The following is a 57671-nucleotide window of genomic DNA, read 5'->3' as shown; positions in this document are numbered from 1 at the left end:
GCTAAACCGGAAACAGTTAAGCGCGACTGGTTCGTCGTCGACGCTGCTGGTCAGACCCTGGGTCGTCTGGCGACCGAGATCGCGAGCCGTCTGCGTGGCAAGCACAAACCGGAATACACTCCGCACGTCGATACTGGCGATTACATCGTCGTTATCAACGCTGAGCAAATCCGCGTTACCGGTGCTAAAGCCACCGACAAGATCTACTACTCACACTCCGGTTTTCCGGGCGGGATCAAGTCGATCAACTTTGAAAAGCTGATTGCCAAAGCTCCTGAGCGCGTGATCGAGACCGCGGTTAAAGGCATGCTGCCTAAAAACCCGCTGGGTCGCGACATGTATCGTAAGCTGAAAGTCTATGCGGGCACTGCACACCCTCATACTGCTCAGCAGCCCCAAGAACTGAAGTTTTAACGGAATAGTTCATTATGTCGGCGACTCAAAATTACGGCACTGGCCGTCGCAAGACCGCAACCGCTCGCGTTTTCCTGCGTCCTGGTACCGGTAACATCTCCATCAACAACCGTACCCTCGATGGGTTCTTCGGTCGCGAAACTGCCCGTATGGTAGTTCGTCAGCCGTTGGAACTGACCGAGATGACCGAGAAGTTCGACATCTACGTCACTGTTATCGGTGGCGGTGTAAGTGGTCAAGCTGGCGCAATCCGCCACGGTATCACTCGCGCTCTGATGCAGTACGACGAAACCCTGCGCGGCGCTCTGCGCAAAGCAGGCTTCGTGACTCGCGATGCTCGTGAAGTTGAACGTAAGAAAGTTGGCCTGCGTAAAGCGCGTAAGCGTCCGCAGTACTCGAAGCGTTAATTCGCTGCTTCGTTCAAAAGCGCCCAGTTTCCTTTCGGAGCTGGGCGTTTTTTATGGGCGTTCATTTTAGGTGTGACAACTTGCCACATCAGCGGGCGCCGCGTGTTATAAGGCTTCAAGCCGTTTCAGGATGGTAATTACCTTGTCAACTAAGGGGCTTTTCATTACCATTCGGCAAAATTTTTACACAGTTCAGATTTTTACTTAGTAGATGCCTGGTTTAACAGGTCACAGAGCTGATGGGAGAGGAACGGAATGAGCAATGACGGCGTGAATGCAGGCCGGCGTCGCTTCCTTGTAGCAGCCACGTCCGTCGTGGGTGCTGCAGGAGCGGTGGGGGCTGCGGTCCCGTTCGTGGGGTCATGGTTTCCCAGTGCCAAGGCGAAAGCCGCAGGTGCACCGGTAAAGGTGAATGTCAGCAAGATCGAAGCCGGTCAGCAGATGATTGCTGAGTGGCGAGGTCAGCCGGTGTTCATCGTTCGTCGTACCGAAGAAATATTGGGAAATCTGAAGAAGATCGAAGGGCAACTTTCCGATCCGAACTCCAAGAACTCAATACAACCGACCTACGTCGACCCGGAGACACGTTCGATCAAGCCAGAGATTCTTCTGTTGGTCGGAATTTGTACCCACTTAGGCTGTTCTCCGACGTTTCGTCCTGAAGTCGCACCCGTTGATCTGGGTAAAGACTGGGTGGGCGGATACTTCTGTCCATGCCACGGCTCTCACTACGATCTGGCCGGACGCGTCTACAAATCGCAACCAGCCCCTTTGAATTTGCCAGTGCCGCCGCATTCCTATGAGTCGGACAATGTTATTGTCATTGGCGTCGATCCGGAGAAAGCGTGATGAGCAAGTTCATGGACTGGGTTGATGCGCGCTTTCCCGCCACAAAAATGTGGGAAGACCATCTCAGCAAATATTACGCACCAAAAAACTTTAACTTCTTCTACTTCTTCGGCTCGCTGGCTTTGCTGGTGCTGGTCAATCAGATCGTTACAGGTGTCTGGCTGACCATGAGTTACACGCCGTCGGCTGAAGAGGCGTTTGCTTCCGTCGAATACATCATGCGTGACGTGGAATATGGCTCGATCCTGCGCCTCCTCCACTCCACCGGGGCCTCTGCCTTCTTTATCGTGGTTTATCTGCATATGTTCCGTGGCTTGCTCTACGGTTCCTACCAGAAGCCGCGCGAGTTGGTTTGGGTCTTCGGGATGCTGATCTACCTGGCGCTGATGGCTGAAGCCTTCATGGGTTATCTGCTGCCTTGGGGCCAGATGTCCTACTGGGGCGCCCAGGTGATCATCTCGCTGTTCGGTGCGATTCCGGTGATTGGCGGCGACCTGACGCAGTGGATTCGTGGTGACTACCTGATTTCCGGGATTACCCTGAACCGCTTCTTCGCCCTTCATGTGGTCGCTTTGCCGATCGTCATTCTGGGTCTGGTGGTGTTGCACGTTCTGGCGCTGCATGAAGTCGGTTCGAACAACCCTGATGGCGTCGACATCAAGAAACACAAAGACGAAAACGGTATACCGCTGGACGGCATTGCCTTCCACCCGTACTACACCGTGAAAGATATCGTCGGCGTGGTGGTGTTCCTGTTCATCTTCTGCTCGATCGTGTTCTTCTTCCCGGAAATGGGTGGTTACTTCCTCGAGAAGCCTAACTTCGAAGTGGCGAACGCCTTCAAGACCCCATTGCACATTGCTCCTGTTTGGTACTTCACGCCGTTCTACGCGATCCTGCGTGCGATTCCGGACAAACTCATGGGCGTTATCGCCATGGGTGCTGCGATTGCCGTACTGTTCGTGTTGCCATGGCTCGACCGTAGTCCGGTCAAGTCCATGCGCTACAAAGGCTGGCTGAGCAAGGGCTGGTTGGTAGTGTTCTGCATAGCCTTCGTGATTCTGGGTGTGTTGGGTGTTCTGCCACCAACCCCTGAGCGCACGATCCTGTCGCAGGTCTGTACATTCTTGTACTTCGCCTACTTCATTCTGATGCCGTTCTATACCCGGCTCGAGAAGACCAAACCGGTTCCAGAAAGGGTGACTGGCTGATGAAAAAGCTATTTGCTGTATTGATGTTTGCGCTTCTGCCTACCCTGTCCTTTGCAAACGCAGAGGGCCCTGAGTTGGAGAAGGTCGATATCGACGTGTCTGACAAGGCCGCGATGCAGGATGGGGCGCGTACCTTCGCCAACTACTGCATGGGTTGTCACAGTGCCAAGTTTCAGCGCTATGAACGCGTTGCGGACGATTTGGGCATCCCTCACGATCTAATGCAGGAAAAACTGATATTCACCGGCGCCAAAATTGGCGACCACATGAGTATCGGCATGCAGCCTTCTGATGCGAAAGCCTGGTTCGGCGCGGCACCGCCCGATCTGACCCTGGCGGCTCGTGTGCGTGGTACTGACTGGCTCTACAGCTACCTGCGCTCGTTCTACGAAGATCCGACACGTCCTTGGGGCGTGAACAACGTGATTTTCCCGAACGTCGGCATGCCAAACGTTCTGGCAGGCCTGCAAGGTCGTCAGGTGATTGGTTGCAAGCAAGTGCAAGTGGTTGAGGACGGCAAGAAGCAATATGATCCATTGACCGGTACTCCGCTGACTCATGAAGCGTGCGATCAACTGACCGTGTTGCCGAAAACCGGTGCGCTGACCGAAGAGCAGTTCGATGAGAAGGTCAAGAATATCGTGACCTTCCTGGCCTACTCGGCGAACCCGGTGAAGCTGGAGCATCAGCGCATCGGTACGTATGTATTGCTCTACCTGGCGTTCTTCTTCGTATTCGCTTACCTGCTGAAGCGCGAATACTGGAAAGATGTCCATTGATCAAGTTGTAATCCCTGCTGTTAACGATGCGCGCCCTAGGGCGTCTCTTTAAAGATAACGAGCGTGGGGCAGGTAGGGCGAGGGCGGTCGGGTTGGGTCATTCATGTTCGATGGATGAGCCGCCGGGCTGCTTTCAACGGCCACCTGTTTCTGCGCAGTCGATATCGGAGGCGCCCTTTGGGCGCGCTCGTTTTTCTGCTTCTGAAAACTTTAACAAGCGAGGAGGACCGCCATGGGCGTGACCAATCGGTTGGCCTGTTACTCCGACCCCGCCGACCACTATTCCCACCGCGTGCGCATTGTGCTCGCAGAGAAAGGTGTCAGCGCTGAGATCATTGATGTAGTGGCGGGTCGTCATCCGCCGAAGCTGATCGAGGTGAACCCGTACGGCAGCGTGCCAACACTGGTCGATCGTGACCTGGCGCTGTACGAGTCGACAGTGATAATGGAATATCTGGATGAGCGTTACCCGCATCCACCTCTGCTGCCGGTCTATCCGGTCGCGCGTGCCAATAGCCGTCTGCTGATTCATCGTATTCAGCGTGATTGGTGTGGTCTGGTGGATTTGATTCTGGATTCGCGCAGCAAAGAGCCCGCGCGTGTTCAGGCGCGTAAAGAGCTGCGTGAAAGCCTTACTGGCGTTTCTCCGCTGTTCGCGGATAAACCTTTTTTCCTCAGTGAAGATCAAAGTCTGGTCGACTGTTGTCTATTGCCCATACTCTGGCGTCTCCCGATCCTGGGTATAGAATTGCCGCGGCCAGCCAAGCCGCTGCTTGATTACATGGAGCGCCAATTTGCGCGTGAAGCTTTCCAGACAAGTCTGTCCGGTGCTGAACGCGATATGCGCTAAGGCTTAAGGAGCCGTTAATGAACTCCAGTCGCCCTTATTTGATTCGCGCTTTGTATGAGTGGATCGTCGATAACGATAGCACCCCGCATATGCTGGTCAATGCGGAGTACCCGTCGGTGCAGGTCCCTCAGGGCTTCGCCAATGACGGCCAGATTGTTTTGAATGTATCGCCCAGTGCCGTGCGTCATCTGCACATGGATAACGATGCCGTCAGCTTTGAAGGCCGCTTCGGTGGCGTGCCGCACACGTTGTACGTCCCTGTAGCTGCGATTCTGGGCATTTATGCCCGGGAGAATGGCCAGGGTATGGTTTTTGATCTGGAGCCTCCGCTGGAGGATGACGACGTGATCGAGCCGGATGATGACAGTCCGCCACCAGGTAGCGAACCACCGCGACCTACCGGCAGGCCCAGTCTGAAAGTGGTCAAGTGATCTGAAGCAAACGAGTCAAAAAAAAGGCGATCCCCAGGGATCGCCTTTTTTGATTCGCGGTTTTGCTGTTAAGGCAAAACGGGTGTGTTGCCGTTAATCAATATACTCAAACAGTTTGACGATTTTTTGTACGCCGGACACGTTCTGCACCAGGTTGGTTGCGCGGGTGGCTTCCTGTTGAGTCACCAGACCCAGCAGGTAGACGATGCCATTTTCGGTCACGACTTTGATGCGCGAGCCCGGAATGGTGTTGTCAGTCAGCATCTGTGTCTTGATCTTGGTAGTCAGCCAGGCATCGTTGTTGCGAGCGAGGATCGAGGAGGGCGGCATGACTTGAAGTTCGTTATTGACCTTCTTGACGCGCTGTACAGAGCTTGCGGCTTGCTCTGCAAGGGCTTTCAGATCGGCACGTGGTGTCTGGCCAGCGAGCAATACGATGCCGTTAAAGCTGGTGACGATGATGTGTGAGCCTTCATCGAGATCGGGGTTGGCCTTGGCAACGTTGACCGCGACCTTGGTTTCGATCAGGGAGTCATCAATCTTGCTGCCGAAAGTCCGGGTGCCGCGATCATCCTCTATGGGTTTGTCGCGGGTTGCGGTCAGGACCGAGCTGCATCCGCTGATGCTGAGGCACAGTGTCAAAGCCAGTAGGCTAAGGCGATTAGGGGTCATTCTTCACTCCCGAACAGTTGGCTGTCGATCAAATCGCATAGGCAATGGATCGTCAGCAGGTGGACTTCTTGAATCCGTGCGGTGACTTTGGCCGGGACACGTATCTCCACGTCCTCTGGCAGCAGCAACGAGGCCATGTCGCCACCGTCGCGACCCGTCAATGCTACGACAATCATTTCGCGATCATGTGCGGCCTGGATGGCTTGAATAATGTTCGCCGAGTTGCCGCTGGTGGAAATCGCCAGCAGGACATCGCCCGGTTGACCCAGTGCACGGATCTGTTTGGAGAAAATTTCGTTATAGCTGTAGTCGTTGGCGATGGACGTGATCGTCGAGCTGTCGGTGGTCAGCGCAATCGCGGGCAGGCTTGGGCGTTCACGCTCGAAGCGATTGAGCAGCTCCGAGGAGAAGTGCTGTGCGTCGCCGGCCGAGCCACCATTGCCACAGGAAAGCATTTTGCCCTCGTTGAGCAGGGCATTCACCATGACCTGGCTGGCTTGCTCAATGTAGGGGGCAAGAACTTCCATCGCCTGCTGCTTGGTGTCGATGCTGGCCTGGAAAAGCTGGCGAACTCGGGATTGCATGTCCATCGGGTGACCTTAAGTAGGGCGGCTGCTCCAGGCACAAGAAAGTGCAGCCTGCAAAGCAAAGAGCGAAATCGGTGTGTGGACTTTCTATACATCAGGGCTTTAAAGCGCGCCGTCCAGGGTTGGCCAGTCGGGCGCTATGAATCAGCTATCAAATGCGTTCTTCACCCAGTCCAGCGGAGGCGCGCTGCCGGGGTCGCCATTAATGGCCACCACATCGAAACGGCATGGGGAATCTGCCCAGCGCGACTCTTTCTGGAGAAAAAACTGTGCGGCAAGTATGAGCTTTGCACGCTTGCGGGTATCCACGCTTTCCAGCGCTCCGCCCCAGCCTGCGTGACGTCGATAGCGAACCTCGACGAATACTACTGTATCGCCGTCGAGCATGACCAGATCGAGCTCGCCTCGTTTGCATAACCAGTTCTGCGTGATCAGGCGCAGGCCCTGTTGTTGCAAATGTTTCAGGGCGTAGGCTTCAGCCTCGCGCCCTGCTTGTTGCTGAGGGGTGCTCGGCATTAACGCGGAGTGTCCGGCAGATGCTGAACCTTGCCGCCGACAAACTGGGCCCATGGCAGTTGACGCTCGACACGTTGACCCGAACCCATGCTCAGGCTGCCGGTCAGGCCGTCGATGCGGCTGTCTGGCAGGGTTTTGAGCTGTGCCAGGCGCGGTGCCAGACGATAAGCGTCGATCCCCATGGCGTACAGGCGGCCAAGGCTGCCTGCCGCTTGTGGCCATTGCACGGTCACTTGCTGGCGCAGTGGGTCGTTGGCGTTGAGCAGCCACGGCGTTTCACAGAAGCGAATGCCTTCCAGATCCAGATACTGTGCTTGGTCGCCGCTGTTGGTGAACAGGTGTGAAGTTGCGTATACCGGAACATCGCCTGCGTACTGGAATACCAACGTTGGCTTGATCTGCTGCGCTTGCTGGGGTGTTGCCGCAAGGAAGATGAAATCAATGTCCTGGCGACGTGTCGGTTGTGCCGCTACTTGCGTGCCGACGGTGCTTTGCAGGCTCTTGGCGCGGGCTTCGCTGTTCCGGAGCTGGAACATATCAGCGATTTGCTGGGCCAGGGCGACAGGCTGGTCGACGTGTTCAGCAACGATAAACGTGCCGCCGGCCGCTTGCCAGCTTTGGCGGAAGGCATCCAGGACGCGATCGCCCCATTCGCCTTTAGGGACCATGGCTGCGGCGCTGCGCTTGCCGTCGGCCCAGGCGCGACGTGCGACTTCGCGGGCTTCGTCTTCAGCGGCAAGGCCGAACTGGAACAGTTGTGGAGGTCCATCCCGGCCTGCGTCGCTGTAGTTCAGCGCCAGTGTGGTGATAGGCAATTGCGGGCGGCTGTTCAGTTGTTTGACTAGCGGCTTTTCCAGCGGACCGATGACCAGCTGCACACCCGATGCTTTGGCTTGGCGGTAGAAGTCATCGAGAGAGGTCAGGTGCGAACTGTCAAACACTTCAATGGCTGGCGGCTTTTGGCCCGCCTGCTGCGCCTGGTAGTGGGCAGCCATAAAGCCTTCGCGCAATGCACGGGCAACAGATGCGAGCGGGCCATCTTGCGGCAGCAGCAGGGCGATTTTGGTCAGCGGTTCACTGGTCAGCGCTTTGAGCTGGGCCAGTGGGGCCGGCAGTTGCAGGGCCGCTGGGTGCTGTGGGTTTTGCGCTTTCCAGGTATCGATGGCCGCCTGTTGTTGCTCCAGGGTGCCACCGCCTTTGACTGCGCGGGCCAGGCTCAGCCATCCACTCAGGTCATTGTTGCTGGTGCTTTGCAGTTGCTCGGTGGGCAAGGCAGCAACCAGTGTCCAGATCGCTTCATGGTTAGCGCTGGCTTCAGGGCCCTTGAGCAATGGCGCGATAAATACCCGCTCGCTGGCGGCAGGCATTATCTGCCCGTCGGCTTCCAGTGCGCGTGCCTGAACCAGTCCTGTACGGATCTGCTGCTCGACTGGCAGTTCGCCCAGTCGTTGCAAACTTGGGTGGCTCAGGGCTGTCAACGCGGCCTTGGGCTGGTTTCGGCCCAGCGCTAGTTCAGCCGATAGTGTGCTGGCATACACTTGTTGCGCGGGCTTGAGCTGATCAAGAGGCACCTGCTCGAGAATGCGCGCGGCACGCCCCGGGTCACGTTGTCGATTGGCCTGATCGGCTGCACTGAGTCTCAGTAGTGCAGCTTTATCGGGCGACTTGGCGGCAGCGGCTTGTTCGAGCAATTGCTCGATGCTGGCGTCAGGAGTGCGTGGAAGCTCGCCAAGACTTGACGAGGGCGAGCTGGCGCAAGCTGCCAACAGGGCAGCAAGAAAGAGGGCAGAGAACAGCCGCAGGCAAGCGATCATGTAAGTGTTCCTGATACTCGAGCAAATTAGCGGGGAATTGTACCCAAGCACTGGCCGGGGCGCGATGTTAGTGGCGTTAAAGCGGTCATATTGGTCGTTGGGCCGGGAAATAAGGATGAATTCAGCCTTTTTTCATGCTGTTCATCCTCTATTGCAGCGAAAGCAAACGCTTTTTTCATTCTTTTTTAAGTGCTGACCTTGACCGGCTACCCATTGGTTCATGCCGTAATCTGTACAATGCGTTTTTTTGTTAACTCAAGAGGTGTGCGCTTTGACTGCTCCAGGTGCTTTGAATTCCGCTGCTGGCTCGCTTTATGTCGTGGCCACGCCTATCGGTAACCTGGATGACATGAGCGTGCGCGCATTAAAAGTGTTGCGCGAGGTTGCGCTAATTGCCGCTGAAGATACTCGCCACTCGTTACGGTTGATGCAGCATTTCGGTATTTCCACGCCCTTGGCTGCCTGTCACGAGCACAACGAGCGTGAGGAGGGGAGTCGATTCATTACACGGCTGCTCGCGGGCGATGACATCGCACTGATCTCCGATGCAGGGACGCCGCTTATCTCTGATCCGGGTTATCACCTGGTCCGACAGGCGCGTGCCGCCGGCATCGCGGTGGTCCCGGTGCCGGGTGCCTGTGCGCTGATCGCCGCCTTGTCAGCGGCTGGCTTGCCCTCGGACCGGTTTATTTTCGAAGGTTTCTTGCCCGCTAAGGCGGTAGGGCGACGGGCGCGACTTGAGTTGTTGAAAGAAGAGCCGCGCACGTTGATCTTTTATGAAGCGCCACACCGCATCCTCGAGTGCCTGCAAGACCTGGAATTGGTGTTCGGCCCTGAGCGTCCAGCATTGTTGGCGCGCGAGCTGACTAAAACCTTCGAAACCCTCAAAGGTCTGCCCTTGGCAGAGCTTCGTGCGTTCGTCGAAGGTGACAGTAATCAGCAGCGCGGCGAATGCGTGGTGCTGGTCGCGGGCTGGACGTTGCCTGAAGACGAGGATGTCATCGGCACCGAAGCTCGGCGTATTCTGGATTTACTGCTGGAAGAAATGCCTCTCAAGCGCGCGGCGGCATTGGCGGCGGAGATCACGGGTGTGCGCAAGAATTTGCTTTATCAGGTAGCGCTGGAGAAACAGAAAGATGGATAAAAGATCCTTCTCGGCCTAACAGTCAAAACGCGCGGGGCTTATTAAAGCTTGTTCTTGAGCGTCCGTGCCGCTAACCTTGGCGGCGGAGAGTCGATTGGACAGTCGCTGCCTTCTATTGTTCCGCAATAGGGGGGGGAGGAAAGTCCGGGCTCCATAGGGCAGAGTGCCAGGTAACGCCTGGGAGGCGCGAGCCTACGGAAAGTGCCACAGAAAATAACCGCCTAAGCACTTCGGTGCCGGTAAGGGTGAAAAGGTGCGGTAAGAGCGCACCGCACGTCTGGCAACAGTTCGTGGCAAGGTAAACCCCACTCGGAGCAAGACCAAATAGGGTTCCAAGGCGTGGCCCGCGCTGGAACCGGGTAGGTTGCTAAAGGCGTCCAGTGATGGCCGTCGTAGAGGAATGACTGTCCTCGACAGAACCCGGCTTACAGATCGACTCTCCACCTTTTCCCTCTCTCTGCTTTTTCGTAGCAGAAGCGCTTTTGTAATATCAAAAAAATCTTACTCTTGATAAATCACTTTAACTTCGAGCTGCAGTGCTCTGAGTCAATTCAGGTTTATTCGTCAAAACAATTGAGAAATTGTTCCTTCACCTGTTTTTACCCTCCTAAATCTCCGATCTGTAAGGGTTTTCCTTAGGACCGCGCCTTGACGGTGTGGTGGGCGCATTCCTATAGTGTGCACAAGTGGCGAAAAGTGGCATGAAGTGGGTTTTTTCGGCGTAAAAAGTTAATATTTGGAGATCGCGGCTGTGTTTCGTGGTGCTAATGCAATCAATCTCGATGCAAAGGGCCGTCTCGCTATGCCGAGCCGGTACCGCGACGAGCTGGATTCGCGTAGTGCCGGGCAGTTGATCGTGACAATTGATGCTGCCAGTCCCTGCTTATGTTTGTACCCATTATCCGAATGGGAATTGATTGAAGCCAAATTGCGTGATTTGCCCACATTTCGTGAAGAGAACCGTCGCTTGCAACGATTATTGATCGGGAATGCGGTTGATTTGGAGCTCGATGGTAGCGGCCGTTTTCTGGTCCCGCCGCGCCTTCGCGATTATGCCAAGTTAGATAAGCGCGTGATGTTAGTTGGCCAGCTTAATAAGTTTCAACTGTGGGACGAGGACGCCTGGAACGCTCTTGCTGAAGCGGATCTGGCGGCCATTCAACAACCGGGCGCTATGCCTGATGAACTGCGTGATTTGATCCTGTGACTATGAATAGCGGCTTTACCCACATCACCGTACTGCTTGACGAAGCCGTAGAGGCTCTCGCGGTGCGTGCCGATGGCTGCTACCTGGATGGCACGTTTGGGCGTGGCGGACACAGCCGTTTGATATTGCAGCACCTGGGGCCGGGCGGTCGTTTGCTGGGATTCGATAAAGACCCCCAAGCAATTGCCACCGGGCAAGCGCTGGCGGCCGAAGACGGCCGCTTTGTCATTGTGCAGCGCAGCTTTGCCGAGCTGGGTTCTGAACTCGAAAGTCGCGGTCTGGCAGGCAAGGTCAGCGGTATATTGCTCGACCTTGGCGTGTCCTCCCCACAACTGGACGACCCAGAACGCGGTTTCAGCTTCATGAACGACGGTCCGTTGGACATGCGTATGGACCCAACGCGTGGCATCAGCGCCGCCGACTTTATCGCCACTGCATCAGCAGAAGAAATCGCTCGCGTGTTCAAGGAATACGGCGAAGAGCGCTTCGCCAAGCGCATGGCAAATGCCGTGGTTCAGCGTCGTGAGACTCAGCGTTTCGAACGCACGGGTGATCTCGCGGAAGTGCTCAAGGTTGCCAACCCCGCGTGGGAAAAAGGCAAGAATCCAGCGACCCGTGCGTTCCAGGGCTTGCGTATCCACGTCAATAACGAGCTGGGCGATCTTGAAACCGGGCTTGAAGCTGCACTTGAAGCGCTGGAAATCGGTGGCCGGCTGGTTGTTATAAGCTTCCACTCGCTGGAAGATCGCATCGTCAAACTGTTCATGCGCAAGCTCGCCAAAGGCGAAGCCGACAAAATGCCCCGCGACCTGCCAATTCGGTTTCAGGCGTTTGATCCAAAAATCAAAATTCTGGGCAAGGCGCAGTTTGCCTCCGAGACTGAAACCAAAGCCAATCCACGTTCGCGTAGCGCTGTCATGCGTGTGGCGGAGAAGCTCCGGTGAGCCGCCTTTTCCTCAAGCCTCTACCTGGCGGTAGTTTCATTATGTTGCTGCTGTTCCTTGCCGTGTTGGTTTCGGCGATCGGTGTGGCTTACAGCGCCCACTGGAACCGGCAGTTACTTAACTCCCTGTACTCCGAGTTGAGCGTGCGTGACAAGGCGCAGGCAGAGTGGGGTCGGCTGATTCTTGAACAAAGCACCTGGACCGCCCACAGCCGGATTGAAACGCTGGCCAGCGAACAACTCAAAATGCGTATTCCCAGCGCTGCTGAAGTGCGGATGGTGGCGCCATGATGAAGCTCGAGGGCGCCCTCTATCCCTGGCGCTTTCGCGTGGTGGTGGGGCTGCTGGGCATTATGGTGGGCGCGATCTGCTGGCGCATCATCGATCTGCAGGTGATAGACCATGACTTCTTGAAAGGTCAGGGCGATGCTCGCAGCGTACGACACATCCCTATCCCGGCTCACCGTGGCTTGATCACCGACCGTAACGGCGAGCCATTGGCGGTCAGTACTCCTGTGACGACGCTGTGGGCCAACCCGAAAGAAATGCAGCAGGCTAAAGAGAAATGGCCTGCGCTTGCCGCCGCTCTGGGGCAGGACGCAAAACTGCTCGGCGACCGTCTGGATGCTCAGGCCGGTAAAGAATTCATCTACCTGGTTCGCGGCCTGACGCCGGAACAAGGTCAAGTCGTGCTCGACCTGAAAGTCCCTGGTGTCTATGGCATCGAAGAGTTCCGGCGTTTCTATCCGGCGGGCGATGTCACTGCACACATGGTGGGCTTCACCGACCTGGACGACCATGGTCGTGAAGGGGTCGAACTGGCGTATGACGACTGGCTTGCCGGTGTACCGGGTAAGCGACAGGTCATCAAGGACCGGCGCGGACGACTTATCAAGGATGTTCAGGTTACAAAAAACGCCAAGGCCGGGAAGACCTTGGCTTTGTCTATTGATCTGCGCCTGCAATACCTGGCCACCCGCGAGTTGCGCAACGCCATTCAGGAAAACGACGCCAAGGCTGGCAGCCTGGTGATCATGGACGTGAAGACTGGCGAAGTGCTGGCCATGGTCAACTCACCGACCTACAACCCCAACAACCGTCGCACCATGGTGCCGGCGGCGATGCGTAACCGCGCCATCATCGACGTGTTCGAGCCGGGCTCGACCATGAAGCCGATCTCCATGACCGCCGCTCTGGACAGTGGTCGCTGGAAACCTACCGACAAAGTCGAGGTTTACCCTGGCACGCTGCAGATCGGCAAATACACCATTCGTGACGTTACCAAGACCGAGGGCCCGATCCTCGATTTGACCGGGATCCTGATCAACTCCAGTAACGTCGGTATGAGTAAGGTGGCCTTCGACGTCGGCGGCGAAGCGATTTTCCGTGCGATGCAGCGAGTCGGGCTGGGCCAATACACTGGCTTGGGTTTCCCTGGCGAGCGCGTTGGCAATTTGCCTAACTACCGTGAGTGGCGCAAAGCAGAAACCGCAACCTTGTCCTATGGCTACGGTCTGTCGGTCACCGCGTTGCAGTTGGTGCACGCCTACTCCGCGCTGGCCAACAATGGCCGTATCGTGCCGCTGACCATCCTGAAAACCGACACGCCACCGGAGGCTACTCAAGCGATTCCGGAGGCTACCGCAAAAACAGTACAAGGCATGTTGCAGCAAGTGATCGAAGACCCGCGCGGTGTGTTCCGCGCTCGTGTGCCGTCCTACCATGTGGCCGGCAAAAGCGGTACCGCACGTAAAACAGCGGTGGGCACCAAGGGTTACGCCGAAAACTCCTATCGCTCTTTGTTTGCGGGCTTTGGTCCGATGAGCAACCCGCGGTACGCGGTAGTCGTGGTCATCGACGAACCCGGCAAAGCGGGCTACTACGGTGGACTGGTGTCGGCTCCAGTATTTAGCAAGGTCATGTCCGGCACGCTGCGACTGATGAACGTTACGCCGGATAATCTGGCACCAATTCCCACGCAGGAACAAGTCAATGCTGCGCCTGTTGTTAAAGGAGGGCGTGGTTAATGCCTGTTAGCCTGAACAAGATCTTTGCCCATGCCGACCGCGATCTGTTGATCCGCGAGTTGACCCTCGACAGCCGTAATGTACGTGCCGGCGATCTCTTTCTGGCGGTGCCGGGCGGCAAGCTCGATGGTCGTGCGCATATCGCCGATGCACTCAAACGGGGCGCTGCCGCAGTTGCTTATGAAGTTGAAGGCGCAAGCGTTTTACCCATCACTGATGTGCCGTTGATTCCGGTCAAGGGCTTGGCTGCACAACTGTCCGACATCGCCGGGCGCTTTTATGGTGACCCGAGCCGCAGTTTGAATCTGGTGGGCGTCACCGGCACTAACGGCAAAACCAGTGTCACCCAGTTGGTCGCGCAAGCGCTGGATCAGCTTGGGCAGCACTGTGGGATTGTTGGCACCCTGGGCACCGGATTTTATGGTGCGCTGCAAAGCGGCCGCCATACCACGCCTGATCCAATAGCCGTGCAAGCGACGCTGGCCGATTTGAAGAAAGCGGGCGCTCGTGCGGTGGCGATGGAAGTGTCTTCCCATGGACTGGATCAAGGGCGTGCGACTGCGTTGGCGTTCGACGTTGCAGTGCTGACCAACCTGTCCCGTGACCACCTGGACTACCACGGCACGATGGAAGCCTACGCAACCGCCAAGGCGAAATTGTTTGCCTGGCCCAATCTGCATTGTCGAGTGATCAATCTGGATGACGATTTCGGTCGGCAACTGGTCAAAGAACGACAAGAGTCGCGCCTGATCAGCTACAGCCTTGACGATCCCCGTGCAGACCTTTACTGCCGTGATGCACACTTCGATGACGATGGCGTGCGCGCTATCCTGGTCACCGCGCAAGGCGAGCACAACCTGCAAAGCAGCCTGCTGGGGCGTTTCAACCTGAGCAACGTGCTGGCGGCGGTCGGCGCGTTGATGGGCCTGGACTACGCGCTAGATGAAATTTTAAGCGTGCTGCCGAAACTGGAAGGCCCGATCGGTCGCATGCAGCGCTTGGGCGGCGGCACCCAGCCGTTGGTCGTGGTTGATTACGCACACACACCCGACGCACTGGAAAAAGTCCTCGAAGCACTGCGCCCGCACGCCAAGGGCCGGCTGATGTGCCTGTTCGGTTGTGGCGGGGATCGAGATCGCGGCAAGCGTCCGTTGATGGCTGAAGTGGTTGAGCGGCTGGCGGATTTGGTTGTGGTCACCGATGACAATCCACGGACAGAGGTGCCTGCGCAGATTTTCGATGACATCCGCCAAGGGTTTGTTGCCGTCGATAAAGTCAGCTTCGTTGCCGGTCGCGGCCAGGCGATTGCCCAATTGATTGCCAGCGCCAGCGCGGCGGACGTGATCGTGTTGGCAGGCAAAGGTCATGAGGACTACCAGGAAATCGAGGGGCAGCGTCATGCGTTCTCCGATCTGGAAGAAGCCAGCAAAGCCTTGACTGCATGGGAGGTGGCACATGCTTAAGCCACTGACGTTCAGTCAACTGATCGCGCCACTCGCTGCCCGTCAGGTCAATGCGGATTGCAGCTTTACCGGTGTCAGCATCGACAGCCGCGCCATTGTTCCGGGCCAGTTGTTTATAGCGCTGACCGGTCCACGTTTCGACGGCCATGATTATCTCGATGACGTCGCGGGCAAAGGCGCGGTCGGTGCGTTGGTCGAGCGTGAGGTCGCAGGTTCCGTTCTGCCGCAACTGGTGGTCGAAGATACCCGTCAGGCGCTGGCGCAGCTCGGTGCACTGAATCGCAATGCGTTCGACAAGCCGCTTGCCGCGATCACCGGTTCCAGCGGTAAGACCACGGTCAAGGAACTTCTTGCGAGCATTTTGCGCACGCGCGGGCCGGTACTGGCCACTCGCGGTAATTTGAACAACGACCTGGGGGTCCCACTGACCCTGCTTGAGCTGGCGGCTGAACACACGGCCGCCGTGATCGAGCTGGGCGCCTCGCGTGTTGGCGAAATTGCCTACACCGTCAGCCTGGCCAAACCCCATGTCGCACTGATCACCAATGCCGGAACCGCCCATGTGGGTGAGTTCGGCGGCCCGGAAAAAATTGTCCAGGCCAAGGGTGAAATTATCGATGGCCTCGATCCAGCCGGTATCGCGGTACTCAATCGTGATGACAAGGCCTTCGCCATCTGGCACGCACGGGCGGATGGACGCCAGGTCGTGAGCTTTGCCTTGAGCGACGACGTTGCTGATTTCTACTCGCGTGATCTGACCCGCGATGCTCGCGGGTGCCCGAGTTTCACATTGCACGGTCCGTCCGGCGCGGCGACTGTCCAGCTCAACCTGCTGGGCACGCACAACGTCACCAATGCACTGGCTGCGGCGGCGGCGGCGCATGCGTTGGGTGTTTCGCTGGAAGGTATCGTTGCAGGATTGAATGCGGTACAGCCGGTCAACGGTCGTGCGGTCGCGCAACTGACCCCTAATGGTATCCGCGTAATCGACGACACATACAACGCTAACCCCACCTCAATGTGCGCTGCCGTTGATATACTCGCCGGCTTTTCCGGGCGCACCGTCCTGGTGCTCGGGGATATTGGCGAGTTGGGCGAGTGGGCGGAAGAAGGCCATCGCCAGGTCGGCGCATACGCTGCGGGCAAGGTGTCGGCGTTATACGCGGTAGGGCCTCTTATGACTCATGCCGTGAGCGCTTTTGGCCAGCACGCTCGCCACTTCGCTAACCAGGCTGACCTGATCGCGGCGCTGGGCGCCGAGCAGGACACTAATACCACTATTTTGATCAAGGGTTCGCGCAGCGCTGCGATGGAAAACGTCGTGGCGGCTTTGTGTGGTTCTAGCCGGGAGAAACACTAATGCTGCTGCTGCTGGCGGAATATCTGCAACAGTTCTACAAAGGCTTCGCGGTCTTTCAATACCTGACCCTGCGCGGGATTCTCGGCGTGCTCACTGCATTGTCGCTCTCGCTGTGCCTGGGTCCATGGATGATTCGCACCCTGCAGAATCGCCAGATCGGCCAATCGGTACGTAATGACGGTCCTCAGTCGCACCTGTCCAAATCGGGCACGCCGACCATGGGCGGGGCGTTGATCCTTTCAGCGATTACCGTCAGCACCCTGTTGTGGGCTGACCTGAGTAACCGTTATGTCTGGGTCGTGTTGATCGTCACGTTGCTGTTCGGTGGCATTGGTTGGGTCGACGATTACCGCAAAGTGATCGAGAAGAATTCCAAGGGTTTGCCTAGCCGCTGGAAATACTTCTGGCAGTCGGTGTTCGGCCTCGGCGCGGCGATCTTCCTTTATACGACTGCGCCTAGCGTGGTTGAAACCACCTTGATCGTGCCGATGTTCAAAGACGCCAGTATCCCGCTTGGCATTGGCTTCATGGTCTTGACTTACTTCGTGATCGTCGGTTCGAGCAACGCGGTCAACCTGACCGACGGCCTCGACGGTCTGGCGATTCTGCCGACGGTGATGGTTGGCGGTGCGCTGGGTATCTTCTGCTACCTGTCGGGTAACGTGAAATTCGCTGAATACCTGCTGATCCCTTATGTACCGGGCGCGGGTGAACTTATTGTATTTTGCGGCGCGTTGATTGGCGCAGGCCTTGGCTTTCTTTGGTTCAACACGTACCCGGCGCAAGTGTTCATGGGCGACGTCGGTGCCCTGGCGCTGGGCGCCGCACTGGGCACCATCGCGGTGATCGTTCGTCAGGAAATCGTCCTGTTCATCATGGGCGGTGTATTCGTGATGGAAACCCTTTCAGTCGTGATCCAAGTCGCGTCCTTCAAGTTGACCGGTCGCCGTGTGTTCCGCATGGCACCGATTCACCACCACTTTGAACTCAAAGGCTGGCCCGAGCCGCGCGTGATTGTCCGTTTCTGGATCATCACCGTGATTCTGGTGCTGATCGGCCTTGCCACCCTGAAGCTGAGGTAGAGCGAGTGTCTCTGATCGTTTCTGACCACTTCCGCATCGTTGTCGGCCTCGGCAAGAGCGGCATGTCCCTGGTTCGCTTCCTGGCGAAGCAGGGTGTGTCGTTTGCTGTGGCTGATACGCGGGACAATCCGCCTGAGTTGGCGACGTTGCGTCAGGACTACCCGCAAGTGGAAGTACGTTGCGGCGAGCTGGATGTGGAGTTTCTCTGCCGTGCCGACGAGCTGTACGTAAGCCCCGGTCTGGCATTGGCGACCCCTGCATTGCAGCAAGCGGCAGCCCGTGGCGTGAAACTGTCGGGTGATATCGAATTGTTCGCGCGTAACGCGAAGGCGCCCATCGTTGCAATCAGCGGTTCGAATGCGAAAAGCACGGTCACCACGCTGGTGGGTGAAATGGCGGCCGCAGCGGGTAGGCGTGTTGCAGTCGGCGGCAACCTCGGCACTCCGGCGCTGGACTTGCTCGATGACTCGGTCGAGCTTTACGTGCTCGAGCTCTCCAGCTTCCAGCTTGAAACCACTGACCAGCTTGGCGCCGAAGTGGCGACAGTGTTGAACGTCAGCGAAGATCACATGGACCGTTACAGCGGTCTGCCGGCGTATCACTTGGCCAAGCACCGGATTTTTCGTGGCGCCCGGCAAGTGGTGGTCAATCGTCAGGACGCACTGTCGCGGCCGCTGATCGGTGAAGGCCTGCCGTGCTGGACCTTCGGTCTGAATACACCAGATTTCCACGGCTTCGGTCTGCGCGAAGAGAACGGCGAAAAATACCTCGCCTTCCAGTTCGACAACCTGATGCCGGTCCGCGAGCTGAAAATTCGCGGCGCGCACAATCAGTCCAACGCCTTGGCTGCGTTGGCGCTTGGGCATGCGGTGGGCTTGCCGTTCGACGCCATGCTCAGCGCCTTGCGCACCTTCACCGGCCTAGCGCATCGCTGCCAATGGCTGCGGGAGCGTGCAGGTGTCAACTATTACGACGACTCCAAGGCCACCAACGTTGGCGCCGCGCTGGCTGCCATCGAAGGCTTGGGCGTGGATATCGCGGGCAAGTTGGTGTTGATCGCAGGTGGAGATGGCAAGGGTGCTGACTTCAGTGCCTTGCGTGCCCCTGTCGCCGCCTATTCCCGCGTGGTTGTGTTGTTGGGCCGCGATGCTGAATTGCTTGCCAAAACCTTCGGCGATGCGGTGCCTTTAGTCCGCGTCAAAACCCTGGACGAAGCTGTGCAACGTGCTGCCGAATGGGCGCAGAGCGGGGATGCGGTATTGCTGTCTCCCGCCTGTGCCAGCCTGGACATGTTCAAGAATTTCGAAGAGCGCGGGCGTGTGTTCGCTCATGCCGTGGAGGGCTTGTCATGATTCTGGGTGTGATCAAGCCTTATCCATCGCCGCTGATCAGCGGTCGCGGCATTGATGTCGACTTTCCGATGTTGGCCGGTTGCCTTGCGCTGCTGGGCCTGGGCCTGGTGATGATCACTTCTGCCTCGTCAGAAGTGGCCGCCGTGCAGTCCGGCAACCCGCTATACATGATGATGCGTCACCTGGTGTATCTGGTCATCGGTTTGGGCGCCTGTGGCGTGACCATGATGATTCCGGTTTCAACCTGGCAGCGCCTGGGCTGGCTGATGTTGATTGGCGCCTTCGGCTTGCTGGTGATGGTATTGGTGCCGGGGCTGGGCCGTGAGGTTAACGGTTCGATGCGCTGGATCGGCTTCGGGATGTTCAACGTCCAGCCTTCGGAAATCGCCAAGGTTTTCGTGGTGATTTTTCTTGCCGGTTACCTAGTACGGCGCCAGCAGGAAGTCCGCGAAAGCTGGATGGGCTTCTTCAAGCCATTCATCGTTTTGCTGCCCATGGCAGGTTTGCTGCTGATGGAGCCGGACTTCGGTGCCACCGTGGTAATGATGGGGGCTGCTGCTGCGATGCTGTTCCTCGGTGGCGTAGGGCTGTTCCGCTTCACCCTGATGGTGGTGTTGGCGGTGGGCGCGGTGTTCGTGCTGGTTCAAGCGCAGCCCTATCGTATGGCGCGCCTGATCACCTTCACCGACCCCTGGTCCGATCAGTTTGGCTCCGGTTATCAGCTGACCCAGGCCCTGATTGCCTTTGGCCGTGGCGAATGGTTCGGCGTCGGTCTGGGTAACAGCGTGCAGAAACAGTTCTATTTACCTGAAGCGCACACCGACTTCGTGTTTGCCGTGCTCGCGGAAGAGTTGGGCGTGGTTGGCTCGCTGATCACTGTGGGCCTGTTTGTATTCGTCAGTATCCGGGCCATGTACATCGGCATGTGGGCCGAAAGGGCCAAGCAATATTTCGCTGCCTATGTGGCTTACGGTCTGGCGTTCCTGTGGATTGGTCAGTTCCTGATCAACATTGGCGTAAACGTCGGGCTACTGCCGACTAAAGGCCTGACCTTGCCCTTCCTCAGTTATGGCGGCAGTTCGTTGGTGATCTGCTGCGCAAGCCTGGGCTTGTTGCTGCGCATCGAGTGGGAGGCGCGGACCAATACCGGCAGTGAAGAAACGGAATTCAATGAAAGCGACTTCACCGAGGAGCCGACCCATGGGCGCTAACGTGCTGATCATGGCGGGCGGTACGGGTGGGCACGTCTTCCCGGCGCTGGCCTGTGCGCGCGAGTTCCAGGCCCGCGGCTACCGCGTGCACTGGCTCGGCACGCCGCGCGGTATCGAAAACGAACTGGTCCCTCAAGCGGGCTTGCCGCTGCATTTGATCAACGTGACCGGCCTCCGGGGCAAGGGCGTGATTTCGCTGTTGAAAGCGCCGTTTGTGCTGCTCAGGGCGTTGCTGCAGGCGCGCAAGATCGTCCGTCAGTTGCAACCGGTCTGCGTACTGGGAATGGGCGGTTTTGTCACCGGCCCTGGCGGCTTGGCAGCGAAATTGGCGGGGGTACCGCTGATCATTCATGAACAGAACGCCGTCGCCGGTACAGCCAATCGCAGCCTGGCGCCGTTTGCCACTCGTGTGTGCGAAGCCTTCCCGAATACGTTTTCGGCTTCGGCAAAACGCCGTACCACCGGCAACCCGGTACGCACCGAGTTGTTTCTCGAAACGCCGCGTCAGGCGCTGGGCGGACGTAAAGCCCGTCTGCTGATCCTTGGCGGAAGTCTGGGCGCTGAACCGCTGAACAAACTGCTGCCTGCTGCATTGGCACAGGTGCCGCTGGAGTTGCGACCTGAAGTGTTTCATCAGGCCGGCAAGAATCATGACCAGATCACCGCAGAGCGCTATCGCACTGCCGATGTCGAGGCGCAAGTGGCGCCCTTCATCAAAGACATGGCTCAAGCCTATGGCTGGGCCGACCTGGTGGTTTGTCGCGCAGGCGCGCTGACCGTCAGTGAACTGGCTGCGGCTGGCCTGCCGTCGCTGTTGGTGCCGTTGCCCCACGCGATCGACGACCACCAGTCCCGTAATGCCGACTATCTGGCCCGCGAAGGTGCAGCCTTCGTCATGCCACAAGCGACAACTGGCGCAGCCGAAATGGCCGCACGCCTGAAAGAGGTTTTGATGCAACCCGAACAATTGAACAACATGGCCCGCACGGCTCGCCACCTGGCCAAACCTGACGCAACGCGCACTGTGGTCGATATCTGTCTGGAGGTGGCTCATGGTTGAGAGCAAGAGGGCGATGCCCCAGCCGGAAATGCGCCGCATCCGTCGCATCCATTTCGTCGGTATCGGCGGGGTGGGCATGTGCGGTATTGCCGAGGTTCTGCTTAACCTGGGCTACAAAGTGTCCGGCTCCGACTTGAAGTCTTCACCAGTGACTGAACGTCTTGAATCGTTCGGCGCCAAGGTGTTTATCGGCCATCGCGCCGAGAACATCGCGACGGCTGACGTGCTTGTGGTCTCCAGTGCAGTCAATACCGCGAACCCGGAAGTCGCTACGGCTCTGGAACGTCGCATTCCTGTGGTCCCGCGTGCCGAAATGCTGGCCGAACTGATGCGCTATCGCCACGGCATCGCAGTCGCTGGCACGCATGGCAAAACCACCACCACCAGTTTGATCGCTTCGGTGTTCGCGGCCGGTGGCCTGGACCCGACGTTCGTTATCGGTGGTCGCCTGAATGCTGCTGGAACCAACGCTCAGTTAGGCACCAGCCGTTACCTGATCGCTGAAGCGGATGAAAGCGACGCCAGCTTCCTGCACTTGCAGCCGTTGGTGGCCGTGGTCACTAACATCGACGCCGACCATATGGCGACCTACGAAGGCGACTTCAACAAACTGAAGAAAACCTTCGTCGAGTTCCTGCACAACCTGCCGTTCTATGGGCTGGCCGTGGTGTGCATCGATGATCCAGTGGTGCGTGAAATTCTGCCGCTGATCAAGCGTCCGACGCTGACTTACGGCTTCAGCGAAGAAGCCGACGTACGCGCCATCAACGTGCGTCAGGAAGGCATGCTGACTTACTTTACGGTGCTGCGTCGTGACCGCGCGCCGCTGGATGTCTCGGTAAACATGCCGGGCAACCACAACGTTCTGAACTCGTTGGCGACCATCGCAATCTCTACCGACGAGGGCGTCAGCGACGAGGCTATCGTCCAGGGGCTGTCAGGCTTCCAGGGTGTTGGTCGACGCTTCCAGATCTATGGCGAGCTGCCGGTCGAAGGCGGCAATGTGATGCTGGTCGACGACTACGGCCATCACCCGCGTGAAGTGTCTGCGGTAATCAATGCTGTCCGTGGCGGCTGGCCGGATCGTCGTCTGGTCATGGTTTACCAGCCTCATCGCTTCAGCCGTACTCGCGACCTTTACGATGACTTCGTGCAAGTACTGGCCGAAGCCAACGTGTTGTTGCTGATGGAAGTCTATCCAGCCGGTGAAGAACCGATTCCAGGTGCCGACAGTCGCAACTTGTGCCACAGCATTCGTCAACGTGGTCAGCTGGACCCGATCTACATCGAGCGTGGCGTCGAGTTGGCACCGCTGGTCAAACCACTGTTGCGTGCTGGCGATATTTTGCTGTGCCAGGGCGCCGGTGACATTGGTGGCCTCGCGCCGCAACTGCTTCGAAGCCCGCTGTTTGCAGGTGCTGTCGTGGCCCCGACCGAGGGGAAACTGAAATGACTTCAACCCTGCAATCCACCTTGTTGTCCACGCTCGAACCCAAGGCTTTCGGCCGTGTCGCCGTCCTGTTTGGTGGTAAAAGCGCTGAGCGCGAAGTGTCGCTGAAATCCGGTCAGGCAGTGCTTGAGGCCCTGCAAAGTGCAGGTGTCGACGCGTTCGGCATCGACGTCGGTGACGACTTCCTGCAGCGTCTGGTCAGCGAAAAAATTGATCGTGCTTTTATCGTCTTGCACGGTCGTGGCGGCGAAGACGGCAGCATGCAAGGCCTGCTGGAGTGTCTGGAGATCCCCTACACCGGCAGCGGCGTACTGGCTTCTGCGCTGGCCATGGACAAGTTGCGGACCAAGCAGATCTGGCAAAGTCTGGGCTTGTCGACACCTCGGCATGCCGCATTGAGCACTGAGGCTGATTGTATTTCTGCGGCAACGGAACTGGGCTTCCCTTTAATCGTCAAACCTGCCCATGAAGGTTCGAGTATCGGTATGGCCAAGGTGACCAGCGTCGATGAGTTGATCGCCGCATGGAAAGCTGCCAGCACCTACGATTCACAAGTATTGGTCGAGCAATGGATCCAGGGTCCGGAGTTTACTATCGCGACTCTGCGTGACCAGATATTACCGCCCATCGGTCTGGGCACTCCCCACAGTTTCTACGACTACGACGCCAAGTACCTGGCTTCCGATACTCAGTATCGGATCCCTTGCGGGCTCGACAGTGCAAAAGAACAAGAGCTTAAAGATCTTACTGCGCGTGCTTGCGAGGCCGTTGGCATTGCAGGTTGGGCGCGTGCGGACGTTATGCAGGATGCTGATGGCAAGTTCTGGTTGTTGGAAGTGAACACCGTCCCCGGCATGACCGATCACAGTCTGGTCCCGATGGCGGCACGAGCGGCGGGCCTGGATTTTCAGCAGTTAGTGTTAGCGATTCTGGCTGACAGTGTCGAGGCGCGAGGTTAATCCCATGCAAGGCGCGATGCTACGTCATCAGCAACCCGTTCCCGGCCGCAAGCCGGTGCCGCGTGGTGCCAGTCGGATGGTGGCCAAAGAGCCGCTGTCGATGCGTCTGCCTAAAGCAAACCTCGGATTCTTCAAGCGCCTGTTCTGGCCTGTGATGTTGGTCGTTCTGGGCTTCGGTACCTACGAAGCCGCGCAGCGGCTGTTGCCGTATGCCGACCGGCCAATTACCCGGATCAATGTGCAGGGTGATCTGAGCTATATCAGCCAGCAAGCGGTGCAGCAGCGCATCGCCCCTTATGTGGCGGCGAGCTTCTTCACCATCGACCTCGCAGGGATGCGCACCGAACTGGAACAAATGCCTTGGATCGCCCACGCCGAAGTCAGGCGTGTCTGGCCCGATCAGGTGGTCATTCGTCTGGAAGAACAATTGCCGGTGGCGCGCTGGGGTGAAGAGGCGCTGCTGAACAACCAGGGTCAGGCGTTTACCCCGCGCGAGCTGGCCAATTACGAGCATCTGCCTCAACTGTTTGGCCCTCAACGTGCCCAGCAGCAGGTGATGCAGCAGTATCAGGTGTTGAGTCAGATGTTACGGCCGTTGGGTTTTTCCATCGTACGTCTGGAATTACGTGAACGTGGCAGTTGGTTTTTGACCACTGGTGCAGGCAGTGCGGGCCCGGGTATCGAGTTGTTACTGGGACGCGACCATCTGGTGGAAAAAATGCGCCGATTTATTGCCATTTATGAAAAAACGCTTAAAGAACAGATGACGAATATTGCGCGCATCGACCTGCGTTACTCCAACGGCCTTGCCGTGGGATGGCGTGAGCAGGTTGCGCCTACGACGGACAAACCCGCCGTCGCGAAGAATTGATAAGAGGCAGGACCATGGCAAACGTGCAAAGCGGGAAAATGATCGTCGGCTTGGATATCGGCACCTCCAAAGTGGTGGCGTTGGTGGGCGAAGTCGGGGCGGATGGCACCCTGGAAATCGTCGGTATCGGCACGCATCCTTCCCGTGGCCTGAAGAAGGGCGTGGTGGTGAACATCGAGTCCACCGTGCAATCGATCCAGCGCGCCGTTGAAGAAGCTCAGCTGATGGCCGGTTGCCGTATTCACTCGGCTTTCGTCGGTGTAGCGGGCAACCACATTCGCAGCCTGAACTCCCACGGCATCGTGGCGATCCGTGACCGTGAAGTCAGCATGGCGGATCTGGAGCGTGTACTCGATGCCGCCCAGGCCGTGGCGATTCCAGCGGATCAGCGGGTGCTCCACACCCTGCCGCAGGACTACGTGATAGACAACCAGGAAGGCGTTCGTGAGCCTTTGGGGATGTCGGGCGTACGTCTGGAAGCCAAGGTTCATGTGGTGACTTGCGCCGTCAATGCCGCACAAAACATTGAAAAATGCGTGCGTCGTTGCGGGCTGGAAATTGACGACATCATTCTCGAACAGCTGGCTTCCGCGTATTCGGTGCTGACGGATGATGAGAAAGAACTGGGCGTTTGCCTGGTCGATATCGGCGGCGGCACCACCGACATCGCCATCTTCACCGAAGGCGCTATTCGTCATACCGCAGTCATCCCGATTGCGGGCGATCAGGTTACCAACGACATCGCGATGGCGTTGCGTACACCTACCCAATACGCCGAAGAGATCAAGATTCGCTACGCCTGTGCCCTGGCCAAACTGGCTGGCGCCGGCGAAACGATCAAAGTACCAAGCGTCGGCGACCGTCCACCACGTGAGTTGTCCCGTCAGGCGCTGGCTGAAGTGGTCGAGCCGCGTTACGACGAGTTGTTCACATTGATTCAGGCCGAGCTGCGTCGCAGTGGTTATGAAGACTTGATCCCGGCCGGCATCGTGCTGACCGGTGGTACCTCAAAAATGGAAGGCGCGGTCGAACTGGCCGAGGAAATCTTCCATATGCCGGTACGCCTCGGCGTGCCGCACAGTGTCAAAGGGCTCTCGGACGTCGTCCGCAACCCAATCTATTCCACTGGTGTGGGGCTGTTGCTGTACGGGCTGCAAAAGCAATCCGACGGTATTTCGTTGTCCGGCATCAGTAGCAGCAGCTATAGCGATGAACCTAAAACACCGGTATTCGAGCGCCTCAAGCGCTGGGTGCAAGGCAATTTCTAAGTTTCAAAGCAGTAGTAGTGGTAGGCAGTAGGCGAAAAAACTAGAGAAAATGAAAGGAGAGGGAAAATGTTCGAACTCGTAGACAACGTCCCGCAAAGCCCGGTAATCAAGGTTATCGGTGTTGGTGGTGGTGGTGGTAATGCTGTTAACCACATGGTTAAGAGCAACATCGAAGGTGTGGAATTCATCTGCGCCAACACTGACGCACAAGCGCTGAAAAGCATCGGCGCACGGACCATCCTGCAATTGGGCACTGGTGTGACCAAGGGTTTGGGTGCTGGTGCCAACCCTGAAGTAGGTCGTCAGGCTGCACTGGAAGACCGTGAGCGCATTGCTGAAGTGCTACAGGGCACCAACATGGTGTTCATTACCACTGGCATGGGCGGCGGTACCGGTACCGGTGCTGCACCGATCATCGCCGAAGTGGCCAAGGAAATGGGGATTCTCACCGTTGCAGTGGTGACTCGTCCGTTCCCGTTCGAAGGCCGCAAACGCATGCAGATCGCCGATGAAGGCATCCGCCTGTTGTCGGAAAGCGTTGACTCGTTAATCACCATCCCTAACGAGAAGCTGCTGACCATCCTCGGTAAGGACGCCAGCTTGCTGTCGGCTTTCGCCAAGGCTGACGATGTACTGGCCGGTGCTGTTCGCGGTATCTCCGACATCATCAAACGTCCGGGCATGATCAACGTCGACTTCGCTGACGTACGTACCGTGATGAGCGAAATGGGTATGGCGATGATGGGCACTGGCTGCGCCAGCGGTCCGAACCGTGCACGTGAAGCGACTGAGGCAGCCATCCGCAACCCGCTGCTCGAAGACGTCAACCTGCAAGGTGCTCGCGGCATCCTGGTCAACATCACTGCCGGTCCTGACCTGTCCCTGGGTGAGTACTCGGACGTGGGTAGCATCATTGAAGCGTTCGCCTCCGAGCACGCGATGGTCAAGGTCGGTACGGTTATCGATCCGGACATGCGCGACGAGTTGCACGTGACCGTGGTTGCCACTGGCCTGGGCGCGAAAATCGAGAAACCTGTGAAGGTGATCGACAACACCCTGCAGACCTCGCAACAACATGCTGCGGTGCAACCTTCTGCACGTCAGGAGCTGCCGTCGGTGAATTACCGCGATTTGGACCGTCCGACTGTGATGCGCAACCAGGCTCACGCCGGTGCTGCCGCTGCTGCGAAGATGAACCCGCACGATGACCTGGATTATCTGGATATCCCGGCTTTCCTGCGTCGCCAGGCCGATTGATGAAATGTATCAGGGGTATTAGGGTGATTGGTGTTCAGCAAAGGCCGGGTCTGCTATTATCGCCAGCCTTTGTTGATACCAGTTCGCAACTTGCGCTGAAGCGGCCAATGCCATGATTAAACAACGCACCCTGAAAAATATTATCCGTGCCACAGGTGTAGGCCTGCACTCGGGGGAAAAGGTTTACCTGACCCTCAAGCCCGCACCTGTGAATACCGGCATCGTGTTTTGTCGTGCCGACCTCGACCCTGTGGTGCAGATCCCTGCCCGTGCGGAAAACGTCGGTGACACCACCCTGTCGACCACTTTGGTCAGCGGGGACACCAAGGTGGACACGGTAGAGCACTTGCTTTCGGCCATGGCTGGCCTTGGCATCGATAACGCCTACGTCGAACTCTCTGCCTCCGAAGTTCCAATCATGGACGGCAGCGCGGGACCCTTCGTATTCCTGATTCAATCTGCCGGCCTGGAAGAACAGGACGCAGCCAAGAAATTCATTCGTATCCTGAAAGAAGTTACTGTGGAAGAGGACGGCAAAACCGCCACTTTCCTGCCTTTCGAAGGGTTCAAGGTGAGTTTCGAGATCGACTTCGACCACCCTGTTTTCCGTAACCGTACCCAAAGTGCAACCGTGGATTTTTCCAGTACTTCTTTTGTTAAAGAAGTCAGCCGCGCCCGTACCTTTGGGTTCATGAGTGATATCGAGTACCTGCGCAAGCACAATCTCGCACTTGGCGGTAGCGTAGAAAATGCCATCGTGGTCGACAAGGATGGCGTGCTTAACGAGGACGGCCTGCGGTACGAGGACGAATTCGTCAAACACAAAATCCTGGATGCAATCGGCGACCTTTACCTGCTGGGCAATAGCCTGATAGGCGAGTTCCGAGGCTTCAAGTCTGGGCACGCACTGAACAACGTCCTTCTTCGCGCATTGATTGCGCAGAAAGATGCTTGGGAAATCGTGACCTTCGAAGACGCCAGCACCGCCCCGATCTCTTACATGCGTCCTGTTGCGGCCGTGTAATTAGTACTCTCTCTTTCCTTTTATTTTTTAAGGCTGCCTTCGGGTGGCCTTTTTTTATGGTTGTTGAAGAGTGCAGGGAGAATGTAAGAATAACCCTGCGAAATTGAGAGACGTCTCCTACTGGGTTTGTCGGCAGGGTGGGATACCTTTAGTCGATTTATCTACCCAAAATTACCGTTCATTCCGATATGAAGAACGGCGATGCCCACTGCCCCAACGTTCACGCTCAGCATCAAAGGAGCTAAAGACAACGAGTTACTTGTTCTAGCCTTTTCCGGCGAAGAGGCCATCAGCGAGTGCTTCGAAATCACCGTCGATGTGGTCACCGACCGACCGCCGCGCGAGCTGGAAAGCCTGCTGCACAAAGAAGCCTATCTGGCCTTTGGCGATCAGGGCCTGCACGGCCATATCTACTCCATCCGGAAAGGCAAAGTGGGCACCCGGTTGAGCCACTACCAACTGGTAATGGTGCCGTTTCTGCGCTATTTGCAGCACGCCAGTAATCGGCGGATTTTCCAGAACCTGACCACTGAAGCCATCCTCCGCGACGTGCTCAAGGGGCATGGTTTGCTGAACGGTTTGCACGTGCTGTTCAACATCGGCCCGGAGAAACCGGTCCCGCATGAATATTGCGTTCAGTACGATGAATCTGACCTGCATTTCGTCAGCCGTTTGTGCGAGGCCGAAGGCTACTTCTATTACTTCGAGCACTCCCCGGAAGGGCACCAACTGATCTTCGCCGATCAGGAAACCGAGTTCTATCACGCGGGCAATCCCACCGTGGTGATGCCGTTTCGGCCGATCAACGGCATGGCGGCAGAGCATCCGGTGATCCAGGCGTTCGGCGTAGGCCTGAGCACCCGCGCCAGCCGCGTCACCCACCGTGATTACGACTTCCAAAACGCACACCTCTCGCTGGAAGCGGACCGGGACTCCAAGGTATTTCCGAACCTTGAGACGTACATCTACCCCGGAGAGTTTGATACCGCGCACCAAGGACGGGTACGCACGCGTCGGGCGCTGGAGCGACTTCGCGGCGATGCTGAGCTTGCTCAAGGTCAGAGCGACCAGCCTTTGCTGCGCAGTGGCACGCCGTTAAAGGTAGAAGAACACCCGGAGCCGGGTTGGAACATGGTCTGGCTACCGACTTGGGTGTTTCATGACGGTCGCCAGCCTGCTGTATTAGAGGAGTACGCGGTCAGTGACGAGCCGGTGGAGTCCGGTCGAATCACTCAGGGTTATCGCAATGAGTTCATTGCTATCCGCGAGACCGTGCAATTTCGGCCTGCCCTCAAACATCCAGTCCCGAAGATTCAAGGCATGCAAACCGCCGTGGTGACCGGCCCTGCCGAAGAGGACATCCACTGCGATCAATACGGGCGGGTAAAAGTCCGTTTTCACTGGGACCTCAGTGAAGAAAACGAAAGCACCAGCTGCTGGGTGCGGGTGGCCTCCAGCTGGGTCGGCGCCGGATACGGCGCGGTCACCATCCCCCGCGTGGGCATGGAAGTGTTGGTCGCCTTCGAAGAAGGGCACGCCTGCAAGCCGATTGTGGTCGGATGCCTGAGCAACAACACCCATCAAGTGCCTCACAACCTGCCGGAAAACAAAACTAAAACCGTTTTGCGCAGCAAAAGCACCGGAAAAACGTCTGGTTTCAATGAGCTGAGCCTGGAAGACAGGAGCGGGGCAGAGCTGATCTACCTCCGCGCCCAGCGCGACATGGAGCAGTTGATCCAGAACGACAGCCGCATCGAAATCGGCAACGAACGTCTGGAAACCATCAAAGGCAACAGCACCACCGTGCTCAAGGCCGAGGAAAACGTCACCGTCACCGGCGCCCGCAAAGTGCAGTTGTTGGCCGACGATCACCTCGACGTCGCTGGCAGCAGTCACACCCGCGTCGGTGGCGACTTGTTGATGGCCGCCGGGCAAGAAGTGCACATCAGCGGTGACAACATCGTCATCAGCGGTGGCCTCAGCTTGACGCTGTCGATCAACGGTCAGCACATCGTCATCAATCCGGCGGGGATTTTCAGCAGTACACCGATCCAGGTCGGCGGCGCACCGGTACCGGGGACCCCTGCAATGCCGTTGGCCCCCGGCGACACTCAAACACTGATTGCAGGAGGGGTTCCGCCGTCGATCGTCTTCGCGTCAAAAGGGCAAACCGATACCGCTTCGCGCATGCCACTGCTGTGCCCGCTGTGCGTGCTAGCCAACACGGAGCAGACCCATGATTAATGCAAAAAAACCAACCCTGTGTTTGCCCGACGACTTTTCCTGGGAGCATACCGTTGCGCTGTTGCTGGATGCAGTACAGGTCAAGACGCTGCTGCCGCGTCTGTTTCAATGGGACCCCGAGGTGACAGTCGAGGTTATTTATCTGCGGACCCGGTTTGCGCAATTCAGGGCGCTCTCTCCCTGTCTTGTACGCCTGAAAGAGCCGAGTGACCCCATTCTTGAGCAGTTTTTGGCCCATGTCGGAGAGCATTGGGGTTATCTATTGGCCTGCGATGCCCCATGGGAGCAGGTGGCCGCGCATTGGCGCTGGCTGGCAAGCGTCGAACACCCCTCGGGTGAGGAAATGCTGCTGCGCATCGCCGATCCGGCAGTGGCCCATGCGGTGTTCAGCGACACAGTATCCTCGACGTCCACCCTGTTTGGACCTTGCCTGCGGGTCATGGTCGTCAACGCGGTGAGCGACGGTTGGCGCCACTACACCCGTGCCGGTGAGCGACCCGCTCCGAACCACGCCGCGTTGTACCGACTGAACGAGCGGCAGGTGGAGCTTCTGAATGAAGCCAGTTTCGACAAAAATGTGACCGAACTCTACGGGCACATGGGCGAATTTTTTCCCGACTACCGCATGGATTTGCAGCCCCAACAGCGCTGGCAGCACTTGCGTGGCCTGGCAAAGCGGGCAGTCGAACTCGGCTTTGAAAGCGAGGCCGACATCTGGTTGTACGCCAACGCCCATGGTTTTCTAAGCGAACAGCGGCTTGTGGCCGATCCAGAAATCGCCAGCCTGCTGAACCCCGCGTCCCCACTCCCACCCAGCACGCGTATCGCAATGATCACCACGTTGGTCGAGCGCAGGAGCCACCCATGACCGACCTCATGACCCCCCGTGGCCATTTGGCTAATTTGATCGCCCAGTCCCGCAGTCGCGATAACGTCAGCGCTGGAGGGGTGTGCCCACTGACCAAAACCACGATCCAGTTGCTGCCGGTCCGCTACGGCCTGGTGGAGCACCTTACGCCTCCCTCGGACATCCCCATGCCCCACACCTTGCAGAGCAAGGCCATGGGCATTCGCTTGTTGCGCAACGGTTACTTGTACGTCATCGATAACACAACCGGTTATCTGCACGAGTACTTCGTGGAACAAGGTTCTCTGAGCAAATTATTGTGGCAGGGCACCGAGGTCGCCAGCGATGTCCGGGAGCATGCCATCGAAGGTGGGTCCACCCTGACCCTCGCTCGCCGCAGCACGGTGTACGTGGCCTACTCGGAAATTCAGTGGACCGCCTACAAGTGCTCGCAAGTGATCCGGCACGCCACCGAGCGCGAACACTTCATGCAACGCGTCGACCTGACCGCCACCAGCAGTGAGCACACAGGCCAGCATTTACTGACCGAAAAGCAGGCCACAGACTGGCTGGCGGAAGTGGCGGAAAATCGTTGCGAAACCGGCGGTCGCGGCCCGGTCGATCAAGCCCCGGGCAAGACCCTGCCCGACGGCGCAAGCACGGAAGAAAACACCGCTTACATCTGGGAACACACGCCGCTGTTTCGCCACACCTGGATCGAAGAATTGACCAGCCAGGTCGATGGCGCACACCAGCGCGATTTCCTGTTTCTGGTGGTACGTGACGACATCGGCATCATGCGCGACCTGGCCGCCGCCCAGCTCAAGGTCGCTGACTGGATCGGTCAGTGGAGCGACGATGACGCCCTGCAACGCCAGTACCTCACGGGCGCTTACATTCAGTCCCTGTACGACGTCAGCCAGAAACGCTTGAGCGAGCTGGCCACCGATGACCCGCGTTATGCCGCGTTGATCAAGGACACCACCGAATCAGAACGCGAGACGCTGCTGAACTACTTACGCATCAAACGCGATTATCACGGGCCGGGGGTGTACGGCGACGAGAGTCACTGGCGTGAGCTGGCGCAGACCAATCCCTTCGCCAAAGCCTCCATGGAATTACGTGATGCGCTGGGTGACCCGCGTTGGCAACACCATCGAGAGGCCATCGTCGAGCTGAACTTCCAGACCTACGAAGCCCTGCACGGTGCCGAACCGGGTGAGCGCGGTATCGATGACCTGGTGAATCGGCACGCCATGCAAGCCTTTGTGCTCAAACAACAAACCCTGTTGCAACACTGGCAAGGCCAGCTCAAACGCATCCGCGCCGACCGCCTGAAGATGATCGTCGAAGGCCATTTCCATCGCGCTGCGTGGTACTACGATTTCCAGCAAAACGAGCAGATCAGACATCGACTGGAAACCGAGCTCGAGTGCGTCGCCGCTATCTGCGATGACCGTGAGGCCATGGTGCAACTGGAAGCCTATCTGGAGAAAAATCCGCTGGTCCAGGTGCCAGGGCTGGATACCCTCGGCAGCGCCGATCAGTTGGATCTGAAGAAAAAACTCGCCGACCTCGGCAACTTCAGCATCAAGCTGACCGACGCCCCCGGCGCTGTGGCGGAGCTGGATGCACTGGCTAACCAGTTCAACAGTTTGATGCGGCAGCGCTTGCCGAACTATCAGCGGTTGACTGGGGAGTTTCAGGGGTTGAGCAGTTTGTTGGGCGGGGCGTATGACCCGGCGAGGCAGATGCGGACGGCACATCGCCTGGACATCATGCAGCAAGACTTTCAGCGCGGTGCCAACATTAATCCCAATGAATTTATCCGAAACATTGGTTCGGCAGCCAGATTGCGCCTGCTGAGCGCTTACGCTACCAGTGGCCTGACATTACGTGCAGCTACACCGATTGAAATCCAGAACTTTACCAATGACCGTAGTACCGCCCTGAACATGCGCCACGAACTTAAGGAGCTGTACAAACAACGTCGTCACGACCTGATTTGGGAGCGCGACGTTAAGGGGCTGAGTAATCAGATTGTCGCCCTTAAAGCCCGAATGGCACCGGTAGAAGATCGCTTGAGCCAGGCATTGACGCCAGGTGGCAAGGGCCCCAGCCAGTTTGGCTTGGTGCTGGGCAGCATGGATGCCGAGTTGAGCGAAGAGATGCAACGCACCGTGCGTGATTACCGGAGCAGTGGCACGTTCAAAGGACCGGTGGCGAGTGTGCTCAAGTCCAAGGGCGATCAGATTGCGGTAGTGTTGTTTTATTTGCATGCGATGAAGTTTGTGAATCTGATGAGTGACTTGGCGAGCAGTAGAACCGCGACACTTAGGGATTTTGGTATGTTCCTGGATTCATTGGTTGGGATGTCAGCTGCTGGGTTTGCTGCCACTCAAGGCTTGGCCATCAACGTGCTACAAGCCCATATCGGCGAAATGGAAAGCGCGGCTGGCAAGCTCAATGCCATGAGTCGACTGGGTAGGTGGTCGGCAATCACTGGACTAGGTGCTTTTGCCTTTGGGGCCATCGCCGCCGCTATTGATTTAGATCGGCATGCCAAGCAATGGGGGGAGGCCTTGTCGGAAGGCGACGGCAAGAAATTGGCCACAACTTCGCTGCAAATGAGCGGCGATGGCTTGCTGGTCGGAACCAACACCTGGGCATTGCGTCACACGGCTGCGATTACCCGAGAGATCATGCGCCTGCCCAAAGAACTGCGCGCTATGGCGTGGGCGGAGAAAAGTCCGCGACTGATCAACGTTGCCGTACGAGCGAATGTGATTGGCATTATTGGCATGGCCCTGCAACTGGTCGGTGAAGGCCTCTATAACTACTTCAATTTGGATGACATGAAGAAGTGGATACATCACAGCGCATGGGGTCATGACGACCTCAACCAAGGGCTGGAGGATGACTGGAGTGATCTTGCCACCGTGGTCCAGCAGCCCCTGTGTCAGCTGATTCGTAACGGTAAAGACACTGAGCTGCGCCTGACCTTCCCAGGGGTAAGAACCGCCGAACTGGACCGTCGCGAAGTGTCAATTGAAGTGTATCAGCGTCAACCCAGCGAGCAACCTTACAAGCGCGTTGGGCGAGCAGTGTACGTTCCACCTTACTGGGAGGAACGTAGCGAATATGTTGCTAACAGACTTACGGTACTCAGTCAGGGAAATGAGGGGCTGGTCTTGAGACTGCCTATTTTTTCCCTGGAGTTATCCGACTCTTTCGGCCTGGCACTGGCCGTCAGCTACAAGGTGGAAGACCATCGTCCGCTGCGCCATCGGACGATTTTTCATGTTCTGGATATTCATCGCTCTACTGTGTACGGGGTGAGGATTGAGCAACAGGGGACGTTCAACTACAAACCGCACAAAGAACTTCCTGCTCGGCTCAGACCCATCGAACCCTGGTTCTTGAAGCAGGACGAGTTGAAGTACCTCGATGCTGAGTAGAGTATTCAATCGTAAAGAAAACCCTGCGCCGTCCATGACAGCGCAGGACATCACAAACAATCGTCCTACTGTTGGCGAGGTGCGGAAGCATGGGCTGGAAGAAACACTGTATTTAGCACCGTTGCCGGTGTGTACCGGTCAAGCGCCCGTGAGCATGCAGAATTTCTCAGCGATGAATGATGTGTATCTGCAGATGGGCGGCAGCAACAACGGCATGGTTTTTCAGGGGAAATTATTCGCTTGGGCCATTTGGTTGACGCTAATTGTTTTGGTCTTCTTTCCCATATTGATGGCGACGTTGATCATCATATTTTCACCCGCAGATATCGAACGTTCTTTTTGGGGGCTTCTTTGGATGGGGTTCCAGGCATGTCTTTATGTCGGGATGTGTATGGGGGTTATATCTGTTGGCACCGTCGGTTATACGATTGTCGAGGGCGTCCGCACCCAAGCCAAACAATACCCCCTGCGCTTCAACCGCCAACGTCGCGAAGTTTGTTTCGTCGACAGCGACACCCACGAAGTACTGGTCGTGCCATGGGAGCGCGTGGTCGCCTGGGTGTCCCAATCAGAAATGGTCACCCAATACGGTGCCACCCAGTTCTACACCTTCGGCATGGGGCTGGAGGACGAGAAAAACGACACCGTGCAGTTCGTATTGGTCGGTAAACCTAGCCAGGCCCATGCCATTGGCACCTGGGAGGCCATTCGTATGTACATGGAGCAAGGCATTCCCAAGGATCAAACGGGCGACTGGCTGAAGATGCTGTTGGGGCGGGAGTTGACCGAGGATGAACTTCGACCCTACGAAGGGCTACACACGTGGGACGTGGAGCGGCGGATCAAGGAAGACATGGGCGATTTGCACTGCCCGTTGAGTGATGAGTATCTCGCCAGAGTCGGCCTTGAGCCTCGCACCCGCTGGCCCGTGCGCTGGTGGTACGTGCGCCGGGTTTTAACCTTCTGGAAAATGCCGTACATGATAGCCGAGTGGGGTCACAAAGCCGGTTCCCCCGTGTTGCCCGACCACGTGCAGCGCTGGTCGCAACCGATCCCCACCGATCAATGGGCCAAACCCAGCCCCGTCCTGCAAAAAGCCACGCGCACGGTGGAAGACGCAATGCGCAAACAGAAAATGACCTTCATGAACGCCTGCGCACTGCTGGGTAAGAAGACTCAGTGACCAATAGGCGCATCCCTGCAGATCAGGACGCATGGGCGCGGTGCCAGCGTTGCGCACGCCGTATCAATAGCGGCAGCGTCCGGCAGTGTTTCTTCAGCCCTTGGGCTTGCCATGACTCGCTAGCCGCTCCAGCGCGGCACGCAGATTAGGGTCGGTAATACCCTCTGCCGTGGCCTGGATGCTTTCTGCGGCGTTGGCCGACAGATGGATGGTGTGTCCTGTTGCGCCCTGTTGGACGGTAGGCGGTTGTACTTTGAACAGGATGCGCGTCAGGCTGGCGAATTCTTCAAAAGCGACCAGCTGTCGTTGCAGGCGTTTCTGTTGATAGCGCAGGCGCGTGGCCCAATGACCGTCGGTCACGATCAGCAACAGGCTGCCTTCACGCCAGGACGCGACGTGGCAGTGTTCACGAGCAGCCGGTTGCAGCTGGGTTTCGAGCAGGCGCTGTAAGTGGGCCAGGCGTTGAGCGTGGTGGAATATGGCTTTAAGCGGCTTCGCCTCGCGGAGCAAGACGGCCGGCGCCCTTGCCGAGAGGGGACGAAATGCCATGTGGGACACCTTGAGTTACGGAGCGGCCATGGTAGCAGAAAGCGCCCGCACGGCTTCGTTAGATGGGTTTTCCGTGCTTTTATGGACACATTCAATGCGTCACTTTTCCCCTCAATGGGTTGAAGTCCGAAAAAACGGCCCTATTGTAAAGCTGCCCCATTAGAGCGTTGTGCCGGTATCGTGGAATAACGCCACTTTCCTCACCACCGTTTCCGGGTAGAATGCTCGTTCGCATGCGGCCATAAGGGCTGCACGGGCGACTCACGGGGCCGCCCTCCATCCCTATGTGTGGAAGATCCTGTCGATATGTTTGCGCCTTTGTTAAAGAAACTTTTTGGAAGCAAGAACGAGCGTGAAGTCAAACGCATGCTCAAGACGGTCGTCACCGTCAATGCCTTCGAAGAGCAAATGGTGGCCCTTTCGGACGAGCAATTGCGTGCCAAGACCGAAGAGTTCAAGGCCCGTTTAGCCAAAGGTGAGACCCTCGATCAACTTCTGCCTGAAGCTTTTGCGGTTGCCCGCGAAGCCGGCAAGCGTGTCATGGGTATGCGCCACTTCGACGTCCAGTTGATTGGCGGCACAGCCCTGCACGAAGGCATGATCGCTGAAATGCGTACCGGTGAAGGCAAGACCCTGGTGGCGACACTGGCGGTTTACCTGAACGCGCTGGCCGGTAAGGGCGTGCACGTTATTACCGTGAACGACTACCTGGCTCGTCGTGACGCCAACTGGATGCGTCCGCTTTACGAATTCCTCGGTCTGACCGTCGGCGTCGTCACGCCTTTCCAGCCGCCTGAAGAGAAACGCGCTGCTTATGCGTCGGATATCACCTACGGCACCAACAACGAATTTGGTTTCGATTACCTGCGCGACAACATGGCTTTCAGCATGGAAGACAAGTTCCAGCGCGAGCTTAACTTCGCTGTAATCGACGAAGTCGACTCGATCCTGATCGATGAAGCGCGTACGCCGCTGATCATTTCCGGTCAGGCTGAAGACAGCTCCAAGCTGTACACCGAAATCAATAAACTGATCCCGAGACTCGAGCAGCACATCGAGGAAGTGGAAGGTGTTGTTACCAAGGCCGGGCATTTCACCGTTGACGAGAAAACCCGTCAGGTTGAACTGAACGAAGCCGGTCACCAGTTCATCGAAGAGATGCTGACTGAAGTCGGCCTGCTGGCGGTGGGTGAAAGCCTGTACTCGGCGCACAATCTGGGCCTCTTGACCCACGTTTACGCCGGTCTGCGCGCACACAAACTGTTCCATCGCAACGTCGAGTACATCGTCCAGGACGGTCAGATCCTGCTGGTCGACGAACACACCGGTCGTACCATGCCGGGTCGCCGTCTGTCCGAAGGTCTGCATCAGGCCATCGAAGCGAAGGAAGTGCTGAATATTCAGGCCGAGAGCCAGACCCTGGCATCGACCACCTTCCAGAACTACTTCCGCCTGTACAACAAGCTGTCCGGTATGACCGGTACAGCGGACACCGAGGCGTTCGAGTTCCATCAGATCTACAGCTTGTCGGTAACGGTTATTCCGCCGAACAAGCCGCTGGCGCGTAAAGACTTCAACGACCTGGTCTACCTGACCGCCGAAGAAAAATACGCCGCCATCGTCACCGATATCAAAGAGTGCCTGGCCCAGGGGCGTCCGGTACTGGTGGGTACGGCAACCATCGAAACCTCCGAGCACATGTCCAGCCTGTTGATCAAGGAAGGCATCGATCACAAGGTTCTGAACGCCAAGTATCACGAAAAAGAAGCCGAAATCATCGCCCAGGCCGGTCGTCCGGGTGCGCTGACCATTGCCACCAACATGGCCGGTCGTGGTACCGACATTCTGTTGGGCGGCAATTGGGAGGTGGAAGTCGCGGCCCTGGAAGAGCCGACCCCTGAGCAGATCGCTCAGATCAAAGCCGACTGGCAGAAACGCCATCAGCAAGTGATCGAAGCGGGTGGTCTGCATGTAATTGCTTCCGAGCGTCATGAATCTCGCCGTATCGATAACCAGCTGCGCGGTCGTGCCGGTCGTCAGGGCGATACAGGTTCCAGCCGTTTCTACCTGTCGCTGGAAGACAGCCTGATGCGCATTTTCGCCTCTGATCGGGTGAAAAACTTCATGAAAGCGCTGGGCATGCAGTCCGGCGAAGCGATCGAGCACCGCATGGTGACGAATGCGATCGAAAAAGCGCAGCGTAAAGTCGAAGGCCGTAACTTCGACATTCGCAAGCAACTGCTCGAGTTCGATGACGTCTCCAACGAACAGCGTAAAGTGATTTACCATATGCGTAACAGCCTGCTGGCTGCGACCAACATTGGTGACACCATCGCTGACTTCCGTCTGGACGTGCTCAACAGCCTTGTCAGCCAGCACATTCCGCCACAGTCGCTGCCAGAACAGTGGGATGTCGTGGGCCTGGAAGCGGCGTTGAACAGCGATTTCGGCGTTCAGCTACCGATCCAACAGTGGCTCGACGAAGACGATCATCTGTACGAAGAAACCCTGCGCGAGAAGCTCTTGCAAGAGCTGCTGGCCGCGTACAACGATAAAGAAGAACAAGCCAGTGCCGAAGCGCTGCGCACGTTCGAGAAGCAGATTCTGCTGCGTGTCCTCGATGACCTGTGGAAAGACCACCTGTCGACCATGGATCACCTGCGTCACGGTATCCACCTGCGGGGCTATGCACAGAAGAACCCGAAACAGGAATACAAACGCGAGTCCTTCGCGCTGTTCCAGGAACTGCTCGACTCGATCAAGCGCGACACTATTCGTGTGCTGTCTCACGTTCAGGTTCGCCGCGAAGACCCGGCCGAAGAAGAAGCCCGTCTGCGTCGCGACGCCGAGGAGCTGGCTCACCGCATGCAGTTCGAACACGCTGAGGCTCCAGGTCTGGATCAGCCCGAAGCGCTGCTGGAGGAGGGCGATGTTGCCGTCGCAGCGGCACCGGTTCGCAACGATCAGAAACTGGGTCGCAACGAAGTGTGCTGGTGTGGTTCGGGCAAAAAGTTCAAGCACTGCCACGGCCAGATCAACTAAGTTCAGCCTGGCGTTGTTAACCTGAAATACCCCGCGCCGCGACCGGCCCAGCCGTCGCGGCGTTTTTCCATCGATTGAGCCGTACCGATGCGGGCGGCGCAGATAGCTTTCAAGGAGCGCACTTCATGGCTGTTGGTCTTGGTCCTTTGCCGACGTTGCACCCGGTTCCTGGTTTTGAACTTGGCATTGCCTCTGCCGGAATCAAGCGCCCAGGGCGCAAAGACGTGGTGGTCATGCGCTGCGCTGAAGGTTCCAGTGTGGCAGGCGTGTTCACGCTGAACGCGTTCTGCGCCGCGCCGGTGATTCTGGCCAAGCAGCGTGTAAAAGGCCCTGTGCGTTATTTGTTGACCAACACCGGTAATGCCAACGCGGGCACCGGCGCGCCGGGGCTGGCCGCAGCTGCGCGTACCTGCGCCAAGCTCGCGGAGCTGGCGGGTGTCGACGCCGATACTGTGCTGCCATATTCCACCGGTGTGATTGGTGAGCCGTTGCCCGTGGAGAAAATCGAAGGGGCGTTGCAAGCCGCCCTCGACGATCTGTCTGTGGATAACTGGGCCGCTGCGGCAACCGGGATCATGACCACTGACACGTTGCCCAAGGGGGCGAGCCGTCAGTTTCAGCATGAAGGCGTGACCATCACCGTGACGGGGATCAGCAAGGGCGCCGGGATGATTCGTCCGAACATGGCGACCATGCTCGGCTATATCGCTACTGACGCCAAGGTCGCGCAGAGCGTGTTGCAGGACCTGCTGCGTGACGGGGCCAACAAGTCGTTCAACCGTATCACCATCGACGGCGATACCTCGACCAACGACTGCTGCATGCTGATCGCGACGGGCAAGGCCGCATTGCCGGAGATCACTGAGGCTAAAGGTCCATTGTTCGCTGCGCTTAAACAAGCGGTGTTCGAAGTATGCATGGACGTGGCTCAGGCCATTGTCCGTGATGGCGAGGGCGCAACCAAGTTCGTCACCGTTGAAGTAAATGGCGGCGGCAATCATCAGGAATGCCTGGACGTGGCTTACGCCGTGGCGCACTCACCGTTGATCAAAACCGCGTTGTTCGCCTCCGATCCCAACTGGGGCCGGATCCTTGCTGCGGTGGGCCGCGCGGGTGTGCCGGATCTGGACGTCAGCAAGATCGACGTCTTCCTCGGTGCTGTGTGCATCGCCAGCCAGGGCTGCCGTGCAACCACCTACACCGAAGCTCAGGGCTCGGCGGTCATGGCCGAAGCTGAAATCACCATCCGCATCGAGCTGGGCCGAGGTGAATGCCGCGAAACCATCTGGACCACCGACCTGTCGCACGAGTACGTGAAGATCAACGCGGAATACCGTACGTAATCTGGACGCGCATTTTAGCTGAACAGGTGGGCGCGAATGTATTTGCTCCCACCTGAGGTGATCGATCCGCCCTCCTGGAGAGTCCCGAACATGAGCTTGCACCTGATTATCGGCGACAAACGCTTTTCTTCCTGGTCGCTGCGTCCTGCGCTGGCGCTGGATATGATCGGCGTGCCCTATACCGAGCAAGTGATTTGGCTGAATCAGCCAGACAGTCGGCAACGGGCGCTTGAGCATTCGCCGACCGGCAAAGTGCCTCTCCTGAAAACCGAACACGGGACCATTGCTGACTCTTTGGCGATTATTGAGTACCTGGCCGAGCGTTTTCCTGAGGCGGGACTCTGGCCGCAGGATATCGCTGCCCGGGCCCAGGCGCGCTCAGCCTGCGCGCAGATGCACAGCGGGTTCATGGGTTTGCGCACGCACATGGGGTTCGACCTTCGGCGTGATGCGGCGCTGGACGTGATCCCTGCCGACGCTCAGGCCGACATCGATCGTATCGTTGCGTTGTGGGCTGAGTGTCGTGCCGCGGCCGTTGAGAGTGGTCCTTATCTGTTTGGTAAGCTGAGCGCGGCGGATGCGTTTTTCGCTCCGGTTGCAGTGCGCCTGCGGACCTATCGTGTGGCATTGCCCGCAGAGGCGCAGGCGTATGTTGAAACAATTTACCAGTGGCCTGCTTTTCAGCGCTGGCAGAAAGCAGGTTTAGAGGAAGTGGTGCGGTGAAACGAGTTCATGTAGCAGCGGCAGTGATCCGTGGTAACGACGGCAAGATCCTTATCGCACGACGTGCCGATACTCAGCATCAGGGCGGTTTGTGGGAGTTTCCCGGCGGTAAGGTCGAGACCGGTGAAACGGTCGAGGTCGCGCTGGCACGCGAGCTGCTGGAAGAGCTGGGTATCGTGGTTGTCACCGCTCGTCCGTTGATCAAGGTTCAGCACGACTACCCGGACAAGCAGGTGTTGCTGGATGTCTGGGAAGTATCGGCATTCATCGGTGAGCCGCATGGCGCCGAAGGCCAGCCATTGGCGTGGGCGTCTGCGCGCGAGCTGGTGGACTATGACTTTCCGGCGGCGAATCAGCCTATCGTCGCGGCAGCACGCTTGCCTGGCGAGTACCTGATTACCCCCGAGGGGCTGGAAACGCCAGAATTGCTGCGCGGTTTGCAGAAGGCGATAGCCGGAGGCATCAAGCTGGTACAGCTGCGCTCGCCGAACGGGTACGACCCGAAATATCGCGACTTGGCGGTGGATGCCGTTGGACTCTGCGCAGGCAAGGCGCAGTTGATGCTCAAAGGGCCGCTGGAGTGGCTGGGTGACTTCCCGGCTGCTGGGTGGCACCTGACGGCGGCGCAGTTGCGCAAACTCGCCAGCGCAGGCCGACCGTTCCCTGCTGCACGCTGGCTGGCGGCGTCCTGTCACAACGCTGAGGAATTGGCGCTGGCCGAGCAGATGGGGGTGGATTTCGTCACGTTGTCTCCGGTGCAAGCTACGCAAACCCATCCAGACGCGCTGCCGATGGGGTGGGAGCAGGCGACGCAGTTGATCGCCGGCTTCAGCAAGCCCGTGTTTTTGCTAGGCGGTGTCGGTGTCGATGATCGTCAGCGCGCCTGGGAAAGCGGCGCGCAGGGCGTGGCAGGGATTCGGGCGTTTTGGCCAGAGGTCTGACCGCCGCGCTCCTACGGTTTTGGCGCCGCCTGCCAAAGAATCTCGGCAATGCCCTGACGCTTGGCAATCAAACGCGCCGCCACGAACAGCAGGTCCGACAGTCGGTTGATGTAGGCCAGGCCAACCCCTGCCAGTGGTTCGAGGGCATTCAGGTGTTGGCAACGGCGTTCGGCGCTGCGGGCCAGGCTGCGACATACGTGGGCCTGCGCGATCAATGCTGAACCGCCCGGCAGAATGAAGTTTTCCAGCGGACCCAGCGTCTCGTTCCATAGATCGATGGCTGCCTCCAGGTGCTCGATTTCAGCGTTGTCGAGCGCTTGATACGCAGGCATCGCCAACTCGCCACCCAGATCGAACAACCGATGCTGGCAAGGCGTCAGTACCTCGATCAGCTCGCTCAAGCCCGGATAATGCTCGACCTGCTCCGCCAACCCTGCGAGCAATACGCCCACTTGGCTGTTCAATGTGTCGACCTCGCCAATGGCCTCGATACGCGGGTGGTCCTTGGGTACGCGGCGGCCATCACCAAGGCCGGTTTCGCCTTTGTCGCCCGTACGTGTGTAAATTTTCGACAGGCGAAAGCCCATGGTTATAACTCCGAAAGGGACTGTTCCTGAACGTTGATTGCGCTGCCGGCCAGCGGCAGGCGCAGGGTGAAGCAAGTGCCTTGGCCTGGGGTCGATTGCACTTCCATCTGGCCTTTGTGGTTGTTGGTGATAATGAAGTACGACACGGACAGACCGAGCCCTGTGCCTTGACCGATTTCCTTGGTGGTGAAAAACGGCTCGAAGGTGCGTTTTCGTACGTTCTCAGACATCCCGATGCCATTGTCTTCGACCTGGATCTCGGCCCAAGGCGGGTTTAGGCGGGTACGCAGGATGATGCGTCCCGGTTCACTATCATTTGCACGTTGATGGATGGCCTGCGCGGCGTTCTTCAGCAAATTGAGCAGCACCTGCTCCAGCTCGTTAGCCGTACCGGGTACGGGGCCCAGGTTGGGGTCGAACTGGCGAATGATGGCCTGGCCCTTGAAGTCGAAGCCGATGGTCAGGTCGAAGTCGTTACTGGCGATCTCTACGGCCTGATCGATCAAGGCGGGCAAGTCGCAGGGCGCCATCTGTCGGTTGCTGAGTCGGCTGAAACTGAGCATGTGGCTGACGATTTTGGCGGCGCGGGCGCCGGCCTGCTGGATGCCTTCGAGTAATTTAGGCACTTCACGGCTTTCCAGGTATCGATTGACCTGCGCCAGATCAATGCCGTTTTGTTCGGCCTGCTCGATGTTTTTCGGCAGATCCGGCGACAGGCGTCTGCGAATGTTCTGCACGTTGTGCAGGATTGCGCCTAGGGGGTTGTTGATTTCATGCGCCATGCCGGCCGCAAGCCCGCCGACCGACAGCATCTTCTCCGACTGCACCATCATGTCCTCCAGCGACAGCCGCTGGGTGATGTCATCGATGCGGATCACCACGCCACGGCCTGCGCCGCCTGTCAGCGGATAAAAGGTCAGTGCATAGTGGTGAGGGACTTCATCTTTGATCCAGGTGACCCGCTCGATCTTGGTGACCGTGTGTCGCTCGACCGTGTGTTTGATCTTCGGCAGGAAAGCTTTCATTGGCTCAAAGGCGAGGAAAATCGGCTGATTGAGGGCTTCATCCAGAGGTGTGCCGGAGAGGGCGCTGGCCTCTTGGTTCCATTGCGTGACATACAGCTGTTCGTCCAGCGCGATCAGCGCTGACGGCATCGAGTCGATGATGCTGTTGAGGTAGTTCTGGAAGCCGGTGAGTTTCTTCTCGATCTTGCTGCGCACCTGCACTTCGAGTTCGAGTTTGCGGTTGGTGTGGCGGGTTTCTTCTGCCAGGCCCTGTGCTTGGTCGTAGGCGTCTTGAGAGTCGTCCCGCGCACGTTTGAGTTGCTGCTCCCGGGCTTCAATACGCGAAAGCATGGTGTTGAAGGCTTCCGCCAGGCTGCCGATTTCATCGTCGTTGCCTCGTTTGGCACGCAGTGCGTAGTTTTCCTCGCGGGTCACCTGGCGCGACAGCTGTTCGAGCTGGTAGATCGGCTCGGTGATCAGGCGCCGAATCTGCCGGGCGATGATCAGCCACAGCAATACGCTGAATACCAGAATCCCCAGGCTGGCGGTGAGCGTGCCGGTGTAAAACGCCATCGGCAGCTCACTGCTGGCCACCAGCAATAGGTAGCCTGGAGCTTCTCCTGCTTTGGGGATGGGAATCAGTTGAGTGCTGCGAAACTCGGTCAGGCGCCAACCTTCTATGTTCTTGTAGCGTTCGGGCAAGTTGAGTTTTTCGCCCTGCTGTACCTGCGCCAGACGCTCACCGTTGTTGTCGTACAGTGCTGCCGCACGCAATGAGCTATAGCTCTTGAGCTCCTTGAGCAAAGCTTTGGCGTTGCTTTCCGACGTTAACGCGTCCTGGCTGAGACCGGGGTTGCTGAGCAGTCGGCCAATGGTCTGCAAGGCTTGTGGGGCCATGCTTTCTTGGGAGATGTAATAGGCGGCGCTGATGAAGGTCAGGTTGGCCACCAACAATACCGTGGTCAACAAGACCAGCAAGGCGGCCAGAAGCTTCTGTCCTACCGGTAGGTTTTCTAGGCGCTGGCGCAATGGCATCGGGCAAATCACAGGCGATTGATGAACCCGCAGGGTAACGCGGGGTTCAGGCACTGAGCAATATTGGCCGCGCCGTAATCTAGTCGGTGCGCAACCCGCGTGACTGCAAATGGGCGATCAGTCGCGCTTGCAGCTGAGTCAGGTGCGGCAGCGAGCACTGATGACGCGCCGCTACCGCGCAGGCGTGGCCCAACAGATAGCTGATTTCGGTGCGGCGGCCGTGGGCGACGTCCTGATACATCGACGAATAGTTGGCTGCCGTCGCCTGAATCACCCGCTCGACCTCGCTGTGCAAGTCCTCGGCTGCCGCGGGCTGGCCGCAGCAACCGAGCAGTTCGGTCAATTCAGCGCACAGTGTCGCGACTTCGCAGTGGTGGGTTGCCAGCCCGCCGTTGCGGCAGTCATGGAGTACGGTCAGTGGGTTGATCGCGCAGTTCAGCGCCAGCTTGCGCCAGAGCCGGGTGAGGATGTCCGGGGTCCACTCATGAGGGATGCCGCTGGCCTGTAGCTCGTTCAGCCATGTGGGCGGCGTCGGGTCCTTGGCATCGCCGAGCCAGGTGTAGCCGTGGCCGGCAAATACCACACGCCAGTCGCCGTCACGAAAAGCACCCTCGGTACTCGATGCAAATATACAGCGGGCATGGGGCACCTTTGCCGCGACCGCATCCTGACTGCCGAGGCCATTTTGCAACAGGATCAGTTCAGCATTGGCGCTCAATCGCGGAGCCAGACGAGCGACGGCGGCTTCGGCGTCATAGGCTTTGCACGCTACCAGCAGGCGTTCAATGGGTTCGGCGGCGTCGAATGTTTGCGCGGGGATGGCCAAGGTGTGGCCGTGGCCTTGCTCGACCAGGGTCAGACCGCCGGCGGCCTTGTAGGCCGTCAGACGCGTTGGGTCGCGCAAAATCAGGCGTACCGGTAATCCGGCGCGCGCCAGGCGGGTCGCCCACAGGCTGCCGAGGCTGCCGACGCCCAAAACGTGCCAGATAACAGCCATCAGCCATTCACTGGCGAAGGCATGACGGGGTGTTGAATGAAGGAATTGGAATTCAACATGGCAGGCTCGCAGCGACGGTGGGGAAAGTCTCGTTATAATGACGGCGCATTCATACCGTCAAGTCAGGCGTGCTCCATCTTCATATCGAGCCGCGCCGTTTATCTGGAGAAATTACATGCCCTCGTTCGACGTAGTGTCCGAACTGGATAAACACGAAGTCACTAACGCCGTCGACAATGCCATCAAAGAGCTGGATCGTCGGTACGACCTTAAAGGCAAAGGCACATTCGAGTTCAAGGAGTTGACCGTGAACCTCACCGCCGAGGCAGATTTTCAGCTAGAGGCGATGGTCGAAATCCTCAAGCTGTGCCTGGTCAAGCGCAAGATTGATGTGCAATGCCTTGAGCTCAAGGATGCTTATGCGTCCGGCAAATTGATGAAGCAGGAAGCCACCCTCAAGGAAGGCATTGATAAAGAGATGGCGAAGAAAATCGTCGCTCATATCAAAGACGCCAAGCTTAAGGTGCAGGCCGCTATTCAGGGCGAGCAAGTCCGTGTGACCGGCAAGAAACGTGATGATTTGCAAGAAGCGATGGCGGTACTGCGGGGTCATGAGTTCGGCATGCCCCTGCAGTTCAACAACTTTCGCGACTAAAGGTGACCTCAATGGATTTGAATGCTGAAGTTGATCATTTGGTAAAGGTATCCCAGTCTTGGGTTCCCATGTTTCTGCAGTATGGCAGCCGAGTGTTGCTGGCCGTGGTTACTCTGGGTATCGGCTGGTGGCTGATCAACAAAGTGACGCGCAAACTGGGTGGGCTACTGGCGTTGCGCAATGCCGACCTGGCGTTACAGGGATTTATCAGCAACCTGGCCAACATCGTCCTCAAAGTGCTGCTGATCGTCAGCGTCGCGTCGATGATCGGTGTCGAAACGACCTCGTTCGTGGCCGCCATCGGTGCTGCGGGTCTGGCCATCGGTCTGGCGTTGCAGGGCAGTCTGGCGAACTTCGCTGGCGGTGTGCTGATTTTGCTGTTTCGCCCGTTCCGCATTGGTGATTGGATCGAAGCCCAAAACATCAGCGGCACGGTCGACAACATCCTGATCTTCCATACGGTTCTGCGCACGGGTGATAACAAGACCGTGATCGTGCCTAACGGCATCCTGTCCAATGGCATCATCACCAACACCAACCGTCAGCCAACTCGCAAGGTGGTCTTTGACATTGGTGTGGAGCATGACGCTGATCTGCGGCAAGCCCTGCAGGTGTTGCTGGAGATGGCTCAGGATCCTCGCGTGCTACAGGATCCGGCGCCTCAGGCGGTGGTCACGACGTTGGGCGAGAATGCTATTACCCTGTCGTTGCGTGCATGGACCAAGACCGGCGACTATGCCGATGTCGTCGCTCATTTCAATATTGAAGCGCGGGATCGTTTGAAGGCCGCCAACATCAATATCCCTGCACCACAGCGGATGGTTCGCGTGGTGCAGGAGTCGGCCGCACAATAAGCCGGCTCTGCTGAAAAACAAAAAGCCCCGCGAGTCGGGGCTTTTTGCTTGCCGCGCAACCTAAGGCTGTTCGCTGACCGATGTTTCAATCGCTTCCGGCACCTGCACCGCTTTGGCCCGTCGTGCCTCCTGAGCCCATTGCAGGGCGATCATCACCAGGGTTGGTAACCCGAGCACGGCGGTGATCAGGAAGAAGGTGTGGTAGCCAAACCTTTCTACCATTACCCCGGAATAGCCACCTATCAGGCGCGGCAACAAGAGCATGATCGAGCTGAGTAGCGCGTATTGTGTCGCCGAGAACTTGAGGTTGGTCAGGCTCGATAGATAGGCGACGAAAGCAGACGTAGCCATCCCTGCGCTGAAGTTGTCCAGGGAGATGGTCACTATGAGCATCCGCAGGTTCGGGCCCATGTCTGCGAGCATTAAAAACAGCAGATTAGTGGCCGCTGAGGCAAAGCCGCCGATGAACAGGATCGGCAGAATGCCGAAACGAACGATCAACAACCCACCAAAGCCCGCGCCCAACAGGGTCATGACCAGGCCGAAGAGCTTGCTGACGCTGGCAATCTGGTCCTTGGTGAAGCCCAGGTCGATATAAAATACGTTAGCCATGACACCCATGACCGTGTCTGACATTCGATAGGTTGCGATCAGACCTAACAGCAGAAAAGCCTGCCAGCGATAGCGCCTGATGAAGTCGTTAACGGGAGTCAGGACGGGTGCAAGCCCGCGTCGACCAAAGGATGACAGGCACAGGGTGGTCAGTGTGATGTACAGGATGGCGCGTAGAAACGCTCGGTCTTCGAGCAGCAGAGTGACCCAGCTGGTGCCGTTGAACAGCACGCTGGCAAAGTCCGTGTAGTACAGCTGGGTGAACATCGCGGGTACTGAAACCAGCAAGATGATCAGCACAAAGACTGACGCCAACTGGTGGTTGAATCCATAGCGCGCTGCGGACAGCTGGGTGCGCAACGGTACCGGTGGCTCTCGCATGACCATCGTGGTGACCAGTGCGGGCAGCATCAAAAGGCCGAACAGAATGTAAGTGCCCGCCCACGCCGAATGTTTGTAGCTGAAGCCAGTCGAGCCGAAGCCTTCGGCAAAATACAGCGCCCCCGCAGTGGAAAGCAGAGCCGCAACGCGGTACCCGGACATGTAGCTCGCTGCCAGGGCGGCCTGGCGGCTGTCTTCAGCGATTTCCAGACGATAGGCGTCGATGGCGATGTCTTGCGTCGCAGACGAGAACGCAACCAGCACGGCAATAGCAATCAGCCAGGACAGGTGTTTTTGTGGGTCGCAAAAACCCATGCCGATCAAGCCAAGCACTATCAGGGATTGAGACAACACCAGCCATGATCGTCGGCGGCCAAGTTTGCCAAGAAAAGGCAGGCGCCATTGGTCCAATAGGGGTGACCAGACCCACTTGAAGGCATAAGCCAGGCCGATGAGGCTGGCATAACCGATGGTTTCACGTGCGACGCCCGCTTCGCGCAGCCAGACCGACAGCGTGGAAAACACGAGCATATAAGGCATGCCCGCAGCGAATCCGAGCAGTAATAGCACTAACGTCGAGGGGCTGGCATAAGCGGCGAGCGCGGCGCGCCAGGATTTACGGGGCATGGGCTGAAGTCTGCCTCAGGTTACGAAAACAAAGGGCGCACTCTAACCGCTGTGCTCTATCGGGCGCCAGCCATGGCACTGAATATCTACTCGATTATTTTTGATGATGACGCCTTCAGCCCTTAGACGCGCACGTTGTTCGTCGCCTGAGGCGGTTCCGACCGGCAAACTGAGTTTACCGCCCGCCCCCAGCACCCGGTGCCAGGGGAGGGAGGTGCCCTGCGGTAATTGGCTCAACGTGCGCCCAACCCAGCGTGCGGCACGCCCCAGTCCGGCAAATTCAGCCAGCTGTCCATAGCTCACGACCTTGCCTTCCGGGATTTGATGGAGGGTCACGTAGAGCGCTCTACGCCGGACTTCGGCCGGCGTTAATTGAGCAGAGTCGTCCTGTTTTGGCGGGTGATCGGTCACGCGTTTATTCCTGTTGAAAGGCGCTTGAAGGCAGGGTTTGTGGAACTACAGCCCGCGTAATGGGTCTTTTGTTGCTCGTTGTCGTCCTGGAGATGATGCCCGATTCCCCTGTAAACCTGAGCCTTGTCGTTGCTTATGCTGTCTAGAACCTTGCTGTGCATTGCTATTATCAGCACCTCCATACCTGTACTCGCCGATACCGTCTGGTTGAAAAATGGTGATCGGCTGACGGGGACCATTAGAGTCTTCGATGGCGGTAAGTTGTTGCTCCAGACCGATTATGCCGGAGCGATCCCGCTGGACTGGAAACAGATCAAAACCCTGGAGAGTGATCAGAAGCTTCTGGTCAAACAGGACAAGTACCCCGGCGAAATCGCCAAGTCGTTGCAGCCGGCCGAGGATGGCAAGGTGACGCTGGCCAATGGTGAGGCGCCCAAGACTGTCGAGCTGGCCAGCATCCAGCAGATCATGAAACCCAAACCGGTGATTACGGATCTGGTCTGGAAAGGCAGCATCGATGCCGCGCTGGATTTTCAGCGTGCGGAAAAGAACACCGACGATTACAACATCGCCTTCAAGACTTCGGCGCGTCACGGCGATTGGCGGCATAACGCCAAAGGCGAGTACAACCGCGAAACTCAGGATGGCCTCATCAGTACCGATAACTGGAGCGCCGAGTACTCCATTGACCGTTTCTTCACCGAAAAATGGTTCTGGGATGGTCGTGTTACCTACAAACGCGACGATATAGAAAATTTGACCCGCCAACGTACAATCGGTACCGGTCCGGGCTATCAGTTCTGGGATGACGAGCTGGGTGCATTCTCGCTGGGTTCGTTGCTTAACCGCACCGACTACGAATACGCGGACGGTCAGAAAGCCAATTTCTATTCCGCGGGCATGAAGTGGGATTACAACCGTTTCTTGATTGGCAAGAGGGTCGAGTTTTTCACCAATGGCGAATTGAACAAATCACTCACGGGCGTTGCCAATTACAGTCTGGACAGTGAGATTGGGCTGCGTTACAAAGTTACCGAATGGGCCTCGCTCAACCTGAAGGCTGAGAAAAACCTCATTAGCGGTTCTTCCGACGGGGATCTCGACAAGACCCGCTATACGGCTGGCTTTGGGGTGACGTGGTAAGCCTCCGATGAGGCTATCGCAGGGGCGCTTGCAACCAGGCATTCCCCTGCCCTGCGAACGGATCAGGGTCGCGTCCGACTGACGCGATCTCCCTGATCAGCAATAGAACCTAGATCCGCAACCCGCCGTCCAATTCCAGAATACGACCGCTGAAGTAGTCGTTCTCCAGAATATAAGCTGCCGAATGGGCGATTTCTTCAGGTTTGCCCATGCGCTTGAGCGGGATGCCTGAGGTCATTTTTTCCAGCGCTTCAGGCTTCATGCCCAAGGTCATTTCAGTTTCGATGAAGCCAGGGGCAATGCCTGCGACGCGGATGCCATAGCGTGCCAGTTCCTTGGCCCAGGTCACGGTGGCGGCTGCGACACCGGCTTTGGCCGCCGAGTAGTTGGTCTGACCGACATTGCCTGCGCGGGAGATCGAAGAGATATTGATGATCGCGCCCTGATTCTTCAGTTCGATCATCTTTGCTGCCACTTCACGGGTGCACAAGAATACGCCGGTCAAATTGACGTCGATGACCGCTTGCCACTGCGCCAGGGACATCTTGGTCATCTCGCCGTCCTTGACCCTTAGCAGCAGGCCGTCACGAAGAATCCCTGCGTTATTGATCAGGCCGTGAATCGCGCCGAAGTCCTCGGCAACTTGAGCAACCATCTGCGTCACTTGTTCTTCGTTAGCGACGTTGCACAGGTAAGACCGTGCTTCCACGCCCAATGCCTTGCAAGCGGCAACCGCTTGATCAAGCTTTTCCTGATTCAAGTCCACCAGGGCCAGCTTCGCGCCTTTGGCCGCGAGATATTCGGCCATCGAACGGCCCAAACCCTGGCAACCGCCAGTGATAATAATTATCTTGTCTTTCAAATGCATGCGCGTGCCCAATAAAACAGTCGGTGGTTATCCTTACCAGATGACCCACACTCGCGGAGTCCGCGCTTGGAGTTGCTCTGGTGGCGCTGCAAAAATACCGAGCGCCCGTCCGTTTTCGACGGATTCTATATAAGGAGTCATAAGATGAGCGTTAATGCCGCTAAGCATGCCCGAGAATTGCTGCTCAAGGAATACCGGGGTGTGCTGTCCACTCACTCCAAATCCATGCCCGGCTTCCCGTTCGGCTCTGTGGTGCCTTATTGCCTGGATGATCAGGGCAGGCCACTGATCCTGATCAGCCGCATCGCCCAGCACACGCATAACCTGCAAAAGGACCCCAAGTGCTCGCTGCTGGTTGGAGAGCGCGGAGCTGAGGATGTACAGGCGGTGGGCCGTATCACCCTGCTGGCCGAGGCCGAGAAACTGACCGACAGCGCTGCCATTGAAGCGGCTGCCGAGCGTTATTACCGGTATTTCCCCGAATCGCAGAGCTATCACAGTGCCCACGACTTTGACTTCTGGGTGCTGGTCCCGGTGCGATACCGTTATATCGGCGGTTTTGGCGCGATTCACTGGCTCGATGAGGTCGCCCTGGCCAATCCGTTTGCTGGCGCAGCGGAAACCGCAATGGTCGAACACATGAATAACGACCACGCTACCGCCATCGCCCATTACGTCACGCTGTCCGGTCTGCCGCAGACGCAGCCCGCACAGATGGTCGGTATCGACAGCGAAGGTATGCATTTACGCATAGGGCAGGGTCTATACTGGCTGGCTTTTGCTTACTCCTGTAACACTCCGAAACAAGTTCGCGAAGCCTTGGTCCAGCTGGCCCATGCTGAAAAATGGCCGGCGAATGAAGCCCAAGAGGCTTGAATTCACGATTTGGCGACGTCACATAGGGTTTATTGGAAGTCATTCTTCCGTTGAGGAACTCATTTGATGCGCGTTTTTCTGTTGCTCTTTCTACTGTTTCCAGTGCTGGAACTGTTTGTTCTGGTCAAGGTGGGTATGGCCATTGGCTTTTTGCCGACCTTCTTGCTGGTGGTCGCCAGCTCCATGCTCGGCGTATTCGTGATCCGGATCGCAGGCTTTGCCACGGCGCTGCGTGCCCGCGAGAGCCTGGCCCGCGGCGAGCTGCCAGCCCAGCAGATGCTGGAAGGTCTGATGGTCGCCGTCGGCGGTGGGTTACTGCTGCTGCCTGGTTTTATCAGTGACGTACTGGGGCTGATCTGCCTGTTGCCGTTCACCCGTAAGGTGCTGGTCAACACGTTGCGCAAGCGCGCTGAAGAGCAAGCGATCCGCCAGCGTGCGTTTGCCGATGACGTACGAGCCGCGGGTGGCCCGGAGCGTCCCGGTGCCGCACACCCCGGCAACCGTCAGCCTAACGTGATCGAAGGTGAGTTCGAACATCGCGATCGGTAAGCGTTCTAGCCTGTACGCAACGGCCTGTGCGGGACCGTCCGGTGCCGCATATGTTTCAAAAGGCTGTATCTGTCTGCAAAAAAATTACACGCCAAGCCTTGTAATCACCTTGCTCGCCCTTATGTAAGGGTCACCGCAAGGTTTCTGGTGGATTCGCCAGACCGTATTCTGCGGTTCGCTCGTCGAACCGTAACCGGCAACGCCGGATGTTCTAAACCGCCGGTGCAGTCACCGGACGTTCAAAACCATAATTAGGAGATCGACAATGAAGCTTCGTCCTCTGCATGACCGCGTCGTAATCCGTCGCAGCGAAGAAGAATCGAAAACTGCTGGCGGTATCGTTCTGCCGGGTTCGGCTGCTGAAAAGCCAAACCGTGGCGAGATCCTTGCTGTTGGTACCGGCCGCGTGCTGGACAACGGTGAAGTGCGTGCGCTGGCCGTAAAAGTAGGCGACAAAGTGGTGTTTGGCCCTTACTCCGGCAGCAACACTGTGAAAATAGACGGCGAAGACCTGCTGGTGATGAGCGAGAACGAAATTCTCGCAGTCGTCGAAGCCTGAGTATTTCCCGCGAATTTCCGTTACTACCCAGTATTTAAGGAATAACGATCATGGCTGCAAAAGAAGTTAAATTCGGCGACTCCGCCCGTAAAAAAATGCTCACCGGTGTCAACGTCCTGGCTGACGCAGTTAAAGCGACCCTCGGGCCTAAAGGCCGTAACGTCATTATCGAAAAAAGCTTTGGCGCTCCGCTGATCACCAAAGACGGCGTCTCCGTTGCAAAAGAAATCGAACTGAAAGACCGTTTCGAAAACATGGGCGCGCAGCTGGTTAAAGACGTTGCTTCCCGTGCAAACGATGACGCAGGCGACGGCACCACCACCGCTACCGTTCTGGCTCAATCGATCGTCAACGAAGGCCTGAAAGCCGTCGCTGCCGGCATGAACCCAATGGACCTGAAGCGCGGCATCGACAAAGCGACCATCGCTATCGTTGCTCAGCTCAAGCTGCTGTCCAAGCCTTGCACCGACACCAAGGCCATTGCTCAGGTGGGTACCATCTCCGCCAACTCCGATAGCTCCATCGGCGACATCATTGCCGAAGCTATGGAAAAAGTGACCAAAGACGGCGTTATCACCGTTGAAGAAGGCACTGGCCTGGAAAACGAATTGTCTGTTGTTGAAGGCATGCAGTTCGACCGTGGCTACCTGTCCCCGTACTTCATCAACAAGCCAGATACCATGGTTGCCGAGCTGGACGGTCCGCTGATCCTGCTGGTCGACAAAAAAATCTCCAACATCCGCGAAATGCTGCCAGTTCTGGAAGCAGTGGCCAAAGCTGGCCGTCCGCTGTTGATCGTTGCTGAAGACGTTGAAGGCGAAGCCTTGGCGACTCTGGTTGTGAACAACATGCGCGGTATCGTGAAAGTTGCAGCCGTCAAAGCTCCTGGCTTTGGTGATCGTCGCAAGGCCATGCTGCAGGACATCGCTGTTCTGACTGGCGGTACCGTTATCTCCGAAGAGATCGGCCTGAGCCTGGAAACCACTACCCTGGAACACCTGGGTAATGCCAAGCGCGTTGTGCTGAACAAAGAAAACACCACCATCATCGACGGTGCTGGCGTTCGTGCCGATATCGACTCGCGTATCGCTCAGATCCGTACGCAAGTAGCAGACACCACGTCTGACTACGACAAAGAAAAACTGCAAGAGCGTCTGGCCAAGTTGTCCGGCGGCGTTGCAGTAATCAAAGTCGGCGCCGGTTCCGAAGTTGAAATGAAAGAGAAGAAAGCCCGCGTTGAAGACGCCCTGCACGCAACACGTGCAGCCGTTGAAGAAGGCGTGGTACCTGGCGGTGGCGTGGCACTGGTTCGCTCCCTGCAAGCAATCGCTGGCCTGAAAGGCGACAACGCTGATCAGGACGTCGGTATCGCTCTGCTGCGTCGCGCTGTAGAAGCTCCACTGCGTCAGATCGTTTCCAACTCCGGCGACGAGCCAAGCGTAGTTGTCGACAAGGTCAAGCAGGGTTCGGGTAACTTCGGTTACAACGCTGCTACTGGCGAATACGGCGACATGATCGAAATGGGCATCCTTGACCCAGCTAAAGTGACTCGCTCTGCTCTGCAAGCGGCGTCCTCCATCGCCAGCCTGATGATCACTACCGAAGCGATGATCGCTGAAGTGGTTGACGACAAGGCTGCTGGCGGCGGCATGCCGGACATGGGCGGCATGGGTGGTATGGGCGGCATGATGTAAGCCAGCTTTACCTCTCCCATAAAAAACCCCGCTTCGGCGGGGTTTTTTTATGGCGGGTAGTCGGTGAGGCTGAGCTGTGCGGCGAGCGTTAAAGTTCCGCTCCGCACACAGACTCAGAATCAACCAGCCTTGGCGACCAGAGGTTTACTCGCCGGGACTATCTTCGGTTCAGCGCGGTATAACACGGCGTAATACGACCCCAGGCAAATCAGCCAGCAGAACACCGCTGTCCAGACGTTGTGAGAGAAGAAGTGCGCACCTTGCAGCATTCGACCAATCGAGAAAATCGTGCCCAGGCTGAAGGCAAATACCAATGCGGCTCGTGCCAGGCGAGGACGGCGATCACGCAAGGCGAAGAACAGTGCGAACAGGGTAAAGCCGGTCGCAGCATGACCGCCGGGCCAGCAGCGCCCAGGTTTGTCGGTCGCAGGACGAGGGCTTAGCAACTCGCTGTAGGTTTCTTGGCCGCCGAACTCAGTCAGGCTCCATGGGCATTGCACCGAGGTGACGACTTTGACGGGTGTCACGAAGGCGGTGGACAGCGCCATGGACAGTACCAGGCAACCCAGTTCGCGGCGCCACGGTTTCAGGCGCTGCACAAAAAAAGCGCCGGCAAAGGCAGCCAGGGAAATAAGACTGAACGCAATCACTGCCTGTTTTGCGCGGTTGTGGAGGACGTCTTCAAGGAAATTGCTGTGTCGACCGATAAAGTCTCCCGCTACCGGGTCATAGAGGTGCCTGGCGATATCCATGTCCAGGGAGGTCAGTTCCAGCAAGATCAGAATGACCGCTGTAACGGCGGGGACACCCAGGCACACCCAAAGATTGAGTGGGCGAGAGTAGGGGCGGGCAAAAGGTGAAGGCATGAAATATCCTGAGCGCATAGAGAGAGGGTCCAGGCCGATCAGCCTGGAGCATGATGAATATACTGACGCTCGGCAGCCCCCCGGACAAACCAGTGGTGGACCGTAAAGGCCAATAGCGCGCCGGCGCCGATAGCGCTAACCGTATTGATGATTCCTGATCGCAAAGGCCAAAGTCTGGCAGCGCCACTGTAATGCGGTTGTGAACCCGCTGTGAAAAAAACGTTGAGCGAGATCGACCCAGCGACCCGGTCCTGACCGTTAGAACTGGTCGAGCGCGTCACTTGGCCTTAAGCTGCGCCAGCTTCAAGGCCTTAACAGCATACAGAGAGAGTACCCCATGCGAATTCTGCTGGTTGAAGACAACCGCGACATCCTGGCAAACCTGGCGGATTACCTGGGTTTGAAGGGCTATACGGTCGACTGCGCGCAGGATGGGCTTTCCGGTTTGCATCTGGCGGCCACCGAGCACTATGACCTGATCGTGCTCGATATCATGCTGCCCGGTATAGACGGCTATACCCTGTGCAAGCGGCTGCGCGAGGATGCCCGGCGCGATACCCCTGTAATTATGCTCACCGCACGCGATCAACTGGACGACCGGCTGCAAGGCTTCCGTTCCGGCGCTGACGATTACCTGCTCAAACCCTTCGCCTTGTCCGAACTCGCTGCACGAATCGAAGCGGTATTGCGCCGTGCTCAGGGGGGAGGCAGGCGCACCCTGCAGGTCGCTGACCTGATTTACGACCTCGATACCTTAGAGGTGACTCGGGAAGGGCGCCTGCTCAAACTCAACCCTGTCGGCCTCAAGCTCTTGGCGGTATTGATGCAGAAAAGCCCGCATGTGCTGCGTCGGGAGATTCTTGAAGAGGCCCTGTGGGGCGACGATTGTCCAGACAGCGACAGCCTGCGTAGCCATGTGCACCAGTTGCGTCAGGTGATCGACAAACCGTTTGCCAAGCCGTTGCTGCAGACGGTACATGGCGTTGGGTACCGCTTGGCCGAGGGCCGTGATGGAGTTTAAACAAAGCCTTGCCCAGCGGATCATCATCGCGTTCGCGTTGATGAGTGCGTTGGTTGCAGGATCGTTCGCCCTAGGCATCGTGGCAACCGTCCATGTGGTCGAAGAAAAGCTGATCTCCGCAGGTCTTGGGAGCGACCTCAACCGCTTGTTGTTGATGGACAGCATTAGCGACTGGAGCCATCGCCCGGAGCCAGGTGAGCTGTTCTATTTCAGCGACGGCCGTGGTGAGTTCGATTTGCCTAAAGATTTGCGGCATCTGGAGCCAGGGTTTCATGAAGTCTTTCGTGATGACCTTTCCTATCACGTCATGGTGGTCGTCGTCGACGGACGTCGATACGCGTTGTTGAAGGATCAAAGCGATTTTGAAGAGCGTGAACGGGTGCTGTTCGCGGTG

The 57671-nt window shown here is 57.6% G+C and carries 53 protein-coding genes and 1 other RNA gene (2 of these 54 running past the window's edge); 42 read left to right on the top strand and 12 right to left on the bottom strand.

What is annotated here, in order from left to right; translation table 11 throughout:
- From rplM to QN399_RS13505, 7 genes are all read left to right on the top strand, one after another.
- Positions 1-414 carry the 3' portion of a 50S ribosomal protein L13 gene (rplM, locus tag QN399_RS13535; protein ID WP_322181840.1) on the top strand. Its footprint begins 15 nt before the window's first position, so only the last 414 of its 429 coding nucleotides appear in the window; its start codon lies off the left edge, out of view; its stop codon occupies positions 412-414.
- A 14-nt stretch (positions 415-428) separates the two neighbouring features.
- The gene (gene rpsI / locus QN399_RS13530) at positions 429-821 is read left to right on the top strand and encodes a 30S ribosomal protein S9 (RefSeq protein WP_219062273.1); all 393 of its coding nucleotides are present in this window, start codon (positions 429-431) and stop codon (positions 819-821) included.
- A gap of 255 nt (positions 822-1076) precedes the next feature.
- Positions 1077-1670, top strand: coding sequence for a ubiquinol-cytochrome c reductase iron-sulfur subunit (gene petA, locus QN399_RS13525; RefSeq protein ID WP_219062272.1), 594 nt, complete (start codon positions 1077-1079; stop codon positions 1668-1670).
- Complete coding sequence (locus QN399_RS13520; RefSeq protein WP_322181836.1) at positions 1670-2881, top strand: cytochrome bc complex cytochrome b subunit; 1212 nt, start codon at positions 1670-1672, stop codon at positions 2879-2881. Before petA ends, QN399_RS13520 begins: the two co-directional genes overlap by 1 nt.
- Positions 2881-3660, top strand: coding sequence for a cytochrome c1 (locus QN399_RS13515; RefSeq protein WP_330201039.1), 780 nt, complete (start codon positions 2881-2883; stop codon positions 3658-3660). Before QN399_RS13520 ends, QN399_RS13515 begins: the two co-directional genes overlap by 1 nt.
- 232 nt (positions 3661-3892) lie before the next feature.
- Positions 3893-4510, top strand: coding sequence for a glutathione S-transferase N-terminal domain-containing protein (locus QN399_RS13510; protein WP_219062269.1), 618 nt, complete (start codon positions 3893-3895; stop codon positions 4508-4510).
- Positions 4511-4527: 17 nt separating this feature from the next.
- The gene (locus tag QN399_RS13505; RefSeq protein ID WP_322181832.1) at positions 4528-4941 is read left to right on the top strand and encodes a ClpXP protease specificity-enhancing factor; all 414 of its coding nucleotides are present in this window, start codon (positions 4528-4530) and stop codon (positions 4939-4941) included.
- Positions 4942-5034: 93 nt separating this feature from the next.
- On the opposite strand, the gene QN399_RS13500 is transcribed toward QN399_RS13505, so the two are convergent.
- From QN399_RS13500 to QN399_RS13485, 4 genes are all read right to left on the bottom strand, one after another.
- Positions 5035-5613 carry a BON domain-containing protein gene (locus tag QN399_RS13500; protein WP_322181831.1) on the bottom strand — a complete coding sequence of 193 codons (579 nt, stop codon included), beginning with the start codon at positions 5611-5613 and terminating at the stop codon, positions 5035-5037.
- The gene (locus tag QN399_RS13495; protein WP_219062266.1) at positions 5610-6203 is read right to left on the bottom strand and encodes a phosphoheptose isomerase; all 594 of its coding nucleotides are present in this window, start codon (positions 6201-6203) and stop codon (positions 5610-5612) included. Before QN399_RS13495 ends, QN399_RS13500 begins: the two co-directional genes overlap by 4 nt.
- A gap of 141 nt (positions 6204-6344) precedes the next feature.
- Positions 6345-6716 (bottom strand): YraN family protein, encoded by a 372-nt coding sequence (locus tag QN399_RS13490; protein WP_322181829.1) that lies wholly within the window; start codon positions 6714-6716, stop codon positions 6345-6347.
- A complete protein-coding gene (locus tag QN399_RS13485; RefSeq protein WP_322217955.1) occupies positions 6716-8530 on the bottom strand; it encodes a penicillin-binding protein activator in 1815 nt (604 codons plus the stop codon). The genes QN399_RS13490 and QN399_RS13485 overlap by 1 nt, the downstream gene beginning before the upstream one ends.
- A 289-nt stretch (positions 8531-8819) precedes the next feature.
- Here QN399_RS13485 and rsmI point away from each other — a divergent pair, with 289 nt between their 5' ends.
- The 22 genes from rsmI (at position 8820) to QN399_RS13375 (ending at position 35940) form a co-directional block, all read left to right on the top strand.
- Positions 8820-9674, top strand: coding sequence for a 16S rRNA (cytidine(1402)-2'-O)-methyltransferase (rsmI, locus tag QN399_RS13480; protein ID WP_322278452.1), 855 nt, complete (start codon positions 8820-8822; stop codon positions 9672-9674).
- Between the two features lie 86 nt (positions 9675-9760).
- Positions 9761-10118, top strand: an RNA gene (gene rnpB, locus QN399_RS13475) — RNase P RNA component class A.
- 307 nt (positions 10119-10425) lie between these two features.
- The gene (gene mraZ, locus QN399_RS13470) at positions 10426-10881 is read left to right on the top strand and encodes a division/cell wall cluster transcriptional repressor MraZ (RefSeq protein ID WP_322181825.1); all 456 of its coding nucleotides are present in this window, start codon (positions 10426-10428) and stop codon (positions 10879-10881) included.
- 2 nt (positions 10882-10883) lie between these two features.
- Positions 10884-11825, top strand: a complete 942-nt coding sequence (gene rsmH, locus QN399_RS13465) for a 16S rRNA (cytosine(1402)-N(4))-methyltransferase RsmH (RefSeq protein WP_322182853.1) — start codon at positions 10884-10886, stop codon at positions 11823-11825.
- Positions 11822-12115, top strand: a complete 294-nt coding sequence (gene ftsL, locus QN399_RS13460) for a cell division protein FtsL (protein WP_322181823.1) — start codon at positions 11822-11824, stop codon at positions 12113-12115. The genes rsmH and ftsL overlap by 4 nt, the downstream gene beginning before the upstream one ends.
- On the top strand, positions 12115-13851 hold the full coding sequence (locus QN399_RS13455; protein WP_322182851.1) for a penicillin-binding protein 2: 1737 nt from the start codon (positions 12115-12117) through the stop codon (positions 13849-13851). Before ftsL ends, QN399_RS13455 begins: the two co-directional genes overlap by 1 nt.
- Positions 13851-15314, top strand: coding sequence for a UDP-N-acetylmuramoyl-L-alanyl-D-glutamate--2,6-diaminopimelate ligase (locus tag QN399_RS13450; protein WP_330201038.1), 1464 nt, complete (start codon positions 13851-13853; stop codon positions 15312-15314). Before QN399_RS13455 ends, QN399_RS13450 begins: the two co-directional genes overlap by 1 nt.
- Positions 15307-16674, top strand: a complete 1368-nt coding sequence (gene murF / locus QN399_RS13445; protein WP_330201037.1) for a UDP-N-acetylmuramoyl-tripeptide--D-alanyl-D-alanine ligase — start codon at positions 15307-15309, stop codon at positions 16672-16674. Before QN399_RS13450 ends, murF begins: the two co-directional genes overlap by 8 nt.
- Entirely contained in the window at positions 16674-17756 is a 1083-nt protein-coding gene (gene mraY / locus QN399_RS13440) for a phospho-N-acetylmuramoyl-pentapeptide-transferase (protein WP_322181817.1), read from the top strand. Before murF ends, mraY begins: the two co-directional genes overlap by 1 nt.
- Positions 17757-17761: 5 nt before the next feature.
- Entirely contained in the window at positions 17762-19108 is a 1347-nt protein-coding gene (gene murD, locus QN399_RS13435; protein WP_330201036.1) for a UDP-N-acetylmuramoyl-L-alanine--D-glutamate ligase, read from the top strand.
- Entirely contained in the window at positions 19108-20319 is a 1212-nt protein-coding gene (gene ftsW, locus QN399_RS13430; RefSeq protein ID WP_219062358.1) for a putative lipid II flippase FtsW, read from the top strand. The genes murD and ftsW overlap by 1 nt, the downstream gene beginning before the upstream one ends.
- The gene (murG, locus tag QN399_RS13425; protein ID WP_322181813.1) at positions 20309-21379 is read left to right on the top strand and encodes an undecaprenyldiphospho-muramoylpentapeptide beta-N-acetylglucosaminyltransferase; all 1071 of its coding nucleotides are present in this window, start codon (positions 20309-20311) and stop codon (positions 21377-21379) included. Before ftsW ends, murG begins: the two co-directional genes overlap by 11 nt.
- On the top strand, positions 21372-22832 hold the full coding sequence (gene murC / locus QN399_RS13420) for a UDP-N-acetylmuramate--L-alanine ligase (protein ID WP_322181811.1): 1461 nt from the start codon (positions 21372-21374) through the stop codon (positions 22830-22832). The genes murG and murC overlap by 8 nt, the downstream gene beginning before the upstream one ends.
- Positions 22829-23788 (top strand): D-alanine--D-alanine ligase, encoded by a 960-nt coding sequence (locus QN399_RS13415; RefSeq protein ID WP_322181809.1) that lies wholly within the window; start codon positions 22829-22831, stop codon positions 23786-23788. Before murC ends, QN399_RS13415 begins: the two co-directional genes overlap by 4 nt.
- Positions 23789-23792: 4 nt before the next feature.
- Positions 23793-24659: a cell division protein FtsQ/DivIB gene (locus tag QN399_RS13410; RefSeq protein ID WP_322181807.1), complete on the top strand. Its 867-nt coding sequence runs from the start codon at positions 23793-23795 to the stop codon at positions 24657-24659.
- A gap of 14 nt (positions 24660-24673) precedes the next feature.
- Positions 24674-25927 carry a cell division protein FtsA gene (ftsA, locus tag QN399_RS13405; RefSeq protein ID WP_219062252.1) on the top strand — a complete coding sequence of 418 codons (1254 nt, stop codon included), beginning with the start codon at positions 24674-24676 and terminating at the stop codon, positions 25925-25927.
- 66 nt (positions 25928-25993) lie between these two features.
- A complete protein-coding gene (ftsZ, locus tag QN399_RS13400) occupies positions 25994-27184 on the top strand; it encodes a cell division protein FtsZ (RefSeq protein ID WP_219062251.1) in 1191 nt (396 codons plus the stop codon).
- A gap of 112 nt (positions 27185-27296) precedes the next feature.
- Positions 27297-28208 (top strand): UDP-3-O-acyl-N-acetylglucosamine deacetylase, encoded by a 912-nt coding sequence (gene lpxC / locus QN399_RS13395; RefSeq protein WP_219062250.1) that lies wholly within the window; start codon positions 27297-27299, stop codon positions 28206-28208.
- Positions 28209-28409: 201 nt separating this feature from the next.
- Positions 28410-30452, top strand: coding sequence for a type VI secretion system tip protein TssI/VgrG (gene tssI / locus QN399_RS13390; protein ID WP_330201035.1), 2043 nt, complete (start codon positions 28410-28412; stop codon positions 30450-30452).
- Positions 30445-31320, top strand: a complete 876-nt coding sequence (locus QN399_RS13385; protein ID WP_330201034.1) for a DUF4123 domain-containing protein — start codon at positions 30445-30447, stop codon at positions 31318-31320. The genes tssI and QN399_RS13385 overlap by 8 nt, the downstream gene beginning before the upstream one ends.
- Positions 31317-34757: a toxin VasX gene (locus QN399_RS13380; protein ID WP_330201033.1), complete on the top strand. Its 3441-nt coding sequence runs from the start codon at positions 31317-31319 to the stop codon at positions 34755-34757. Before QN399_RS13385 ends, QN399_RS13380 begins: the two co-directional genes overlap by 4 nt.
- Before the next feature lie 391 nt (positions 34758-35148).
- Positions 35149-35940: a DUF6708 domain-containing protein gene (locus QN399_RS13375; RefSeq protein ID WP_330201032.1), complete on the top strand. Its 792-nt coding sequence runs from the start codon at positions 35149-35151 to the stop codon at positions 35938-35940.
- A gap of 93 nt (positions 35941-36033) precedes the next feature.
- Here the strand turns inward: QN399_RS13375 and QN399_RS13370 are convergent, their stop codons facing one another.
- On the bottom strand, positions 36034-36489 hold the full coding sequence (locus QN399_RS13370; RefSeq protein ID WP_322181793.1) for a DciA family protein: 456 nt from the start codon (positions 36487-36489) through the stop codon (positions 36034-36036).
- Between the two features lie 306 nt (positions 36490-36795).
- Between QN399_RS13370 and secA the strand changes: the two genes are divergently transcribed.
- From secA to QN399_RS13350, 4 genes are all read left to right on the top strand, one after another.
- Positions 36796-39531, top strand: a complete 2736-nt coding sequence (secA, locus tag QN399_RS13365) for a preprotein translocase subunit SecA (protein WP_322217939.1) — start codon at positions 36796-36798, stop codon at positions 39529-39531.
- 125 nt (positions 39532-39656) lie between these two features.
- On the top strand, positions 39657-40874 hold the full coding sequence (gene argJ, locus QN399_RS13360; protein WP_330201031.1) for a bifunctional glutamate N-acetyltransferase/amino-acid acetyltransferase ArgJ: 1218 nt from the start codon (positions 39657-39659) through the stop codon (positions 40872-40874).
- 90 nt (positions 40875-40964) lie between these two features.
- Positions 40965-41597 (top strand): glutathione S-transferase family protein, encoded by a 633-nt coding sequence (locus QN399_RS13355; protein ID WP_322217936.1) that lies wholly within the window; start codon positions 40965-40967, stop codon positions 41595-41597.
- Positions 41594-42538, top strand: coding sequence for a Nudix family hydrolase (locus QN399_RS13350; protein WP_322181785.1), 945 nt, complete (start codon positions 41594-41596; stop codon positions 42536-42538). The genes QN399_RS13355 and QN399_RS13350 overlap by 4 nt, the downstream gene beginning before the upstream one ends.
- Before the next feature lie 11 nt (positions 42539-42549).
- Here QN399_RS13350 and QN399_RS13345 read toward each other — a convergent pair whose 3' ends face one another.
- The 3 genes from QN399_RS13345 to QN399_RS13335 form a co-directional block, all read right to left on the bottom strand.
- Positions 42550-43125, bottom strand: a complete 576-nt coding sequence (locus QN399_RS13345) for a cob(I)yrinic acid a,c-diamide adenosyltransferase (RefSeq protein WP_330201030.1) — start codon at positions 43123-43125, stop codon at positions 42550-42552.
- A gap of 2 nt (positions 43126-43127) precedes the next feature.
- Positions 43128-45164 (bottom strand): ATP-binding protein, encoded by a 2037-nt coding sequence (locus QN399_RS13340; RefSeq protein WP_322181781.1) that lies wholly within the window; start codon positions 45162-45164, stop codon positions 43128-43130.
- 79 nt (positions 45165-45243) lie between these two features.
- Positions 45244-46161 carry a putative 2-dehydropantoate 2-reductase gene (locus QN399_RS13335; protein ID WP_322181779.1) on the bottom strand — a complete coding sequence of 306 codons (918 nt, stop codon included), beginning with the start codon at positions 46159-46161 and terminating at the stop codon, positions 45244-45246.
- A gap of 175 nt (positions 46162-46336) precedes the next feature.
- Between QN399_RS13335 and QN399_RS13330 the strand changes: the two genes are divergently transcribed.
- Complete coding sequence (locus QN399_RS13330) at positions 46337-46816, top strand: YajQ family cyclic di-GMP-binding protein (RefSeq protein WP_219062239.1); 480 nt, start codon at positions 46337-46339, stop codon at positions 46814-46816.
- 11 nt (positions 46817-46827) lie between these two features.
- Positions 46828-47670, top strand: a complete 843-nt coding sequence (locus QN399_RS13325) for a mechanosensitive ion channel family protein (RefSeq protein WP_322217929.1) — start codon at positions 46828-46830, stop codon at positions 47668-47670.
- Positions 47671-47730: 60 nt separating this feature from the next.
- Here the strand turns inward: QN399_RS13325 and QN399_RS13320 are convergent, their stop codons facing one another.
- A complete protein-coding gene (locus QN399_RS13320; protein ID WP_322181774.1) occupies positions 47731-49290 on the bottom strand; it encodes an AmpG family muropeptide MFS transporter in 1560 nt (519 codons plus the stop codon).
- A gap of 42 nt (positions 49291-49332) precedes the next feature.
- On the bottom strand, positions 49333-49701 hold the full coding sequence (locus QN399_RS13315; RefSeq protein WP_322181772.1) for an MGMT family protein: 369 nt from the start codon (positions 49699-49701) through the stop codon (positions 49333-49335).
- A 135-nt stretch (positions 49702-49836) separates the two neighbouring features.
- Here QN399_RS13315 and QN399_RS13310 point away from each other — a divergent pair, with 135 nt between their 5' ends.
- Positions 49837-50844 carry a DUF481 domain-containing protein gene (locus tag QN399_RS13310; RefSeq protein WP_322181770.1) on the top strand — a complete coding sequence of 336 codons (1008 nt, stop codon included), beginning with the start codon at positions 49837-49839 and terminating at the stop codon, positions 50842-50844.
- 109 nt (positions 50845-50953) lie between these two features.
- On the opposite strand, the gene QN399_RS13305 is transcribed toward QN399_RS13310, so the two are convergent.
- Positions 50954-51712 carry an SDR family oxidoreductase gene (locus tag QN399_RS13305; RefSeq protein ID WP_322181768.1) on the bottom strand — a complete coding sequence of 253 codons (759 nt, stop codon included), beginning with the start codon at positions 51710-51712 and terminating at the stop codon, positions 50954-50956.
- Positions 51713-51856: 144 nt separating this feature from the next.
- Between QN399_RS13305 and QN399_RS13300 the strand changes: the two genes are divergently transcribed.
- The 4 genes from QN399_RS13300 to groL all read left to right on the top strand — a co-directional run bounded on the left by QN399_RS13300 (position 51857) and on the right by groL (position 55390).
- Positions 51857-52588, top strand: coding sequence for a HugZ family protein (locus QN399_RS13300; protein ID WP_322217923.1), 732 nt, complete (start codon positions 51857-51859; stop codon positions 52586-52588).
- A gap of 66 nt (positions 52589-52654) precedes the next feature.
- Positions 52655-53137, top strand: coding sequence for an FxsA family protein (locus QN399_RS13295; RefSeq protein ID WP_322181764.1), 483 nt, complete (start codon positions 52655-52657; stop codon positions 53135-53137).
- A gap of 265 nt (positions 53138-53402) precedes the next feature.
- Positions 53403-53696 (top strand): co-chaperone GroES, encoded by a 294-nt coding sequence (locus QN399_RS13290; RefSeq protein WP_322166002.1) that lies wholly within the window; start codon positions 53403-53405, stop codon positions 53694-53696.
- Positions 53697-53746: 50 nt separating this feature from the next.
- Entirely contained in the window at positions 53747-55390 is a 1644-nt protein-coding gene (groL, locus tag QN399_RS13285) for a chaperonin GroEL (protein ID WP_219062231.1), read from the top strand.
- Positions 55391-55509: 119 nt separating this feature from the next.
- Here groL and QN399_RS13280 read toward each other — a convergent pair whose 3' ends face one another.
- On the bottom strand, positions 55510-56256 hold the full coding sequence (locus tag QN399_RS13280; protein WP_322181761.1) for a phosphatase PAP2 family protein: 747 nt from the start codon (positions 56254-56256) through the stop codon (positions 55510-55512).
- A gap of 337 nt (positions 56257-56593) precedes the next feature.
- Here QN399_RS13280 and colR point away from each other — a divergent pair, with 337 nt between their 5' ends.
- Together colR and QN399_RS13270 are read left to right on the top strand one after the other, a co-directional pair.
- On the top strand, positions 56594-57277 hold the full coding sequence (gene colR / locus QN399_RS13275; protein WP_259098423.1) for a two-component system response regulator ColR: 684 nt from the start codon (positions 56594-56596) through the stop codon (positions 57275-57277).
- Positions 57267-57671: the 5' portion of a HAMP domain-containing sensor histidine kinase gene (locus QN399_RS13270; RefSeq protein WP_322181759.1), read on the top strand. It continues 876 nt past the right edge of the window; the window shows 405 of its 1281 coding nt (coding positions 1-405); the start codon lies at positions 57267-57269; its stop codon lies beyond the right edge, outside the window. The genes colR and QN399_RS13270 overlap by 11 nt, the downstream gene beginning before the upstream one ends.

Source organism: Pseudomonas sp. 10C3, from assembly GCF_036346185.1.
In the GTDB taxonomy this organism is placed as follows: domain Bacteria; phylum Pseudomonadota; class Gammaproteobacteria; order Pseudomonadales; family Pseudomonadaceae; genus Aquipseudomonas.
This window is presented reverse-complemented; position numbering and strand designations above follow the sequence as displayed.

Coding starts and splice junctions, on each gene's coding strand:
- rpsI (WP_219062273.1), top strand. CDS start 429: ATGTCGGCGACTCAAAATTACGGCACTGGCCGTCGCAAGACCGCAACC.
- petA (WP_219062272.1), top strand. CDS start 1,077: ATGAGCAATGACGGCGTGAATGCAGGCCGGCGTCGCTTCCTTGTAGCA.
- QN399_RS13520 (WP_322181836.1), top strand. CDS start 1,670: ATGAGCAAGTTCATGGACTGGGTTGATGCGCGCTTTCCCGCCACAAAA.
- QN399_RS13515 (WP_330201039.1), top strand. CDS start 2,881: ATGAAAAAGCTATTTGCTGTATTGATGTTTGCGCTTCTGCCTACCCTG.
- QN399_RS13510 (WP_219062269.1), top strand. CDS start 3,893: ATGGGCGTGACCAATCGGTTGGCCTGTTACTCCGACCCCGCCGACCAC.
- QN399_RS13505 (WP_322181832.1), top strand. CDS start 4,528: ATGAACTCCAGTCGCCCTTATTTGATTCGCGCTTTGTATGAGTGGATC.
- QN399_RS13500 (WP_322181831.1), bottom strand. CDS start 5,613: ATGACCCCTAATCGCCTTAGCCTACTGGCTTTGACACTGTGCCTCAGC.
- QN399_RS13495 (WP_219062266.1), bottom strand. CDS start 6,203: ATGGACATGCAATCCCGAGTTCGCCAGCTTTTCCAGGCCAGCATCGAC.
- QN399_RS13490 (WP_322181829.1), bottom strand. CDS start 6,716: ATGCCGAGCACCCCTCAGCAACAAGCAGGGCGCGAGGCTGAAGCCTAC.
- QN399_RS13485 (WP_322217955.1), bottom strand. CDS start 8,530: ATGATCGCTTGCCTGCGGCTGTTCTCTGCCCTCTTTCTTGCTGCCCTG.
- rsmH (WP_322182853.1), top strand. CDS start 10,884: ATGAATAGCGGCTTTACCCACATCACCGTACTGCTTGACGAAGCCGTA.
- QN399_RS13455 (WP_322182851.1), top strand. CDS start 12,115: ATGAAGCTCGAGGGCGCCCTCTATCCCTGGCGCTTTCGCGTGGTGGTG.
- QN399_RS13450 (WP_330201038.1), top strand. CDS start 13,851: ATGCCTGTTAGCCTGAACAAGATCTTTGCCCATGCCGACCGCGATCTG.
- murF (WP_330201037.1), top strand. CDS start 15,307: ATGCTTAAGCCACTGACGTTCAGTCAACTGATCGCGCCACTCGCTGCC.
- mraY (WP_322181817.1), top strand. CDS start 16,674: ATGCTGCTGCTGCTGGCGGAATATCTGCAACAGTTCTACAAAGGCTTC.
- murG (WP_322181813.1), top strand. CDS start 20,309: ATGGGCGCTAACGTGCTGATCATGGCGGGCGGTACGGGTGGGCACGTC.
- murC (WP_322181811.1), top strand. CDS start 21,372: ATGGTTGAGAGCAAGAGGGCGATGCCCCAGCCGGAAATGCGCCGCATC.
- QN399_RS13415 (WP_322181809.1), top strand. CDS start 22,829: ATGACTTCAACCCTGCAATCCACCTTGTTGTCCACGCTCGAACCCAAG.
- QN399_RS13410 (WP_322181807.1), top strand. CDS start 23,793: ATGCAAGGCGCGATGCTACGTCATCAGCAACCCGTTCCCGGCCGCAAG.
- ftsA (WP_219062252.1), top strand. CDS start 24,674: ATGGCAAACGTGCAAAGCGGGAAAATGATCGTCGGCTTGGATATCGGC.
- ftsZ (WP_219062251.1), top strand. CDS start 25,994: ATGTTCGAACTCGTAGACAACGTCCCGCAAAGCCCGGTAATCAAGGTT.
- lpxC (WP_219062250.1), top strand. CDS start 27,297: ATGATTAAACAACGCACCCTGAAAAATATTATCCGTGCCACAGGTGTA.
- tssI (WP_330201035.1), top strand. CDS start 28,410: ATGCCCACTGCCCCAACGTTCACGCTCAGCATCAAAGGAGCTAAAGAC.
- QN399_RS13385 (WP_330201034.1), top strand. CDS start 30,445: ATGATTAATGCAAAAAAACCAACCCTGTGTTTGCCCGACGACTTTTCC.
- QN399_RS13380 (WP_330201033.1), top strand. CDS start 31,317: ATGACCGACCTCATGACCCCCCGTGGCCATTTGGCTAATTTGATCGCC.
- QN399_RS13375 (WP_330201032.1), top strand. CDS start 35,149: ATGGGGGTTATATCTGTTGGCACCGTCGGTTATACGATTGTCGAGGGC.
- QN399_RS13370 (WP_322181793.1), bottom strand. CDS start 36,489: ATGGCATTTCGTCCCCTCTCGGCAAGGGCGCCGGCCGTCTTGCTCCGC.
- secA (WP_322217939.1), top strand. CDS start 36,796: ATGTTTGCGCCTTTGTTAAAGAAACTTTTTGGAAGCAAGAACGAGCGT.
- argJ (WP_330201031.1), top strand. CDS start 39,657: ATGGCTGTTGGTCTTGGTCCTTTGCCGACGTTGCACCCGGTTCCTGGT.
- QN399_RS13355 (WP_322217936.1), top strand. CDS start 40,965: ATGAGCTTGCACCTGATTATCGGCGACAAACGCTTTTCTTCCTGGTCG.
- QN399_RS13345 (WP_330201030.1), bottom strand. CDS start 43,125: ATGGGCTTTCGCCTGTCGAAAATTTACACACGTACGGGCGACAAAGGC.
- QN399_RS13340 (WP_322181781.1), bottom strand. CDS start 45,164: ATGCCATTGCGCCAGCGCCTAGAAAACCTACCGGTAGGACAGAAGCTT.
- QN399_RS13335 (WP_322181779.1), bottom strand. CDS start 46,161: ATGGCTGTTATCTGGCACGTTTTGGGCGTCGGCAGCCTCGGCAGCCTG.
- QN399_RS13330 (WP_219062239.1), top strand. CDS start 46,337: ATGCCCTCGTTCGACGTAGTGTCCGAACTGGATAAACACGAAGTCACT.
- QN399_RS13325 (WP_322217929.1), top strand. CDS start 46,828: ATGGATTTGAATGCTGAAGTTGATCATTTGGTAAAGGTATCCCAGTCT.
- QN399_RS13320 (WP_322181774.1), bottom strand. CDS start 49,290: ATGCCCCGTAAATCCTGGCGCGCCGCGCTCGCCGCTTATGCCAGCCCC.
- QN399_RS13310 (WP_322181770.1), top strand. CDS start 49,837: ATGCTGTCTAGAACCTTGCTGTGCATTGCTATTATCAGCACCTCCATA.
- QN399_RS13305 (WP_322181768.1), bottom strand. CDS start 51,712: ATGCATTTGAAAGACAAGATAATTATTATCACTGGCGGTTGCCAGGGT.
- QN399_RS13300 (WP_322217923.1), top strand. CDS start 51,857: ATGAGCGTTAATGCCGCTAAGCATGCCCGAGAATTGCTGCTCAAGGAA.
- QN399_RS13295 (WP_322181764.1), top strand. CDS start 52,655: ATGCGCGTTTTTCTGTTGCTCTTTCTACTGTTTCCAGTGCTGGAACTG.
- QN399_RS13290 (WP_322166002.1), top strand. CDS start 53,403: ATGAAGCTTCGTCCTCTGCATGACCGCGTCGTAATCCGTCGCAGCGAA.
- groL (WP_219062231.1), top strand. CDS start 53,747: ATGGCTGCAAAAGAAGTTAAATTCGGCGACTCCGCCCGTAAAAAAATG.
- QN399_RS13280 (WP_322181761.1), bottom strand. CDS start 56,256: ATGCCTTCACCTTTTGCCCGCCCCTACTCTCGCCCACTCAATCTTTGG.
- colR (WP_259098423.1), top strand. CDS start 56,594: ATGCGAATTCTGCTGGTTGAAGACAACCGCGACATCCTGGCAAACCTG.